This window comes from Haloferax sulfurifontis ATCC BAA-897 (assembly GCF_000337835.1).
GTDB lineage: Archaea > Halobacteriota > Halobacteria > Halobacteriales > Haloferacaceae > Haloferax > Haloferax denitrificans.
The window spans coordinates 230,687-287,535 of record NZ_AOLM01000008.1 but is presented as its reverse complement, the minus strand read 5'-3'; the positions used below and the strand labels follow the sequence as shown (position 1 = coordinate 287,535).

50 protein-coding genes (2 of these 50 running past the window's edge) are annotated in these 56,849 nt (G+C 65.9%); 18 read left to right on the top strand and 32 right to left on the bottom strand.

Going from position 1 to position 56,849, the window contains the following annotated elements:
• On the bottom strand, window positions 1-328 hold the start of the coding sequence (locus C441_RS05840; RefSeq protein ID WP_007274277.1) for a helix-turn-helix domain-containing protein. The gene continues 359 nt to the left of window position 1, outside the view; only the first 328 of its 687 coding nucleotides appear in the window; the start codon lies at window positions 326-328; its stop codon lies off the left edge, out of view.
• Between the two features lie 133 nt (window positions 329-461).
• Between C441_RS05840 and C441_RS05835 the strand changes: the two genes are divergently transcribed.
• The 4 genes from C441_RS05835 to C441_RS05820 all read left to right on the top strand — a co-directional run bounded on the left by C441_RS05835 (window position 462) and on the right by C441_RS05820 (window position 4,805).
• Window positions 462-1,280 (top strand): alpha/beta fold hydrolase, encoded by an 819-nt coding sequence (locus C441_RS05835; RefSeq protein WP_007274276.1) that lies wholly within the window; start codon window positions 462-464, stop codon window positions 1,278-1,280.
• A 154-nt stretch (window positions 1,281-1,434) separates the two neighbouring features.
• On the top strand, window positions 1,435-2,301 hold the full coding sequence (locus C441_RS05830) for a DUF7847 domain-containing protein (RefSeq protein ID WP_007274275.1): 867 nt from the start codon (window positions 1,435-1,437) through the stop codon (window positions 2,299-2,301).
• Between the two features lie 102 nt (window positions 2,302-2,403).
• Window positions 2,404-3,180 (top strand): ABC transporter ATP-binding protein, encoded by a 777-nt coding sequence (locus C441_RS05825; RefSeq protein WP_007274274.1) that lies wholly within the window; start codon window positions 2,404-2,406, stop codon window positions 3,178-3,180.
• Window positions 3,177-4,805 (top strand): hypothetical protein, encoded by a 1,629-nt coding sequence (locus C441_RS05820; RefSeq protein WP_007274273.1) that lies wholly within the window; start codon window positions 3,177-3,179, stop codon window positions 4,803-4,805. The genes C441_RS05825 and C441_RS05820 overlap by 4 nt, the downstream gene beginning before the upstream one ends.
• A 60-nt stretch (window positions 4,806-4,865) precedes the next feature.
• Here the strand turns inward: C441_RS05820 and C441_RS05815 are convergent, their stop codons facing one another.
• The 4 genes from C441_RS05815 to C441_RS05800 form a co-directional block, all read right to left on the bottom strand.
• Complete coding sequence (locus C441_RS05815) at window positions 4,866-6,095, bottom strand: PQQ-binding-like beta-propeller repeat protein (protein ID WP_007274272.1); 1,230 nt, start codon at window positions 6,093-6,095, stop codon at window positions 4,866-4,868.
• 160 nt (window positions 6,096-6,255) lie between these two features.
• Window positions 6,256-7,119 carry an HFX_2341 family transcriptional regulator domain-containing protein gene (locus C441_RS05810; RefSeq protein WP_007274271.1) on the bottom strand — a complete coding sequence of 288 codons (864 nt, stop codon included), beginning with the start codon at window positions 7,117-7,119 and terminating at the stop codon, window positions 6,256-6,258.
• A 582-nt stretch (window positions 7,120-7,701) separates the two neighbouring features.
• Complete coding sequence (locus tag C441_RS05805; RefSeq protein ID WP_007274270.1) at window positions 7,702-8,109, bottom strand: PPC domain-containing DNA-binding protein; 408 nt, start codon at window positions 8,107-8,109, stop codon at window positions 7,702-7,704.
• Between the two features lie 618 nt (window positions 8,110-8,727).
• The gene (locus tag C441_RS05800; protein WP_007274269.1) at window positions 8,728-9,453 is read right to left on the bottom strand and encodes an SDR family NAD(P)-dependent oxidoreductase; all 726 of its coding nucleotides are present in this window, start codon (window positions 9,451-9,453) and stop codon (window positions 8,728-8,730) included.
• A gap of 90 nt (window positions 9,454-9,543) precedes the next feature.
• On the opposite strand from C441_RS05800, the gene C441_RS05795 reads away from it, so the two are divergent.
• A complete protein-coding gene (locus tag C441_RS05795; protein ID WP_007274268.1) occupies window positions 9,544-10,497 on the top strand; it encodes a TIGR03560 family F420-dependent LLM class oxidoreductase in 954 nt (317 codons plus the stop codon).
• Window positions 10,498-10,594: 97 nt separating this feature from the next.
• Window positions 10,595-11,419 (top strand): polysaccharide deacetylase family protein, encoded by an 825-nt coding sequence (locus C441_RS05790; RefSeq protein WP_007274267.1) that lies wholly within the window; start codon window positions 10,595-10,597, stop codon window positions 11,417-11,419.
• A gap of 27 nt (window positions 11,420-11,446) precedes the next feature.
• Here the strand turns inward: C441_RS05790 and C441_RS05785 are convergent, their stop codons facing one another.
• The 4 genes from C441_RS05785 to C441_RS05770 all read right to left on the bottom strand — a co-directional run bounded on the left by C441_RS05785 (window position 11,447) and on the right by C441_RS05770 (window position 17,720).
• Entirely contained in the window at window positions 11,447-13,918 is a 2,472-nt protein-coding gene (locus tag C441_RS05785; protein WP_007274266.1) for a dipeptide ABC transporter ATP-binding protein, read from the bottom strand.
• A gap of 180 nt (window positions 13,919-14,098) precedes the next feature.
• The gene (locus C441_RS05780) at window positions 14,099-15,079 is read right to left on the bottom strand and encodes an ABC transporter permease (RefSeq protein WP_007274265.1); all 981 of its coding nucleotides are present in this window, start codon (window positions 15,077-15,079) and stop codon (window positions 14,099-14,101) included.
• Window positions 15,072-16,079, bottom strand: a complete 1,008-nt coding sequence (locus tag C441_RS05775) for an ABC transporter permease (protein WP_049904907.1) — start codon at window positions 16,077-16,079, stop codon at window positions 15,072-15,074. The genes C441_RS05780 and C441_RS05775 overlap by 8 nt, the downstream gene beginning before the upstream one ends.
• Before the next feature lie 60 nt (window positions 16,080-16,139).
• On the bottom strand, window positions 16,140-17,720 hold the full coding sequence (locus C441_RS05770; RefSeq protein WP_007274264.1) for an ABC transporter substrate-binding protein: 1,581 nt from the start codon (window positions 17,718-17,720) through the stop codon (window positions 16,140-16,142).
• Between the two features lie 221 nt (window positions 17,721-17,941).
• Here C441_RS05770 and C441_RS05765 point away from each other — a divergent pair, with 221 nt between their 5' ends.
• Entirely contained in the window at window positions 17,942-18,646 is a 705-nt protein-coding gene (locus tag C441_RS05765) for a creatininase family protein (RefSeq protein WP_007274263.1), read from the top strand.
• A gap of 78 nt (window positions 18,647-18,724) precedes the next feature.
• On the opposite strand, the gene C441_RS05760 is transcribed toward C441_RS05765, so the two are convergent.
• Window positions 18,725-20,137 (bottom strand): amidohydrolase, encoded by a 1,413-nt coding sequence (locus C441_RS05760; protein ID WP_007274262.1) that lies wholly within the window; start codon window positions 20,135-20,137, stop codon window positions 18,725-18,727.
• Window positions 20,138-20,500: 363 nt separating this feature from the next.
• On the opposite strand from C441_RS05760, the gene C441_RS05755 reads away from it, so the two are divergent.
• Window positions 20,501-21,265, top strand: coding sequence for an IclR family transcriptional regulator (locus tag C441_RS05755; protein ID WP_007274261.1), 765 nt, complete (start codon window positions 20,501-20,503; stop codon window positions 21,263-21,265).
• 131 nt (window positions 21,266-21,396) lie between these two features.
• Here the strand turns inward: C441_RS05755 and C441_RS05750 are convergent, their stop codons facing one another.
• From C441_RS05750 to rhcC, 13 genes are all read right to left on the bottom strand, one after another.
• The gene (locus tag C441_RS05750; RefSeq protein WP_007274260.1) at window positions 21,397-23,346 is read right to left on the bottom strand and encodes an archaea-specific SMC-related protein; all 1,950 of its coding nucleotides are present in this window, start codon (window positions 23,344-23,346) and stop codon (window positions 21,397-21,399) included.
• 79 nt (window positions 23,347-23,425) lie between these two features.
• A complete protein-coding gene (gene rdfA, locus C441_RS05745) occupies window positions 23,426-24,049 on the bottom strand; it encodes a rod-determining factor RdfA (protein WP_004968569.1) in 624 nt (207 codons plus the stop codon).
• A gap of 768 nt (window positions 24,050-24,817) precedes the next feature.
• Complete coding sequence (gene rhcB, locus C441_RS05740; protein ID WP_007274259.1) at window positions 24,818-25,615, bottom strand: L-rhamnose 1-dehydrogenase; 798 nt, start codon at window positions 25,613-25,615, stop codon at window positions 24,818-24,820.
• 51 nt (window positions 25,616-25,666) lie between these two features.
• Window positions 25,667-26,518 carry a 2,4-diketo-3-deoxy-L-rhamnonate hydrolase gene (gene rhcF, locus C441_RS05735; protein WP_007274258.1) on the bottom strand — a complete coding sequence of 284 codons (852 nt, stop codon included), beginning with the start codon at window positions 26,516-26,518 and terminating at the stop codon, window positions 25,667-25,669.
• 91 nt (window positions 26,519-26,609) lie between these two features.
• Window positions 26,610-27,368, bottom strand: a complete 759-nt coding sequence (locus C441_RS05730; protein WP_007274257.1) for an IclR family transcriptional regulator — start codon at window positions 27,366-27,368, stop codon at window positions 26,610-26,612.
• A 223-nt stretch (window positions 27,369-27,591) separates the two neighbouring features.
• The gene (locus tag C441_RS05725) at window positions 27,592-28,620 is read right to left on the bottom strand and encodes a TIGR03560 family F420-dependent LLM class oxidoreductase (RefSeq protein ID WP_007274256.1); all 1,029 of its coding nucleotides are present in this window, start codon (window positions 28,618-28,620) and stop codon (window positions 27,592-27,594) included.
• 2 nt (window positions 28,621-28,622) lie between these two features.
• Window positions 28,623-29,828, bottom strand: a complete 1,206-nt coding sequence (gene rhcD / locus C441_RS05720; RefSeq protein WP_007274255.1) for an L-rhamnonate dehydratase — start codon at window positions 29,826-29,828, stop codon at window positions 28,623-28,625.
• Window positions 29,829-29,915: 87 nt separating this feature from the next.
• On the bottom strand, window positions 29,916-30,950 hold the full coding sequence (gene rhcE / locus C441_RS05715) for a 2-keto-3-deoxy-L-rhamnonate dehydrogenase (RefSeq protein WP_007274254.1): 1,035 nt from the start codon (window positions 30,948-30,950) through the stop codon (window positions 29,916-29,918).
• Window positions 30,951-31,116: 166 nt separating this feature from the next.
• Window positions 31,117-32,298 carry an ABC transporter ATP-binding protein gene (locus C441_RS05710; RefSeq protein ID WP_007274253.1) on the bottom strand — a complete coding sequence of 394 codons (1,182 nt, stop codon included), beginning with the start codon at window positions 32,296-32,298 and terminating at the stop codon, window positions 31,117-31,119.
• A gap of 95 nt (window positions 32,299-32,393) precedes the next feature.
• Window positions 32,394-33,359 (bottom strand): carbohydrate ABC transporter permease, encoded by a 966-nt coding sequence (locus C441_RS05705; RefSeq protein WP_004041047.1) that lies wholly within the window; start codon window positions 33,357-33,359, stop codon window positions 32,394-32,396.
• Complete coding sequence (locus tag C441_RS05700) at window positions 33,359-34,285, bottom strand: carbohydrate ABC transporter permease (RefSeq protein ID WP_007274252.1); 927 nt, start codon at window positions 34,283-34,285, stop codon at window positions 33,359-33,361. The genes C441_RS05705 and C441_RS05700 overlap by 1 nt, the downstream gene beginning before the upstream one ends.
• Window positions 34,286-34,343: 58 nt before the next feature.
• Complete coding sequence (locus tag C441_RS05695; RefSeq protein WP_004041049.1) at window positions 34,344-35,720, bottom strand: ABC transporter substrate-binding protein; 1,377 nt, start codon at window positions 35,718-35,720, stop codon at window positions 34,344-34,346.
• Between the two features lie 214 nt (window positions 35,721-35,934).
• Window positions 35,935-36,804 (bottom strand): L-rhamnono-1,4-lactonase, encoded by an 870-nt coding sequence (rhcC, locus tag C441_RS05690; protein ID WP_007274251.1) that lies wholly within the window; start codon window positions 36,802-36,804, stop codon window positions 35,935-35,937.
• Between the two features lie 79 nt (window positions 36,805-36,883).
• Between rhcC and C441_RS05685 the strand changes: the two genes are divergently transcribed.
• Window positions 36,884-37,186: an L-rhamnose mutarotase gene (locus tag C441_RS05685; protein WP_007274250.1), complete on the top strand. Its 303-nt coding sequence runs from the start codon at window positions 36,884-36,886 to the stop codon at window positions 37,184-37,186.
• A 543-nt stretch (window positions 37,187-37,729) separates the two neighbouring features.
• Here C441_RS05685 and C441_RS05680 read toward each other — a convergent pair.
• On the bottom strand, window positions 37,730-38,827 hold the full coding sequence (locus tag C441_RS05680; RefSeq protein ID WP_007274249.1) for a Gfo/Idh/MocA family protein: 1,098 nt from the start codon (window positions 38,825-38,827) through the stop codon (window positions 37,730-37,732).
• A 98-nt stretch (window positions 38,828-38,925) separates the two neighbouring features.
• Window positions 38,926-39,993: a glycoside hydrolase family 88/105 protein gene (locus tag C441_RS05675; protein WP_007274248.1), complete on the bottom strand. Its 1,068-nt coding sequence runs from the start codon at window positions 39,991-39,993 to the stop codon at window positions 38,926-38,928.
• A gap of 188 nt (window positions 39,994-40,181) precedes the next feature.
• On the opposite strand from C441_RS05675, the gene C441_RS05670 reads away from it, so the two are divergent.
• Window positions 40,182-40,955, top strand: a complete 774-nt coding sequence (locus tag C441_RS05670) for an IclR family transcriptional regulator (protein WP_004968552.1) — start codon at window positions 40,182-40,184, stop codon at window positions 40,953-40,955.
• A gap of 19 nt (window positions 40,956-40,974) precedes the next feature.
• Here the strand turns inward: C441_RS05670 and xacF are convergent, their stop codons facing one another.
• From xacF to C441_RS05650, 4 genes are all read right to left on the bottom strand, one after another.
• The gene (xacF, locus tag C441_RS05665) at window positions 40,975-42,426 is read right to left on the bottom strand and encodes a 2,5-dioxovalerate dehydrogenase (protein WP_007274247.1); all 1,452 of its coding nucleotides are present in this window, start codon (window positions 42,424-42,426) and stop codon (window positions 40,975-40,977) included.
• 137 nt (window positions 42,427-42,563) lie between these two features.
• On the bottom strand, window positions 42,564-43,472 hold the full coding sequence (locus tag C441_RS05660) for an AEC family transporter (protein WP_007274246.1): 909 nt from the start codon (window positions 43,470-43,472) through the stop codon (window positions 42,564-42,566).
• Between the two features lie 97 nt (window positions 43,473-43,569).
• Window positions 43,570-44,604 carry an SGNH/GDSL hydrolase family protein gene (locus tag C441_RS05655; RefSeq protein WP_007274245.1) on the bottom strand — a complete coding sequence of 345 codons (1,035 nt, stop codon included), beginning with the start codon at window positions 44,602-44,604 and terminating at the stop codon, window positions 43,570-43,572.
• Window positions 44,605-45,240: 636 nt separating this feature from the next.
• Complete coding sequence (locus C441_RS05650) at window positions 45,241-46,179, bottom strand: dihydrodipicolinate synthase family protein (protein ID WP_083874901.1); 939 nt, start codon at window positions 46,177-46,179, stop codon at window positions 45,241-45,243.
• Window positions 46,180-46,405: 226 nt separating this feature from the next.
• On the opposite strand from C441_RS05650, the gene C441_RS05645 reads away from it, so the two are divergent.
• Entirely contained in the window at window positions 46,406-47,245 is an 840-nt protein-coding gene (locus C441_RS05645; protein ID WP_007274243.1) for an NAD-dependent epimerase/dehydratase family protein, read from the top strand.
• Between the two features lie 81 nt (window positions 47,246-47,326).
• Here the strand turns inward: C441_RS05645 and C441_RS05640 are convergent, their stop codons facing one another.
• Window positions 47,327-47,788, bottom strand: coding sequence for a universal stress protein (locus tag C441_RS05640; protein WP_007274242.1), 462 nt, complete (start codon window positions 47,786-47,788; stop codon window positions 47,327-47,329).
• A 107-nt stretch (window positions 47,789-47,895) separates the two neighbouring features.
• Here C441_RS05640 and C441_RS05635 point away from each other — a divergent pair, with 107 nt between their 5' ends.
• The 7 genes from C441_RS05635 to C441_RS05605 all read left to right on the top strand — a co-directional run bounded on the left by C441_RS05635 (window position 47,896) and on the right by C441_RS05605 (window position 54,737).
• Entirely contained in the window at window positions 47,896-48,117 is a 222-nt protein-coding gene (locus tag C441_RS05635; RefSeq protein WP_007274241.1) for a hypothetical protein, read from the top strand.
• Between the two features lie 173 nt (window positions 48,118-48,290).
• Window positions 48,291-50,090: an ABC transporter substrate-binding protein gene (locus tag C441_RS05630; RefSeq protein WP_007274240.1), complete on the top strand. Its 1,800-nt coding sequence runs from the start codon at window positions 48,291-48,293 to the stop codon at window positions 50,088-50,090.
• A 73-nt stretch (window positions 50,091-50,163) separates the two neighbouring features.
• Window positions 50,164-51,168 (top strand): ABC transporter permease, encoded by a 1,005-nt coding sequence (locus C441_RS05625; RefSeq protein ID WP_239640814.1) that lies wholly within the window; start codon window positions 50,164-50,166, stop codon window positions 51,166-51,168.
• A gap of 2 nt (window positions 51,169-51,170) precedes the next feature.
• Window positions 51,171-52,196 (top strand): ABC transporter permease, encoded by a 1,026-nt coding sequence (locus C441_RS05620; protein WP_007274238.1) that lies wholly within the window; start codon window positions 51,171-51,173, stop codon window positions 52,194-52,196.
• A gap of 45 nt (window positions 52,197-52,241) precedes the next feature.
• Entirely contained in the window at window positions 52,242-53,312 is a 1,071-nt protein-coding gene (locus C441_RS05615) for an ABC transporter ATP-binding protein (RefSeq protein ID WP_007274237.1), read from the top strand.
• Complete coding sequence (locus C441_RS05610) at window positions 53,309-54,370, top strand: ABC transporter ATP-binding protein (RefSeq protein WP_007274236.1); 1,062 nt, start codon at window positions 53,309-53,311, stop codon at window positions 54,368-54,370. The genes C441_RS05615 and C441_RS05610 overlap by 4 nt, the downstream gene beginning before the upstream one ends.
• A 148-nt stretch (window positions 54,371-54,518) precedes the next feature.
• Window positions 54,519-54,737, top strand: a complete 219-nt coding sequence (locus tag C441_RS05605) for a hypothetical protein (RefSeq protein WP_049920461.1) — start codon at window positions 54,519-54,521, stop codon at window positions 54,735-54,737.
• A 150-nt stretch (window positions 54,738-54,887) separates the two neighbouring features.
• Here the strand turns inward: C441_RS05605 and C441_RS05600 are convergent, their stop codons facing one another.
• Window positions 54,888-56,018 (bottom strand): enolase C-terminal domain-like protein, encoded by a 1,131-nt coding sequence (locus tag C441_RS05600; RefSeq protein ID WP_007274234.1) that lies wholly within the window; start codon window positions 56,016-56,018, stop codon window positions 54,888-54,890.
• 131 nt (window positions 56,019-56,149) lie between these two features.
• Window positions 56,150-56,849, bottom strand: partial view of a sulfatase family protein gene (locus tag C441_RS05595; protein WP_083874900.1) — the final stretch only. 728 nt of this gene lie beyond the right edge of the window; the window shows 700 of its 1,428 coding nt (coding positions 729-1,428); the start codon falls outside the window, past its right edge — the gene reads right to left on this strand; it ends in the stop codon at window positions 56,150-56,152.

Here is a 56,849-nt window from a genome sequence, read left to right as displayed (position 1 = left end):
TGGCGTCGGCGGTGGCGAGGGCCTCCAGCCCGGCGAGGTCGTCGAGGCTGTCACCGAGCTGTTCTTCGAAGCTCAGCGCCGGGACGGCCTGATACCGGCGCGTCTCGCCCGACTCGCCGATCCGGGTCCAGTCGGCCACGTCGAGGGAGTCGTCCATGGCGCTTTCGAGCGCCCGCGTCGAACCCCCCGTGACCGTGACGACGAACATCGGTCGCTCGCCGTGGTTGTACTGGAGTTCCAGCGCGAGCGTCGCCTCCGGGACCGCCGCCGCGACCCCGGTCAGCGGGAGCGCGTCGCAGTCGATGTCGAACTCGGCGATGAGCCCCATACGTCCGCTGTCTCGGCGGTCGGCCAAGGGCGTGTCGAAGCGGCCGAGTCGGGGCTCCCTCTTCGGCCCCCATGTAAACGGCCGCACGGCTGAGAGTGCGACTTAGCCGCCGCCGGCGACAAGCGAGGGTGCGATGCAACCGATTCGATTCGAACGCGGAACCGAACTGTCCGACGAGCGATTCGGGAGCGGCGCGCCGCTCCTGTGCTGTCACGGCGGGATGGCACCGCCGGCGTTCTGGGACCCGGTCGTCCCGCACCTCGACGGCTACGAGGTCGTCGTCCCGGAGCGACCCGGCTTCGGCACCTGTCTGGACGACGCCGAGACGACGCCCGCCGAGGCGGTGCTGGAGCGCGAGGCCGAGACCGTCCGGGAACTCGTCGACGAGATTCGCGCGGCGACCGGGCGCGACCCGGCGCTGTTCGGTCACTCCTTCGGCGCGCTCACGGCTCTCGAAGCGGCGACCGACGCGCGGGTGGCCGCCGTCGCCGCCTACGAGCCGGCGGTTCTCCCGGAAGCGTACCGGAGAGAGGCGGACCTCTCGGAGCGCATGGCCGCGCTCGTGGGGGCGGGAGAGCGGCGCGAGGCGGTCAAACGCTACGTCGAGCAGGTGCTCCACCCCGACGGCATCGACGACCTCGACGCGTGGCTCGACGAGTGGCCCGTCTGGCCCGACTGCGTCGCCCTCGCCGAGGAGGTCGTCCGGATGAACCGCGCCGTCGAGCAGTACCGGCTTCCGGCCCGCTTGGACGTGGACGCACCCGCCGTGGTCTTGGCCGGCACCGACGGCCCCGACTTCCTCCGCGAGAGCGCCCGAAACGTCCACGACGCCCTGCCGACCAGTCGGTTCGTCGAGTTCGACGCGCTCGGTCACGGCGGCCCCGGCGACGACCCCGAGCGGGTCGCGGCCGCGGTCGATTCGTTCCTCCGTGACCGGGTCGGTTACCCGTGAAAACGCCGACCACGCGGAGGGTCGTGTTAACGACAATTGCGGAAGTACGAGCCGTGTAGCAGTCGTCTCCGGCAGGCTCGCGGTTCGGTGCGTGGACGGCGTGCGACGACCTGTCAACCAAACATTCTTTGCTCGATGCGGAGACGTGGTCAGTATGACAGCCCTCCAATCCATCGGTACAGCCGCCGGGTCGCTCAGACGGAACCCGATACTGTTCGTCGTCGCCACGGCGTTCAGCCTGATTCAACTCCCCTCGATATTCGCGCAGGCGGTCAGCCCGCTCATCGGGAGCATCGTCTCGCTTGGGTTCAGCGGACTCACGATATTCATCGTCCCGTTCTTCCTCGGCGGCGTTCTCGGTATGGCCAACGAGGCCATCGACGGTCGCACCTCGCTCGGCACGTTCGTCAGCGAGGGGAAGACACACTACGTCTCACTGCTCGTGGTGTACTTCTCCCTGCTCGTCGTCAACTTCGTGTTGTCGTTCGTCGGCGTCTTCGCCTCGGTGTTCGTCGGCATCGCCGTCCTCGGGAGCAACGGCGAGATGAGTACCGTCGCGCTCGCGGTTCTGGGCGTCGTCGTCCTCGCCGTGGCTCTCACCTACCTCGCCGTGGTGTTCGTCGTGCAGTTCTTCGGCCACGCCATCGTCATCGACGACCTCGGCGCGGTCGACGGCATCAAGCGGAGCGTCTCCTGCGTTAGGAACAACATCGTGTCGGTCCTCGGCTACTCGGTCATCACCGGCCTCGGCGGCGTCCTCGCCGGCGCGTTCGCCGTCGTCATCTCGCTCCTTCTCACCCCGTCGCTCCGACATCAGGGGGCCGCGGTGGGCGGGGCGGGTTCCGGCGCTCCCGTCGCGTCGGCGTTTTCGAGTCTCCCGACGGTCGGCGTCGTCGGCATGGTCGCCATCGCGGTCGGACTCGTGCTCGTCAGCGGCCTCGTCGGCGGCTTCTTCGCCGCCTACTCGACGGCGTTCTACCGGTCGATTCGCCCGACGAATCCCGAGACGACGGCACCCTGAGGCCGCGACACCCTGAGGCGACGGCCGAGTCGCCGCAGATTCTGTCGCTCACGTGTCATTCGCAACCGTTAGGCGTCCGGGGGGTGAATCGGGGGTCGTCCCATGCCCTCCACGAACCCGGACGCCGCGATTAAAGCGGTCGACCTCAGGAAGTCCTACGGCTCCGAGGTCGCGCTCGACGGCGTCTCGCTGTCGATTCCGAGCGGAACGGTGTACGGCTTTCTCGGACCGAACGGCGCGGGGAAAACGACGACGATGCGCATCCTGACGGGGCTCTCACGGCCCACCTCGGGTTCGGTCCGAATCTGCGGGCTCGACGTGAGCGACCGCGGAAAGCTCGCGCCGCACGTCGGCTACCTCCCGGAGACGCCGCCGCTGTACGACGAGTTCAGCGCCCGCGAGCAACTCGACTACGTCGCCGACCTCCGGGACATCCCGGCGGAGACCGCCGAGGCGCGCATCGACGACCTGCTCGACCGGTTCGGCCTCGTCGGCGACGCGAACAAGCGCATCGGCACGTACTCGAAGGGAATGAAACAGAAGACCGCGTTCATCCAGAGCGTGCTCCACGAGCCGGACGTGCTGTTTCTCGACGAGCCGACCTCGGGGCTCGACCCCCGCGCGGCGAGACAGATTCGAACGTCCATCGGCGACGTGGCCGCCTCGGGGTCGACCGTCTTCCTCTCGACGCACATCCTCCCCGTGGTCGAGGCCGTCGCCGACGAGGTCGGCGTCCTGTTCGACGGCCGCGTCGTCGCCGAGGGGACGCCCGACGAGGTGAAATCGCGCGCCCAGACGGGCGGCGAGGGCTCGCTCGAAGACGCGTTCCTCGCGGTCACGAGCGACGAGTCGCATCTATCGGGTGTCGCCGACGAATGAATCTCCGACGAGACGTTCGCCACGGCCTGCGAATCGGGCGCGCCGAGTTCGTGCGGAGCGTCCGCGGGTACACCTCCGAGACGCGCCGAATCGTCGGCCTCCTGCTTCTCGCGTTGGTCTTCGGCGGCAACCTCCTGTTTTCGCTCCCGGTCGTCTACGTCGCCGGCCGGCGCGCGCAGTCCGTGACCGAGATTCCACTCTTCGGCCTCGTCGCCACCGCGGTCCCCGTGGTGCTGACCCTCCTCGCGACGTTCAGGACGCTCGAACGCATCGGCCGCGTCGAACACGAGTCGCTCGTGCTGACGACGGTCCACCCGCGGGCCGTCGTCGTCGGACTCATCGCGGCCGAAGTCGGTCGAATCGGCCTCTGGTTCGGACTCCCGTTCGCTGTCGTCGCCGCGACGTTCACGGCCGGGCTCGGCGCGCCGTCGCTGTTGGTGACGGCGGCCGCCGTCGTCGTCCCGCTCGCGTGCTGTACGACCGTCTGGGGCTACGCGGCCGGCGTCGCCGTGCTCCGCGGATTCGAGCGCCTGCCCGGCGTCCGGCGCACGCTCAAGGTCGTCGGCTTCGTCGCGATGGTTGGAGTCGTCCTCGTCTCGCAGTCGTTCGGCCGGTCGCTGGCCGACGGCTCGCTCCCGGTCGACACGCTGGCGGCGACGCTGACGTTCGACCCGCTCGCCGACTACCTCGCGCTCGCGTTCGTCGGAACGCCGCTGGCTCGACCGTTCTCGTCGGCCGCCGTCGTCACCTTCGCGGCCATCGTCGCGCTCACGCCCGTCGGCCTCGTCGTCGCCACCCGGCAGGCGAGCGCCCTCTGGTTCACCGACCGCGCGACGGGGGGCGACCGAGGCTCGTCGGCGGCAGGCGCGAAGGCGACGGACTCGTCCGGCGGCTTCTCGACGCCGAGGCCGCTGTCGGCGACGAAAGGGGGCCACGTCGCGTGGGGACTACTCGTCCGCGGCGTCCGCCACCCCCAGAAGTTCACGCACCTCGTCATGCTGGTGTTCTTCCTCGGCCCGCTCGGCACGACCATCGTCCAGTCCTCGGCCGACGGACTCGGCCCGATACTCGCCGCGAGCGGGGCCGGCCTCGGGACCTACCTCGCGGGCGCGACGTTCGGCCTCAACCCCATCGGCGACGACCGCCCGCAGTTCCCGATACTACTGTTGACCGCGACTGCGCCGCGGGCGCTGGTTCGGGGGCGCGTCCTCGCCGGCGTGATTCTCGGCGTCCCGGTCGCCGCGGCGCTCCCGCTGGCGACGGTCGCCCTCGGCACGTCGCCGCTGTCGGCGGTCACGTTCGCGCTCGTCGGCGTCCTCATGTGCCTCGCCGCGGCGGCCTTCGCGGTCGGCCTCGGCGCGGCCTACCCGATATACGAGGAACGCGAGTTCTGGGGTGCGAAAACGGTCGTTCCCTCGACGCTCGTGCTGATGGCGTTCATGTTCGTCGTCGGCCCCGGGACCGTCATCGGACTCGTCGCCACGTGGTTCGGCGTCACCGGACACCTCGCTCCGACGCCGCCTCTCGCCGCCGGACTCGGGCTGTACCTCCTCGTGACCGTCGGCGTCTCCTACGGTTCGTACCGGTACGCGGTTCGACGGTACCGGACGTACACGTTCGACTGACGGGGGCTGGCGTCGTCGGTCGGCGCGGAACGCAATCGCGACGGCGACGGCCCGCTGGCCTTAGTCCGCTACGCGGAACACGCCGGGGTTCCTGCCCGTCCCGGCGAAGTAGAGTTCCGACCCGCGGACCGACAGGCCGCCAGTAGGCCGCGCGTCGAGCGCCTTCGACCACAGTTCATCGCCGGACGCCGCCGAGACGGCGTAGAGTCGGTCGTCGCTCGCCACGAATCGGGTGTCCTCGGCGACGACCGGCGGCCGGGCGAACGTATCGGCATCGAGCGACAGCGTCCACTTCGTCGCGCCGTCGCCGGCGTCGAACGCGGCGAGGCTCCCCCGCGAGGACTGGACGTGAAGCGTGTCGTCCGCGACGGCGGTCTGCGGGCTTCCGTTCTCCGGGAGCGGGACCGACGCCCGCCACTGCGTCGACCCGTCTTCGAGGGCGAGGGCGAACACGTTCCCGCGGTGAGCGCTGTAGTAGAGATGGGCGTCGTCCACCGTGAGCGGGACGGCGCTCTGCGGGGGGTCCTCGCGTCGCCACCGCTCCTCGCCGGTCGCGGCGTCGAGCGCGGCGACGCCGGTCTGCTCGTGGTCGACGCCGATTGGCGTGTAGACGACGCCGTCGCGGGCGGCGAGACCGGGCGAGGCCCTGCCGGCGTCGTAGCTCCATCGCTCCTCTCCGGTCGCGGGGTCGCGCCCGAAGACGGTCGAACCGCCGCCGTCGACGAGCGTTTCCGCGGCGAGCACCGGCGCGTTCGCGGGGGTCCCGTACCCGCCCTCGCTCGTCCGCCAGCACCGCTCGCCGGTCCGGGCGTCGTAGGCCGCGACGAACTCCGCGGTCGAGACGAACATCGCGTCGCCGGCGAGCGTGGGCGTGGACTTCCCGTGGGCGTAGTCGACGGTCCACGCGCGGTCGGAGTCCGCGGGAGCGGTCTCGGCGTCGAGGTCGAGCGCGCGATACACGCCGTCCTCGCCGTCCCCGTCGCTGTAGCCGAGCACGCCGCGGGCGTCGGCGACCGCGACTGAGGTGGCGAGCGCCGCGTCGCCGGACGCGATTCGCTCGACGCCCGCGTCCGCCGAGGGGCCGGGGTCGGTCGTGTAACCGGTGTTGGCGAAGTCGCGCTGGTAGGTCGGCCACGCGCCCGTCACGTCGCCGACGGGCGCGTCCCGTCGGTAGTCGCGCTCGACGTCGAGAGTGCTGAACGCGCGGGCGACACAGCCTGAGAGCGACGCGAGGGCGGTCGCGCCGCCGGCCGCGAGGACGGCTCTGCGCGTGTGCATGTTGGAGGGCATACATGTCTGTGTCCCGTCGCTACCGTACTAACAGTGTGTGCATGTTGGAGGGCATACATGTCTGTGTCCCGTCGCTACCGTACTAACAGTTGTCCTCAGCGCGCGAGGGGACGGCGAGCGTCGCAGGGAGAACGGTGCGCGACGGGGGCGACGACTCGCCCTACCGGTGTTCCACGAGCGCGTCGACCGGGTTGTCGAGGGCGAAATCGACGTTGTCGGAGGGGTCGTCGGTCCGCGCTTCGAGGTCCGAGACGACCGACTCGGCGCGGTGGCGGAACGCGCGGAGCGTCTGTCTCCCCTCCTCCGTGAGTTCGAGGTAGCGGCGGGTTCCGCGCTGGGTGACCGCGACGTAGCCCTGATGTTCGAGCGTCGCGGTGACGCGGTTGTCGAGGACGTTGTAGTCCCCGGTGACGGGGTCGTAGTCCTCGACCTCGCCGTCGACGCGGCCGCGCATGAACTCGAGGCCGTAGCGGGCCGCCTCGGTGATGAGCGTCTTCTTCTTCGCGCGTTTGGCGTCGGTGTCGTGGGCCTCGATGAGGGCGAGCGCGGCGACCTGGTCGGGAGAGGGCGAGTCGATTTGGTAGGTCGTCAGGAGCGACGCCCGCTCGAAGCCCTCGGTGACCGGCGCGTCGAGGCCGTGCGGCCGGACCTCGGGGTCGACGACGTACGGTTCGGCGTCGGTGTGTTCGTCCATGCAGGCCATCGTCGCGCCGACGGCCGCGCGCTTGGTGCCGGCGGTGACGTTGACGCGGACGAAGTCGTCGGGGTGCCAGTCGGCGATGGTCGTAATCGCGCCCATCACCTCGTACATGTCGAAGAGGTCGAGGTACTCGACGTCAGGCGGGGTGCCGACCACGTCGGCGATGCGGTCGACGACCGCCTCGTGGTAGGTCGGGCGCTCGACCGCGGGGTCCTCGTGTTCGAGGAGGTAGACCTTGTCCGGCCGGTCGTCCTCGATGGGGCCGACGATGCGGTCGTGTTCGCGCCACAGGGGGACAATGTGAACGCGGAGATGTCGTTTCATCTGTCACTCTCGGCCACGACCCCCCGCGTCGAAAGTCATTCGATTGAGTGATTCACCCGTAGACGACCGATACTGCACCCGTACACCCGAGACTCCGGGAAACACACGCTATTCATGCTACTCACGTAACTAACGGTAGTAACCGAGGAACCGCCAATGTGGGTTACCGACTACGAATAGTTGCCGCCGGCCGCGCTCCAACGGACCGGCGGTTGCGACCCGCCGACGGCGGCGCGACCAGCGGTCCCCGGTCGCGTCCCCGCGGCGGAACCCGCGTCGGCGGACGACCCCCGGAACCTTCGCCCGGTGCGCTCGGGGCGTCGGCCAGTCCGCCGACACGCGCCCTCCAGCCCCCCTCGCTTCGGCCCTCCACCGCCGGCCGACGCCCCGACAGCACCGCCTTTTCTTGCTCCGAATCGCCTCACGTCGTCCGACGAGCGCGGCGCTCTCGACCCACAGCGGACGCACGAAAAAGCGAACGAGTGTCCGCACCGCGGCTCGCTCGATTCGGTTCAGTTCGGTTTAGTTCGGTCCGATTCGACTCGGCTCAGTGCGGCTCGGCCCGAGCTGGGCCGGGCCAGCTCAGATGTCGAACACGTCGAGGCCGGTCCGCTCGTCGAGGTGGTGGGTCAGCGGCGTCTCGCCGAGATGGATGACGACTTCGAACGTCCCGGAGACGCGCGCACCGGAACAGTGGCCGCCGAGCGTCTCGAACTCGCGCGTGCCGACCTGAATGTGCGTGTGAATCTTGTCGGGGCCGATGTTGCCGAGGAAGCTCGTCACCTCGAACTGGCCCGTGAACTCCTCTTCGAGGTACTCCTGGTCGCCCACGTCGTAGTGGCCGAGCGTGACGGAGTCGACCGCGCCGATACCCGTGAGAAAGCCGTGTTCGATGTCGAACTCGTCGCGCACCGTCGCGAGCGAGTCGAGGACCTGTTCGCCGGGGTCCAGCCTGACGACGACCGTGTCGTCTTCTTTGACGTAGTCCATGGTTGTGCCCGAGCGTCCGGTACAGCGGCGGCGGCGTAATATGTTTTGAAAGGCTCAACGTTGCGGGACGAGCGGAGAGAAATCTTGTTTCCCTGACTATTAAGTAGACAGTACTGTATTTTGAGTAATCACAACGGGTCATGTCTTTGAGAGCCAACTGACCACCACATCGGCGCGAAACCGTCGTCTCAGTCGCTTCGAACGCTCAGTTCGCCAGTTTCGGAGAATAACCCCAGTCACGACGAAATCCGTCTCGAATAAGACGACCACCAGTCATCAGGTTCGCCGCCAAAAACAGGAAAATCACGGGGCAAATGAACCATATCGCGCTCGCAGTCGGTCGTTACTCGAACACCCGCGGGAGGGGAGAGACTGGAGTCACCACGGAAACGTGAACGTCGAGTCGAGACCGGCGTCGACACTCGAAACGGGCGAATCGGTCGAAACAGAACCGAGGGCGGGACTCGAAGCGACCGCAGACGACGACGTGTCCGAAGTCGACCGCCCGTTCGACAAAAGTATAAGAAATAGATTATAGCTCGATATTTTATATGATTGAGATATTCACTCGGTCCGGGCGATGGGCCAGACCGACCGCGGCCGCAGTCACTCAACGCGTCACCGGAGCATCGACCCGCCGTCGACCGTCAGCACCGTGCCCGTCACGTAGCCCGCGCCGTCGCAGAGGAACGCGACCACGTCGGCGACCTCCTCGGGCGTCCCGATGCGTTCGAGCGGGAGGTCGGCGGCGTACTCGGCGAGCGCCTCCTCGGTCCAGAGGTTCGACTCGGTGAGAAGCGGCGTCTCGACGAGCCCCGGCGCGACGCAGTTGACGCGCACCTCGGGGCCGAGCTGTTTCGCCAGCCCCTTCGTGAGCCCGAAGACGCCCGCCTTCGACGAGGAGTAGTGGACGCCGCCGGTGGCGCTCCCGCGGAGGCCGGCGACGCTCGACACGTTGACGATGGCACCCTCGCCGCGCTCGACCATGGCCGGCGCGACGGCGCGGGCGACGACGTACTGCCCCTTGAGGTTCACGTCGAGGACGCGGTCCCACTCGTCCGGGTCGAGGTCCGCGAGAGAGACGGCCCGCGAGATGCCCGCGTTGTTCACGAGCGCCGCCACGTCGGCGACCGATTCGACCGCCGCCACCGCGTCCGCGACCGCGTCGGGGTCGCGAACGTCGACGGCGAACTCGTGGACGCGCTCGTCGTCCCAGTCGGTCTCGCCGGTCTCGATATCGAAGCAGGCGACGTAGTCGTAGTCCGCTCGGAGTCGCTCGACGACCGCCCGCCCGATACCGCTGGACGCGCCGGTCACGATTGCCGCGCGCAGATGGTCCGTCATGTCGTCGGCGACGGCGCGGACCGTAGTACGTGTTGGGGTGGCGGCGAGTGGAGTGGTAACTGTTTTCGTGGTCGCGCGTGAGCCGTTCGTATGCAGTTCGCAGTCAACGTTCCGACCAGCGCCGGCGACTCCGTTCACTCCCAGTTGGCGTTCTGCGACGAGATTTCGTGGGACGCGCAGGTCGAGTTCGCCGTGGCGGTGGAAGGTCTCGGCTTCGACGGCGTCGCCGTCCCCGACCACGTCATGACCGGTAGCGGCCCGACGACGGAGTGTTTCGTCACGCTGGCCGCCATCGCCCGCGAGACCGAGGACGTGTACCTCTACCCGAAGACGGTGAACAACCACTTCCGAAACCCCGCGCTCCTCGCCAAGCAGGCCGCCACGCTCGACGCCGTGAGCGACGGACGGCTGAAACTCGGCATGGGTGCCGGCTGGAAGGAGAGCGAGGCGCGGGCCTACGGCTACGACTGGCCGGACGCGCCGACCCGCCTTCGGATGCTGGAGGAGTCGATTCGGATACTCAAGCGCCTGTGGACCGAGGAGACGGTCAGCTTCGACGGCGACTACTACACCCTCGACGAGGCGATGTGTCAGCCGCATCCCGTCCGAGACCCGCATCCGCCCATCATGGTCGGCGGCGGCGGCGAGTCGTTCACGCTCCGAATCACCGCCCAGTACGCCGATTCGTGGAACTTCTGGGGGCCGCCGGAGGTGATGCAACACAAACTGGACGTGCTGGAACGCCACTGCGAGGGCTACGGCCGGTCGTTCGAGGAGATAGAGCGGTCGTGGTTCGCGCGGTGTCTGCTCCGCGAGGACGAGGCGGAACTCGACGCCCTGCTCGACGAGCACTTCCCGCGGTTCAAACCCGAGAACGTCGCCGACAGCGAGTACCCGCTCGTCGGCACGCCGGAGCAGGTCCGCGAGCGACTGGAGACGTTCGACGAGATGGGCTTCGGCGAGGTCGTCGTGGAGTTCGTGGACTTCCCCGAGACCACGAGCGCCGAGCTGTTCGCCGAGCGCGTCGCGCCGGCGTTTCGGTAACCTGCGGGTCGGGAGTCCGCGAATCGACCCGGCGTGGGCCGCGTCCCGCGAGTGCGGCATGGAAACAGCTATCACATCTATTTTCGTACGTCGAAGCGTGACTCACCACAGCGTCTGCCTCACCTTCGACTTCGACGGCGTCTCCTCGTGGATACACTCGTTCGAATCGCCGGACAGCCCGACGAAACTGTCGAGAGGACTCTTCGGCGTCGACGTGGGCGCGCCCCGCGTCCTCGACCTCTTGGACGAGTTCGGCGTCGAGACCACGTGGTTCACGCCGGGCCACACCATCGACAGCTTCCCCGAGGCCGCCGAGGAGGTGTGGAGCCGCGGCCACGACGTCCAGCACCACGGCTGGTCCCACACCCGCCCGCGACAGTACGAGTCGCGAGCGGCGGAGTACGACGACGTGAAACGCGGCGTCGAGAGCATCGTCGACCTCACGGGTCGGCGGCCGACCGGCTACCGTTCGCCCTCGTGGGACTTTTCGACCCACACGCTCGGCATCCTCGACGAACTCGGCTTCGAGTGGGACTCGAGCCAGATGGCGACCGACTTCGAGCCGTACCGCGTCCGCGAGGGGTGGGCCGCGCCCGCCGACGCGCCGTTCGAACGCGGCACCGAGACCGACATCGTCGAGGTGCCCGTCTCGTGGCAACGCGACGACTTCCCGGCGTTCGCCTTCAACCGAAAGCGGGGCTACGCGAACGAGAAAGCGGTGTTCCGCCAGTGGCGCGAGCAGTTCGACTGGATGGTGGACAACGTCGACGGTGGCGTGTTCGTCCTCACGATGCACCCGCAGGTCATCGGGCAGTCCCACCGGCTCGCCCGGCTCGAATCGTTCGTCGAACACGTCGCCGACGCGCCGGGCGTCGCCTTCGAAACCGTGGCCGAAGTCGCCGACCGGTTCGGGTCGGCGTGAGGGCGAGGTAAAGCCGGCGGCGCTTTTTCAGGAGTAGTGGTGACAGCTGACGACACGGTCGAGTCCGTCGGGCGACTCCAGCGTCGGCACCTCGGAGGTACAGACGCTCGGCTCGACGAACGTCTCCGTCAGGAGCGACGCGGCGTCGCGCCACGCGCCGTCGGCCGCGAGCGAGAGCGCGCGCTCCACGGTCGTGCCGGCGTCGCCGGCGGGGAGCCCGTCGGGGAAGTAGGTCGCGCGAGCGTCGTCGGCGACGATATCCGGGGATTCACGCTGGACGGCTCTGACGAACCGGCGCACGCGGTCCCACTCCTCGTCGCCGAGGTCGAGGTCCCCCGGGGCGACGAGGCTCGGACACCGGGTGTGGAACCGACAGCCGGTCGGCGGGTGAATAGGCGACGGAACGTCGCCGGACAGCGGGACAGTCTCGCGGGACACCCGCGGGTCGGGCACCGGAATCGACGAGAGGAGCGCCCGCGTGTAGGGGTGTTTCGGCGACTCGAACAGGTCGTCCTTGTCCGCGAGTTCGACCAGTTCCCCGAGGTACATCACGGCCACGCGGTCGCAGACGTGGCGGATGACGCTCAGGTCGTGGCTGATGAAGAGGTACGTCAGCCCGAACTCGTCTTGGAGCTCCTTCATCGTGTTGAGCACCTGCGCCTGCACCGACGCGTCGAGCGCCGAGGTCGGCTCGTCGCAGACGATGAAGTCGGGGTCGACCGAGAGCGCCCGCGCGAGGTTGACCCGCTGGCGCTGGCCGCCCGAGAACTGGTGGGGGTAGCGGTTGTAGTGGTCGGCGTCGAGGCCGACCGTCTCCAGCAGTTCGCGCGCCCGGGCCTCGCGTTCGCCCTCGTAGAGCCCGTGGGCCTGCATCGGCTCCTCGACGATTTCGCCGACGGTCATCCGCGGGTCGAGCGACGCCTGCGGGTCCTGAAAGACGAACTGCATTCGCTTGCGGCGCTTGCGAAGCTCCTCTTTCGACAGTTCGGCGAGGTTCTCCCCGTCGAAGACGATGTCGCCGGACGTCGGGTCGACCAACCGGAGGAGCGTCCGCGCGAGCGTGGACTTCCCGCACCCGGACTCGCCGACGAGGCCGAGCGTCTCGCCGGGCAGGATGTCGAACGAGACGCCGTCGACCGCGCGGACGTGCTCGCGGTCGACCGAGAAGGGAAGCAGTCCCGCGTCGCGGTCGAACCGGAGGCGGTCGAGGAAGCCGTCGCTCGCGTCGAAGTACTTCCGCAGGTCGCGGACGCTGAGGAGCGGGTCGGCGTCGGGGTCGAACGTTGAACCGGTCCCAGTCTCGGCGGCGTCACCGGTCTCGGCGGAATCCGACTCGGCGGCGGCCGACCCGGAGGCTGATTCGGCGTCGTCGAGCGGGGCGCTCTCCCAGTAGCCCGCCTCGGCGAACGAGTCGTTGCGCAGGCACGCCGCCCGGTGCGGCGCGGCGGCGACTTCGGTGACGGCGGTTCCGTCACCGGCCTGTATCGCCACGTCGCCGTCTCCCTCGCCGCCCTCGTCGACGAGTCGGGCGTCGGGGTGGACGTGCAGACACGCCTCTCGGGCGTGCGGGCACCGCGTGTGGAAGCGACAGCCGCTCGGCGGGTTGATGGCCTCCGGCATGATGCCCTCGATGGGCGACAGGCCGTCCACGTCGCGGTCGGGCCGCGGAATCGACCCGAGAAGCGCCTCGGTGTAGGGGTGTTTCGTGTCGTGAAAGAGGTCGTCGACGGTCGCCTGCTCGACGATTTCGCCGAGGTACATCACGGCGACGCGGTCGCATATCTCGGCGACGACGCCCATGTCGTGGGTGACCCAGACGAACGAGGTGTCGTAGCGGGCCGCGAGGTCCTTCACGAGGTCGAGAATCTGGGCCTCGACGGTCACGTCGAGCGCCGTCGTGGGTTCGTCGGCGATGACGAGGCTCGGTTCGCACGCGAACGCCATCGCGATGAGGACGCGCTGGCGCATCCCGCCGGAGAACTCGTGGGGGTAGTCGTCCATCCGGCGTTCGGCCTCGGGGATGCCGACCTCGCGGAGGCGCTCGACGGCGATGGCCTCGGCCTCGGCCGCCGACACGTCGCGGTTGAGCCCGATAATCTCGCTCAACTGCTCGCCGACGGTGAACACCGGGTTGAGGCTCTCCGTGGGGTCCTGAAATATCATCGCGATTTCGCGGCCCCGGACGCGCTCGCGAATCTCGCGGCTCGACAGCATCTCGGGGTCCTGACGCGGTTCGTCGTCGGGGTCGTCGCCGCGCTCGACGCCGACGAGGAGGTCGTCTTCGAAGCGGACCTCGCCGTTGACGATGACGCCCGGCGAGTCGATGAGGCGCATGATGCTCCGCGCCGCGACGCTCTTTCCCGCGCCGCTTTCGCCGACGATACCGAGCACTTCGCCGCGCTGTACCTCGAACGAGATACCGTCGACGGCCCGAACGGTCCCCGCGTCGGTTCGGAAGTGGGTGTGCAGGTCGCGGACGGTGAGTAGCGTATCAGACATTGGTCGTGGAGTGGTGGGGGGCGTCGGTGCGTGAGATGGGTGCCTCTGCAGAACCGCGAGAGCGAGTTCCGACGCCGTCCCGGGAAGGGAGCGATAGTTCGGCGGGCGAGCGAGCGGCGGAGACCGGGCTACTCCCGGCCCCGCGGCGGACGGTCGGTGAGACGTGTGGTCCGTTCATCGTCAGTCGTTCGACCGCGGGTCGATTGCGTCGCGCAGGCCGTCGCCCAGCAGGTTGAAGCCGATGACCGTCGCGAGAATCGCGAGGCCGGGCCAGATGCTGAACCACGGGTTGACGATCATGTACTGCCGCGAGTGGGCGAGCATCTGCCCCCACGACGGCGTCGGGGGTTGGACCCCGAACCCGAGGAACGACAGCGACGCGACGATGAGGATGTTCACGCCGACCTGCAGCGTCGACTGGACGAGCACCGGCGCGAAGCTGTTCGGGATGATGTGGCGGAAGATGATGTGGCGGTCGCGCACGCCGGCGGCCTTCGCGGCCTCGACGTACTCCATCTCCCGGACGCTCAGCACCTGTGAGCGAATCAGCCGCGTGAACACCGGAATCGTCGTGATGGAGACGCCGACGATGGCGATGCCGAGTTCGCGGCCGAACGCGGACATGATGGCGATGACGAGGATGAGGAACGGAATCGCGTACAGCGATTCGACGAACCGCTGGAGCACGTCGTCCACCCAGCCGCCGTAGTAGCCGGAGACCGCGCCGACGACCGTCCCGATGGTCATCCCGATGCCCGTCGCGATGAGACCCACCTGAACGGCGATGCGCGTTCCGTACACCAGTCTGACGAGCACGTCGCGGCCGCGGTGGTCCGTCCCGAGCGGATGCGCCCACGACCCCGTCCCGAAGCTGTTTTCGATGCCGACCGGCGGAAGCAGGATGGTGCTTCCCGCCGGGTCGTTCTCCGGGTGGTACCAGAACGTCGCCGCGAACTGGTAGTCGAACAGGTCGGCGTCGATAGTCGTCAACAGCGCGACGAGCGTCACGAGCCCGATGACGTAGAGGCCGACGCGCGACGCCGAGTTGCGCTTGAGCTGTCGGAGCACCTGCGAGGAGCGCGAGACGGCGGAGCGCTCGTCGGCGTCCGCGACGCCGCCCGCGCGGGTCGAGTCGCCGACGGCGGCCGTCGAATCACTCACCGGAACCACCCCCGTAGGAGATGCGCGGGTCGATGACCGCGTACAGCACGTCCACGACGAGCACGCCGAGGACGAACACGATGGCGAAGAATATCGTCGTGCCCATGATGAGCTGGTAGTCCTGCGCCCGGACCGCGGTGATGATGAGGTTCCCCATCCCGTTGATGTTGAAGACCGTCTCGGTCAGCACCGCGCCGCCGAGGGCGGTCGTCATCTGGATGCCGATGACGGTGAGCACCGGCAGTTGCGCGTTCTTGAACGCCTGCCGCCGGAGAATCGTCCGCTCTGAGACGCCGTAGGCGCGGGCGAGTTGGACGTAGTCCTTGTTGAGCACTTCGAGCATCGACGACCGCTCGATGCGCGTGATGGCCGCCATCTGGAGCGTCCCCAGCGTGATGGAGGGGAGTATCAGATGCGACGCCGCAGTCACGAGCACGTCCAGTCTCGACGTCGCCCCGTCGACCGACGCGGGGTCGGCCCACGGCATGATGAGCCCGCTCGGCGGCAGGAGGTCGCCGTAGTACGCGAACACGATGATGAGCAGGAGACCGACCCAGAAGCTCGGCGTGCTGACGCCGATGAGCGACGTGACGCGGGCGAGGTGGTCGTAGCCGTTGTTACGGTTCTTGGCGGCGAAGATGCCCAGCGGAATTGCGGTGCCGATTGCGAGGGTGAAACTCGACGCGAGGAGCAAGAGCGTCACCGGGAGCCGCTCGAAGATTTTCTCCGTCACCGCGACCCCACCGTAGTGGATGCTCGTCCCGAAGTCGCCCGTCGCGACCGCCGCGAGGTACCTGACGTACCGGACGTACAGCGGTTGGTCGAGGCCGTACTTCGCGCGGGCGGCCTCGATAGCCGCCGCGTCGGCGGCCGGCCCGACGAGGATTCGAACCGGGTCGCCGGGTATCGAGTTGATGAGGACGAACGTGACCGTAACGACGAACAGCATGACCGGAACGATTTGGAGTAATCGCCGTCCGATGTAACCGGTTGTCGTCATGGGTGGAGTGGATGGGGAGTGAGCATATAACGTTTGGTAACTGTCACCGACAAGGTAACGTCATCTGTCGACAGAGACGTTGTTGTAGCCGGTGAGGAGCCGCGGGTTCTGCGGCGAGACCGGGTGGACCTGGAAGTCGCTGACGGTGGACTTCACGCCGTAGGAGTTCTTGTAGTTGAACGCGGGGAGGTGGACTTTGTCCTCCAAGAGCGTCGAGATGGCGGACTGGTAGAGCTGTTGGCGCTCGTCGCGGTCGGTCGATTCGCGCGCGCCCTTAATCTGGTCCATGACCTCGTCGTTCTTGTAGTAGACGCCCTGGTTCACGCCCTCGGACTCCTCGTGGAACAGGTTGAACATGAAGTCGTCCGGGTCGGGGTAGCGGACCCACCCGAGGACGTAGATGTTGTAGTCCGAGGCGTTGCCGGTGTACGCGCGGCTGAGCATCGCGCCCCAGTCGAGCCGTTCGACGTGGGCCTCGTAGCCGGCCTCCTTGATGCCGTTGGCGATGGAGAGGCCGATGTTCTCGCGGTTGTCGTCCGGCGGGACGATAATCTTCGCGTCCCAGTCGGCGGGGACGCCCGCCTCCTCGAACAGCGCCGTCGCCTGCTCGACGTCCTTGTCGTTCGGAATCTCCATCCACTCTTCGAGCGGCATGTCCCACTCTTCGACCATCGGCCCCGGAAGCGGGCCGTACTGACGGAGGCCGGCCGGGTCGATGTAGCGGTCGACCGCGTCGTCCATCGAGAAGCTGTAGTCGATGGCCTCGCGGACGCGCTTGTCGGCGGTCGGGCCCTCGTTGCAGTTGAACGCGACGTAGAAGTACCCGACGCTCTCGATTTCGGAGATGCTCGTGTCTTCGGTGCTCTCGACGGTGTCCCAGAGCCGGGGCGGAATCGTCTCGATGACGTCCACGTCGCCCGTCCGGAGGTTGGTGACGCGCGTCGTCGACTCCGTGATGGGCGTGAACTCGACGCCCGCGACGTTGGGCAGTTCGTCGCCCCAGTAGTCGTCCCAGCGTTCGAGCGTGACGTAGTTGCTCTCTTCCCACTCGACGAACTTGAACGGCCCCGAACCGATGGGCCGTTGGGTGCTGAACGCCTCTTTGTCCTCCTCGCGGACGGCCTCCGGCACGACCTGGTGGGTGAGGACGTGCTGGAACATCGCGTAGGGGTTCGAGAGGTCGAACTGGACCGTCGTCTCGTCGATGGCCTCGACCGAATCGATGACGCTGAAGATGCCCAAGAGGGGCGTCTCCTCTTCTATCGGCGCGCGGAACGAGTAGGCCACGTCCTCGGCGGTGACCGGGTCGCCGTTGTGGAACATCGCGTTGTCGACGATTTCGACGATGTAGCGGGTGTTGTCCCGTTCGATGGTCGGCATGCTCGTCGCCAGGTTCGGGACCACGTCGGTCCCCTCCCCGTAGGTGTACAGCTGGCTGAACACCCGGTTGGCGACGAGCGCGTCGGGGTTCGAAAGCTGGGTTATCGGGTCGAATCGGACGGGGTTCAGCGACTGTCCGATGTTTATCGTCGCGTCGGAGCTACCGGCGGACGTCTCCGTTCCGCCGCTCGTGGTTGTGCCGCCGCCGTCACCCTCGGTCGTCGTTTCGGACCCGGAGTCGGACGTACAGCCGGCGAGCAAGACAGGTATCGACGCACCCGTCGTTTTCAGTATATCTCTACGTGAGACACTCTCTCTCATCATTGACGCCGAATCATTTCGGCATCACCAACATAAGCATTTGCATACTGTGTGTTCGTTTCCCCTTGTCCACTCATACTGCCGGATGGTAAATTATTATATACGACAACTGTGCGTATCTCCCTATGGACTCAACGGAGTCACAGTCACTCCTAGCGGAGATGACGTGGCAGGAAGCCGAAACCGCGTTCGACGAGGCGGACTTCGTCGTGCTCCCCTGCGGGGCAACCGAACAGCACTCGACGCACCTCCCGACCTCGGTCGACTCCATCCGGGCGGAGAACCTGACCGCGGAGCTCGCCGCGGCGGCCCCGGAACACGACCTGAACCTCCTCGTTCTCCCGGTCCTCCCGTACGGTTACTCGGAGCACCACATCAACTACGCGGGAACGATATCGCTCGGAGCCGACACGTACCAGGAGATAATCATCGACGTGGGGCGGTCGGTCCAGCGCCACGGCGGGACCCGGTTCCTCGTCGCCAACTTCCACGGGGGCAACATCGAGCCGCATAAACTCGCTCTCGACCGACTCCAGCGCGACCACGGACTCGACTCGTACTACGCCCACTGGACCGACTTCGCCCGCGACCAGTTAGAGGCGCGGTTCGGCACCGAGTGGGGCCACGCCGGCGAGTACGAGACGAGCGTCATCGAGCACTACCGGCCCGACCTCGTCCGCGGCGACCGCAAGACGCCGCAGACCAAGAAGAACCGCTACGAGGTCCGCCAGTACGCCCACTTCGACGACCTGACCGTCGAGGGCGGCCTCGGCGACCCGACGCAGTCCGACCCCGAGTTCCTCGAAGAGGTCATCGAGGCGACGACCGACCGCATCCTGACGCATCTCCGGTCGGAACTGGAGTAACGCGAGCCTCGGCGACCGAAAGACGAACTGTAGCGAGCGAAACCCCGAACGAAACGAGATTTTACCGACGTCCACCGCCTACAGCGTGAGGTGGAACGGCGGTTCCGTCCCCTCCGGCAGCGCCGACTCGTACTCGCCGGGCACCGACGCCTCGAACTCCTCGCGGGCCGCCGCCACCAGCGCCTCGTCCGAGAGGAGGTCGAGCGTCGTCGCCGCGAGGACCTTCGCGGCGTACACGGCCGCCTTCGACCCGAAGCTCCCGTTGGCGGCGACCGCCTGCCACGTGTGCGAGGGCGTCCCCACCGGCCACGACGCCGCCCAGAACTGCGCGGTCGGCGTAATCCAGCTCACGTCGCCGACGTCCGTGGAGCCGTTGAGCACTGTCCCCACGTCGTAGGAGGGTTGGGCGTCGGGATACAGCACCGACGAGCGCGCCGCCTCGCGTCGGTCCTCGGAGAGTTGCGCCGTCCGCGCCTCGATGGTCTCGGCCGAGAGCGTCTCCTGAAGCTCCGCGGCGAACTCGCGGTCCTCGTCGGTGTACGGGATGGGGCCGGCGAGTCGCATGTTCTCCAGCAGTTTGTCGGACAGCGCGTGGTTCGCCACGTAGTCGTAACAGCCGGTGTGGAACCGCCGCGACACCGTCGTCTGTGTCATGAGCGCCGCGCCCTCGGCCACGTCGTCGAGCCAGTCGGTGATGCGGTCGACCTCGTCGCGGGTCGGCGCGCGGACGTAGAACCACGCCGTCGCCTCCGCGGGGACGACGTTCGGCGCGCCGCCGCCGTCGGGGATGGTGTAGTGGATACGGGCGTCGTCGGAGACGTGCTCGCGCATGAACTCCGACCCGGTGTTCAGCAGTTCGACGGCGTCGAGCGCGCTCCGACCCGACTGCGGGCTGTCGGCGGCGTGGGCCGACTCGCCGTGAAACGTGTACTCGACGGAGTTCATCGCGAGCGTCTGCGCCATGAACGGCGCGCTGAGGTGGCTCGGGTGCCACGTGAGCGCGGCGTCGAGGTCGTCGAACGCCCCGTCGCGGGCCATGAACACCTTGCCGACGAGAATCTCCTCGGCGGGACAGCCGAAGAACGTGACCGTCCCCTCGGCCCGCCCGTCGTCGATGGCGCGCTTCGCGGCGAGCGCGGCCCCGACGCCGGCGACGCCGAACAGGTTGTGGCCACAGCCGTGGCCCGGCGCGCCAGTCTCGACGGGTTCCCTGTTCGACGACACCGTCTGCGACAGTCCGGGCAGGGCGTCGTACTCGCCGAGGATGCCGACGTGGGGCTCGCCCTCGCCGTAGGTCGCTTTGAACGCCGTCGGCATCCCGCCGATGTCCTCGGTGACGTCGAATCCGGCGTCGCGGAGGACCGACGAGAGCAACTCGGCGGACTCGGTCTCGTGAAGCCCGAGTTCGGGCGTCTCCCAGAGCGACTCGGTGAGTGAGACGAGTTCCGCCTCCAGCGACTCGACCGCCTCGAACATCTCGTTGTGGTTCATTGAGTCTCGTTCGATTGGACTGGAGAAACGATAATAACACTTCCGGAGCGGTGGACGTTCGGGCTCTAAATTCGGTATACGGATTGCGATTCACGAGGAACGAATGGAAGGGGCGGGAGATGCCGAAATCGAGAGCGCGACCTAATCCCGGCGATTCGGGGGTTCTCGAACCGCTTTCTGCCGATTTCGGTCGCCGATTTCGCCGTCTCTGGGGCGGGGATTCGAAAACCGATCCGGACGCAAAGCATGCGTATCGTTCACAAACGACTCGTTTCGGCGTCAGCGTGGCCCGCATTCGCTATCTAACAACTGGTATTCGGGAGAGGCGAAACGACTATGTGCGATGGTGACGACCCGCAGGTAATGACCGAAACCGCGAACGACCGCTCGCTCAAAACGACGGTCACGACCCTCAGAATCGTCGAATTACTCAGGGAACGCGACGGGGCGGGCGTGACCGAAATCGCCCGCGAACTCGACATCGCGCCGAGCACCGCACACACCCACGTGACGACCCTCGAAGCGCAGGAATACGTGGTTAAAGAGGGCGATACGTATCATCTCGGGCTTCGCTTCCTCGGTCTCGGAAACTTCGTCCGGACGCGGAAACGCAGATTCGGGAAGGCCGAACACTACACCAACGTTCTCTCCGAGGAGTCGGAACGGCGCTCGATTTTCACCGTCGAGGAGCACGGACGGGGCGTGTACGTCCACACCGCACCCGGAAAACACGGCGTCTGGACGCAGTCGACCGTGGGGAAGCGCGTCTACCTCCACTCGACGGCGAGCGGGAAGGCCATCCTCGCCCACATGCCGACAGCGCGGGTCCGCGAAATCATCGACCGGGTCGGCCTCCCCAAGGAGACGGAACAGACGATTCACGACGAGGAGGCGCTGTTCGACGAACTCGCCGAAATCAGAGAGCGCGGCTACGCGCTCAACGTCGAAGAGCAGATTAGCGGGGTCCGCGCGGTCGGAGCCCCCGTCATGGGACCGGACGGCGACGTGTTCGGCGCGCTGAGCGTCGCCGGCCCCTCCAACCGGATGAAAGGCGAGCAGTTCGACCGTCTCACCGAGGTCCTCCTCGGCATCGCCGAGGAACTCGAACTGAGCATCGCGCTCTCCTGAGCGCGCCGCCACGTCGCCGCCGGTCCCGCCTCGTGACACCGCTAATAGTGTAACTCGAAACGAGACGTCGCGTTCGCGACGCGACTCGTCGCGGGTGGGAAAAACGAAGAATGCAACCGGCGTCTGCGACGTTACGCCGGCGAGTAGCGCGGGTACGCGCTGTCGACGGCCTGCGCGTCCTCTTCGAGGAGGGCGACGACGAGGTAGTCGGCGTAGTCGGCGAAGTAGTCCACGAGCCGCGAGATGCGGTTCGAGTCGATGGCTTCGAGGGAGTCGAGGACCATGAACGGCACCGTCTCGTAGACGTCGTGGATGAGGTAGCCCGCGAGCGCGAACACGAGGCCGGTCACCTCGCGCTCGGACTCCGAGAGGTGGGCGACGGAGTCCTCGTAGCTCACGCCGTCTTCGTTGGTCCGGATGACGTGGAGGTCGAAGACGGACTTCGTGACCTTCCTTCGGCCCTCCCGAACCCGCTTTTCCGTGCGCTCGATCCAGATGCGGTCGAGGTTGTCGTATTCGAGCACGTCGAGCACGTCGTCCATGTGCGTGTTGAACTCCTCGACGGCCTCGGATTCGAGGCGCTTGATGCGCGTCCGAAGCTCTTCGAGTTCGTCTTCGATGTCCTCGCGGGCCGCTTCGAGTTCGTCGCGTTCGTCGAGTTTGCGCTCGATGTCGTCGATTTCGTCTTCGACGTCTTCGAGGTCACTGCGGAGGCGTCCGAGGTCGTATTCGAGCTGGTTCGCCTCGCGGTGGAGGTCGAGCAAGTCGCCGTGTTCCTCGCTTTCGAGTTCGTCGACGGTCTGTTCGAGCGAGTCGATTTCGGCTTCGAGGTCCGAGCGCTCGGATTTGAGCTCCTCGATGCGCTCTTGGCGGGTCTCGCGCTCGCTTTCGATTTCGGAGAGGCGGCGCTCGATGCGGTCGCGCTCGCGCTGGCGGCGCTCGTGGGTGGACTTCTCGTCTTCGAGTTCGGAGAGCTGTTCGCGGTGATTGCGATTAGCTTCGAGTTTCTCCTCGCGGAGCGTCCGGAGACGTTCGAGCGTCCCCTCGATTTCCGATTTGGCGACCTCGGAGCCGCACGTCCAGCAGACGACCTGGTCGTCGCCGAGGAGCTGGTCGGTGACGCTCCCGCCGGCGTCGTCGGCGTCGCGGAGCGCGTCCACGACGTCCGAGGAGGTTCCCGAGAGCATCTCCTCGTTGAACTGAATCACGGACTGAAGCTCGTTGACGGTCGACTGAATCTCCTGCCGGCGCGTCCGGAGCCGGCTGATTTCGGACTCGATTTCGTCGATTTTGCCGCCGGCGACCTCCGGGAGGTCCTCGGCGTCGTCCGCTAGTTCGTCTTCCTCGGATTCGAGCGCGTCGAGGCTCTGTTTCTCCGTCTCGATGCGGCGGTCGACGTCGTTGATGTCGCGGCGCTTGCTCCGGAGGTCGCCGAGCTTCGATTCGAGTTCGCTCTCGACTTCCTGACGCTCGCTGACGCTGGCGTCGTACTCCTCGACCTCCTGTTCTTTCTCGGCGAGTTCGTCTTCTTTCTCCTCGATTTGGCCTTCGAGCTTCGTCCGCCGGCGTTCGAGTTGCGGCAGGCGGTCGGAGAGGTTGCTGAGCGTCGAGAGCTCGTCGGCGATGTCGCGTTTCTCCTGCTGGAGCGACTCGATCTGCTCGTTGATGGACTCGACGTCGACCGGACGCATGATGAGGTCGCGGAGGTCGTCGCCGCGGGCGACCGCCTGTCGGGCGTCGTTCGTCTCGAGCAGGAACGAAAAGAGGTCCGCGAGGTCCGGGTCGTCGAGGACGGGCTCTCCGCCGGAGATGACGGCGTCACCCTGCCGCTCGAACGTCCGGGTGTACGTCTCGTCGCCGATGGTGAGTTCCACCGACCCCTCGTCGGCGTCGCCCTTGAGCGCGACGTCGTCGCTTCCGTGGGCGGCCATGATGGACCGCAAGAGCGACGTTCGGTTCGTGGCGTTCCGACCCGCCAACACCGTCACGCCCGGCTCGAACGACGTTGACAGGTTGTCGATGCCACCGATATTCTCGACCGAAAGGTGGACTTTCGATTTTGACACTTGTTCTGAGCTCATACCTTGACCCAACAGGTACACCAATATAAAATCACCCGTTGAATTAGAGAGAATGTGACAGAACTAAGTATGTAATCGTCTAGTTCGATGCGCTCTCGTCGCAGTCGCACCCGCCGCGCTGGAGCAGTTCGATGACCTCGTACTGCGTCCCGCAGTCGCGGCAGTACACCTGCGTGTCCACGAGGACGTCGAAGTCGCCGAGCCGGAGTTTGCTCGTGTTGCGGAGCGAGCTCAGGCTCTGTTCGATGACCGCGACCAGTCGGCCGCGGAGTCGCTGGATGGACTCGATGACGTTGTCGATTCTGTTTCCGGACGAGGAGTCCTTCGAGACGCCGCGAATCTCCGTCAGATAGGTGTAGACCGCCTGATGAGAGACGAAATCCGAGAGCAGTTGGTCGACGTCGACGCCGCGGGACTGGAGCGTGTTCTTCGCCTGCACGCGCATCCCCTCCGTGGTCTCGTCGCCGGTGAGAAGCGTGTACAGGTTCTCGACCTCGCCTTCGAGGACGTCTTCGCCCGCCTCCCGGAGCGCGGCGTCGAGCACCTTCTCGTTCATCAGGTCCGCGAGGTCCCGGAGGCTGTCGCTGTCCTCGGGAGCCGTCCACCGCTCGGCGAGTCGCTCGCCGAAGCCGTCTAAATCGTACGTTTCGATAACCCGTTCGACCTTGCTTAGGCGACGGTTCGTGCTTTGGTCGGTACCCATTACCCGCTTTTCACACGGTGGCGTGAAATATCTTCAGGTTCGGGGCCCGGGTCGACGGCCCGAGCGCCCGGGAGTCATCCGACGATGCCGGATGGTGAGGTGGACACGGAGAGGCCTCGAACGAGAACCGAGCGGGCGCTGACGGGCGACTCCGAAGCGAGCAGACAGTCACAACTCACCGCGAAGCAGTCGAAAAAATAGAGCATCAATGGGACGTTGTGCTCAATCGGTAGCGCGCCACGTGTTCATGAGTACTCGTTGGCAGGCGTACTCGTGGAGGCTACCGCGCGTACAGTTTGACTGACGTACTGATGGCTATCGTGCTGGTCGCACGGGATGCTGATTGCGCATGGGTCAGATTGCTCCGACCATGTGCTACTGTGCGGCACACCAATATCGATGTTTCGACTGTGACCATTATTGCCGAATAGGCGAGAGTTGGGGTTCAACGCCGCGAGCCCGCCACTGAGTCTCTGAAACGACTCGTGCGTGTCGCGGAGTCGACGACAGACCACCAAGTGCGCTGGTGCGAGGTGATGTAGGCGTCTCCGAGCCGCTCCGACATCGCATCACCGCGGCAGTCGCGCGCGCCGCGACGCTTACACGGCGCTTTCAGTCCGTCCGGCTACCGGAGTCCTACACAATCTATATCCGGCAATTCCGGACAGCGAGTGAGTGGCTGTGGCCGAGAGCGCGGTCCAGAGATGAGCGATTGAAAGCACCGGTTCGGGGCGCTTCGGACGGCTCTCGAAGCCGTCGCGGCGAACGCTAGTGTTTGAGGTAGCCGCCGTCGACGGCGATTGACTCGCCGGTTATCCAGTCGCCCTCCTCGGAGAGGAGCAGGACCGCGACGTGACCGACTTCCTCGGGTTGGCCGATTCGGTCGAGGATGTGCGCGTCGAGCGTCTCCGCGAGGATTTCGTCCGGGGACTTGCCGGACTGCTCGGCGTGTTCGTCGAGCCATTCCTCGACCATCGGCGTCTCGACGGTGCCCGGTTTGAGCGCGTTGACGGTGATGCCGTGGTCGCTCAGTTCCTTCGCCAGCACGGTCGTGAAGGCGAGGACGGCCGCCTTGGACGCGCCGTACGCGCCCTGTCCGGCGAACGGTCGCTCCGCGCCGACCGACGAGATGTTGACGATGCTCCCCTCGATTTCGCCGTCGACCATCCGGGCGGCGACGGCCTTGGAGACGAGGAACGTCCCCTTGACGTTCACCTCGAAGTGGAGGTCCCAGTCGTCTTCGGTCGTTTCGAGGAGCGGGATTGCCTGCTGGACGCCCGCGTTGTTCACGAGGCCGTGGATAGGTCCGAGCGCCTCGATTGCGGCGTCGACGGCGGTTTCAATGCCCGCGGCGTCGGTCACGTCGACCTCGTACACCTCGGCTTCGCCGCCCTCCTCGCGGACGAGTTCGGCCGTCTCGGCGGCCACTTCGGGTTTCGTGTCGAAAATCGATACGTCGGCACCGGCGCGGGCGCACCGGACCGCGATGCCGCGGCCGATGCCGCGCGCGCCGCCGGTGACGACGATATGCCTGTCTCTCAGTCGGGTATCTGTGTGCGTGCTCATAGTCGGTAGTACCGCGATATCCTATAAATAATTGCGTTGTACTGCGGCCGGTTACTCGTCGCGCTCGGCGACGACGGGGTTGGTGAGCGTGCCGATGCCCTCGATTTCCACGTCGACGCTGTCGCCCGGCGCGAGCAGTTCCGGCGGGTCGCGGAAGATGCCGACGCCGCCGGGCGTGCCGGTGGAGATGACGTCGCCCGGTCGGAGCGTCGTGATGCCGCTGATGTACTCGACGACCTCGTCGACGCCGAAGATGAACTCGGCGGTGTTGGACTCCTGTTTCGTCTCGCCGTTGACGCGGCAGGCGACGTCGAGGTCGTGCGGGTCGAGGTCGTCCTCGGGGACGAACGTCGGCCCCATCGGGGCGAACGTGTCGTAGCTCTTGCCGCGGAAGAACTGCCCGTCGTCGAACTGCGCGTCGCGGCCGCTCACGTCGTTGATGGCGGTGTAGCCCGCGACGTAGTCGAAGGCGTCCTCGGCGTCCACGTTCTTTGCCGTCTGCCCGATGACGACGCCGAGTTCGACCTCGTAGTCGACCTCGTCGATGGCCGCCGGGTGGACGATGGGGTCGCCGGGGTTCGTGACGGACGTGCCGGCCTTACCGAACAGGAGCGGACGCTCGGGCACCTCTTCGTCCTGTTCTTCGGCGTGGTCGTGATAGTTGAGCCCGACGCAGACGATTTTGCCGGGGCGCGGGACGGGCGCGAGGAGCTTCACGTCCTCGACGGGGACCGACTGGTCCTCGGCGGCGTCCGCGGCGTCCTCGACGACGGTGAGGAAGCCGGGGCTGTTGAGGTTCTGGACGGTGACGTCCTCGCGGAGGCCGGAAAGCGGGACGACGTCGTCGTCGCGGCGTACGCCCCACTCGGGGGCACCGCCCGCGGTGTATCGAACGAGTTGCATCGTTACACTCTGCCACAGCGTGATACCTAACTGTTGCGCTCTATGCAGGATTGCGACGACGGGAGCGAGACGGGGGATGGGGGGTGGCCAACTACGAGTACGTCAGGTTCACCTCGATGACGTTCGCGCTCTTGAGAATCTGGTTCGGCAGTTCCTCGGTGAAGCGCTCCTCGCGCATCCGGCTTTTCGGCCCCGAGACGCTGACGGCGGCGATGGCGTAGTCGTCCTCGTTGAGTATCGGCGCGGCCACACAGCGCATGCCCTTGACGCGCTCTTCGTCGTCGTACGAGTAGCCGCGCTCGCGGACCTGCTCCAACACGTCGAACAGCTCCTCGCGGTCCGTGATAGAGCGGTCGGTTACCGACTCCAAACCGTGGCGGTCGAGGATTCGCTCGACTTCCTCCCGCGGCCGGTTCGCCATGATGGACTTCCCGAGCGCCGTCGTCTGCAACGGGACGCGCATCCCGGCGTGGGTGTCCAGGCGGACGGCGTCGGGGCCCCGCGAACGGTACAGAAAGACGCCGACGCCGTGTTCCTCTATCATCAGGTTCGCGTGCTCCCCGGTCACCTGCGCGAGCTCGTTTATCTCGGGACGGGCGATTTTGAACACCTTCTGGCGGGACCGCGCGTGAGCGCCCAACTGGAGGAACCGCGTGCTGACGTAGTACGTGTCGCCCTCCTTGACGAGGTACTCCTGTTGCTCCAGCGTCCGCAGGTGGTCGTGAATCGTGCTGGTCGGCTTGTCCAGCCGCTTGGCTACCTCCGAGACGCCCGCCCCGTCGAGTTCCCGCAGGAGGTCGACGAGTTCGAGCGAGATTTTGACCGCGTTGACCGGAACGTCCTTCGCCATAGTTGGTTATGAATCCTCATCCCTCAAATGTCTTTCCGCTATCGCCGGAAATGTTCCGTGGGTCGTGCGTCGAGTCGGAACCCACCACGTGTGGGAGAATCTGGACGGTTCGGTCACACGAGGGCTCGAATAGACGAATAACAAAAACGGCGAAACCAAAACGGAAACGAAAACGAGAGCGAGAGCGCGAACCGAGCGCGGCGCGCTCGACTCGCGGGACGCCTCAGTTGAACTGCGGGATGACTTCGTCCGCGAACAGTTCCATCCCGTCGGTGTCGGGGAAGTCGATGAACCAGCCTTGGAACTTCGTCACGCCCGCGTCGATTCGGCGCTCGATGGCCTCCGCGCACTCCTCGGGCGTCCCCATGATGAAGTACTCCCGGGCGTCTTCCTCGGTCACGATGGGCGCTTGGTCCTGATACTCCTCTTCGAACTGGATGGGCGTCATCAGGTCGAGCAGGCGGTCGAACTTCTCCTCGTCGCGCGTGCAGATGACGTGGCCGTCCCACGAGTACTCGATTTCGTCGGGGTCGCGGCCGACGGTCTCGCAGTGGTCTTCGATGACGCCGATTTTGTGTTCGAGCGTCTCCACGTCGCCGTTGAACACGTCGGTGTTCCACACGTCGGCGTGCTTGGCGACGAGTTTGAGCGTGACCTCCTCGCCCTGCCCGCCGACGAGGATGGGCGGGTGGGGGTCCTGTACGGGCCCGGGGACGCAGTAAGCGTCCTCTATCTGGTAGTGCTTCCCGTCGAAGCTCGCGCCGTCGGTCCCGGCGGCCCACATGCGCTTCATGAGGCGGATGGATTCGTCGAGCCGCATCAGGCGCTCGAAGCCGTCGCGGTACTCCCAGCCGTAGGCGTCGTACTCCGGTTCGTGCCAGCCCGCGCCGAGGCCGAGTTCGAGTCGGCCGTCGGAGATCACGTCGAGCGTGGCCGCCATCTTGGCGACGAGCGCCGGGTTGCGGTAGTCGTTACAGAGGACGAGCGAGCCGAGGTTGATGTCCTCGGTGAAGCCGGCGATGGCCGACAGCAGCGTCCAGCACTCGTACTCGGCGTGGTCGCGACCCAACAGCAGGTGGTCGGGTGCCCACACCGCGTCGAAGCCGAGTTCTTCCGCCTTCTGGACGCCCATCTTGGTCGCCTCCCAGTCGAGCGACTCGTACGCCGGGGTGTCGCGGTGCGTCGGCTCGGTCCCCTCGTCGGGCGCGCCGGCGAAGACGGGGACGTTGTACTCGAAGCTGATGTCAGACATCGTTACTCGATGGCGAAGTGTTCGAGCGCCTCGCGGTTCAGTTGAGTGCTGACGCCGGGCTCGTCGGGGAGCGGAATCGACCCGTTTTCGGGCGACGGCGGGTTCTGGAAGATGGCGTCGGCGTAGGTCGACTCGCGTTTCTCCTGGCGCTCCTCGAACCACTCTGGGGTCGGGAAGTACTCCGCCATCGGCATGTTCGTGTGCCCGGCGATGGCGTGGAGCGTCGGGTTCGTGCCGGCGTGCGGGATGACGGGCACGTCGTGGACCTCGGCCATGTCGGCGACCTTCTGGAGCTCCGTGATGCCGCCGACGCGACCCACGTCGGGCTGGAGGATGTCGACCGCGCCCTCCTCGAGGAGGTCCTCGTGGCCCCAGCGGGTGAACTCGTGTTCGCCGCCCGAGATCGGCATCGGCGCGGCCTCGCGGACCTCGGCGTAGCCGGAGATATCGTCGGCGATGACCGGCTCCTCGACCCACGCCATGTCGTACTTGCCGAGGCGCTGGGTCATCTCCTTTGCGTACTTGACCGACCAGCCCATGTAGGCGTCGCCCGCGATTTCGATGTCGTCGCCGACGGCGTCGCGGACGGTCGCGACGATTTCCTCGTTCTTCTTCATGCCCGCGCGGCCGTCCTCGGGGCCGTGGAGGAAGCGGAGCTTCATCGCGTCGAAGCCCTCCTCGACGTACTGGATGGCCTCGCGTTCGAGTTTCTCCATGTCGACGGGGTGGAGGTTCGACGCGTAGGCGGGAATCTCGTCTTTGGTGGGGCCGCCGAGCAGTTCGTACACCGGCTTGTCGGCTTCCTTCCCCGCGATGTCCCACAGCGCCTGGTCGACCGCGCTGATGGCCATGATGGCGACGCCCTTCCGGCCGAACGGGAGCGTCGCGCGGTACATCTGTTCCCAGAGAAGCTCGCGCTGTACCGGGTCTTCGCCGACGACGATTTTCGAGAGCGTCTCCTCGACGACGGTCGCGATGGCCCCGGAACCCCAGTTGCCGACGCCGACGCCGGTGATGCCCGCGTCCGTCTCGACTTCGACCACCACGTCACCCACGGGACCCATCCACTTGCGGCGGGCCTGCGGGTTCTCACCGTCGACGTTGCGGTACTCGTCGTACTTCGACATGATGGTGACGAGCGGGAACTCGATGAACTCGCCCCACGATTCGTTGCTGATTTTCGTCGCTGAGATGTCTGTAATCTCCATGATTTGTTTGGTACGATCTCACATCCAATCGGCACGGGTAAAATAGTTTCTGTCGTCGAGCGGTTCGCGGCCGGATAGCGGGGTCGTTCAGTCGTCGAACTGGAAGACTGGCTTGCAGGTCTCGGAGTTGAGGAACGCCTCGAACGCCTCGGCCGGTTCGTCGACGCTGTAGGAGGTGTCGAGAATCTTGTCGACCGCGATTTCGCCGCGCTCCATGAGTCGAAGCGCCTGCTCGAAGTTGGTCCACGTCGAGCCGTAGGAGGTGTTGATGTCGATTTCACCGCGAACGGTCGAGGTGAGGCTGAGCTCGCTCGGCGAGTTCGGGATGCCGACGACGACGATTTGGCCGCCCTTGCGGACCACGTCGTTCCCGGAGACGACGCCGCTTCGGTGGCCCGTCGCGTCGAAGACCACGTCGAAGCCGATGCCGTCGGTCTGCGACTCCACCCGCTCGTCGAGACCGCCTTCTTCTTCGAGGTTCACCGTGTCGATGCCGAGGTCTTCGAGCAGTGGGAGGCGATACGACGCGTCCTGCCCGAGCCCGGAGACGACGACGTTCGCGCCGAGCGAGTCGGCGACGGCGGCGACGAGGACGCCGATTGGGCCCGGCCCCTCGACGAGGACGTTGTCGCCCGGCGTCGTCACCGACTGGTCGAGGACCGCTCGCGTGGCGATGCTCGTCGGTTCGGTGATGGCGGCGTGCCGGAGCGGCACGTCCTCGGGAACCGCGTGGACGTGTTCGGGAGCGACGGTGACGTACTCGGTGTATGCGCCGTCGCGGTGCATGCCAGTGATGGAGAAGTTCTGGCAGACGTTCGGCTGGCCGTTCTTGCACTGGAAACAGTGACCGCAGTCGTGAATCGGTTCCTCGATGACCTTGTCGCCGACGTCGAACGTCTCGACGTTCTCGCCGACCTCCGCGACCGTCCCCGAGTACTCGTGGCCCATGACGCGCGGGATGGGAATCCACTCGTAGCCGCCGTCGTATTTATAGGCGTGAGCGTCACTGCCGCAGAGTCCCGCGGAGTGGACCTTGATGAGCAGTTCGTCTGCGTCGGGAGTGGGAACCTCCCGCTCCTGTGTCTCTACCGAGCGCGGCCCGGTCTGAATGATGGCTTTCATAGTTGCGAATAACCGTGTGAGTTCGTCTCGGTTACACCATGTGAACACACCGATTAATATGTTTGGGTGCGGGCGGAGAATTTCGGCGGTAGCGCGGCTGAAGCCGCGGCTCTGGGTGCCGCGAGACACCACGCCCGCTGACGTTCGATGGGGCAGTCGCGCCGAGTTATATTTCGACGCCGTCCGACTCCGACGACTGGGACTGCGATTGGACGGACGCCCGGTTCTCGATACGCCGGCCCTTGCGCAGTGCCTCCGTCTCGGCGTCGAACAGGTAGACGTGTTCGGGCGCGATAGAAAGCGACAGCGTGTCGCCGGCCGATAGCCCGTGGAACTCGCCGATTTCGGCGGTGACGTCGCCCATGGGGCCGTCGCCGTGGACGATGGCTTTCGTTCCGACCGGCTCGATGACGCGGATATCGACGTCGAAGGTCAGTCCGTCGGCGCGCCGCTTGCCCGTCTGGTAGAAGTCCTGCGGCCGGAAGCCGACGTTGACGCCGCCGGGCGGGACCTCCGCGTCGAGGGCGTCGCTCGGCAGTTCGAAGCTCACGCCGTCGAGTTCGACGCGAACGCCGTCGGCGGCCTCCTCGACGACGCCGTCGTAGATGTTCATGTCCGGACTGCCGACGAACTGCGCGACGAAGAGGTTCGCCGGTTCGTTGAACACCTCCTCCGGGCGACCCAACTGCTGGAGCGCGCCGTCGTTGAGGACGGCGATTTTGTCGGCGATTGTCATCGCCTCCTCCTGGTTGTGGGTGACGTACGCGGAGGTGATGCCGACCTCGGACTGCAGTTCGTCGATTTCGGTCCGCATCGTCTTGCGGAGCTTCGCGTCGAGGTTCGCAAGCGGCTCGTCGAAGAGGAACAGCCGCGGCTCGCGGATGATAGCCCGGCCGAGCGCGACGCGCTGTTTCTGTCCGCCCGAGAGCTGTGCGGGCTTGTTGTTCAGGAGCTGTTCGATTTCGAGCATCGTCGCCACCTCCTCGACCCGCTCGTTGACGTCCGCCGTCGACATGCCGTTGTCCTCCCGCTTGAGGCCGAACCCGAGGTTCTCCCGGACGGTCATATGCGGGTAGAGCGCGAAGTCCTGGAACACCATCGCCACGTCGCGGTTTCGGGCTTTGATGTCGTTGACGACGACGTCGTCGAAGCGAATTTCACCGGAGGTCGGCGTCTCCAGTCCGCCGATCATCCGGAGCGTCGTCGTCTTCCCGCACCCGCTCGGGCCGAGCAAAACGAGAAACTCCCCGTCTTCGACGTCGATGTCGAGGTCGTCGACTGCGACGACACCGTCCTTGTCGGGGTCGCCGAAAATCTTCGTGACACCGTCTACTGTTAGGTGTGTCATTGTAAAACATTACCGTAGAACGCCCCTTAAACCTAGCGACTGACGACGAAAATTGACCGCGACGTGCGGCACCGAGAGACGGCGGGCGAAGGGTGTTATCCCTTAATCGCGCCGCCGGTGAGCCCCTGCACGAAGTAGCGCTGGATGTAGGCCAGTCCGAGCAGGACGGGAAGCGAGATGATAATCGAGGCCGCGGCGACGACGTTCCACTGGGTGTTGAACCCCTGTACGAACGTCAGGAGTCCCGGCGGAACCGTGTACCGCGAGTTGTCGAGGAGCGTCAGCGCGAACACCAACTCGTTCCACGCGAGGAGGAACGCGAAGATGAACGACGCGATGAGCGAGTTCCGCGCCATCGGGACGATGACGTACCAGAACGTCTCTATCGAGCTACACTGGTCGATGCGGGAGGCCTCGATAATCGAGTCCGGGAAGTCGTCGAAGAAGCCCTTCATCAGCCAGACGACGAACGGCGCGGTCATCGCGCCGTAGATGAAGATCAACACGAGGTGCGTGTTGAACAGGCCGAGCGCCGAGACGAGTTCCCACTCGGGGACCATGATGGCGGTCCCGGGGAACATCAGCGACGCGAGGAAGATGCTCATGAGCGCGTTCTTCCCGGCGAAGTCGCGGCGCGAGAGCACGTACGACGCGGCCGTCCCGAAGACGAGCGCGATTGCGCCCGCGCCGATCGCGACTTTCAGGCTGTTCAGCACGAGCGACAGGATGTCGATGTCGATGGCCGACGACGCCTGCCAGCCGAACAGGTTAGCGAAAAGCGAGGTGTAGCCGCCCGCCTGAATCGACGACTCGACGACGAGCCGGAAGCCCTCCAACGAGAAATCGTTCGGGAACACCGTCGGCGGAATCTGCTGAATCTCCGCGGTGGTCTTGAACGCCGTCACGACCATCCAGTACAGCGGGAAGAGGACGAACGCGAAGACGACGAGCGTCAGGAGCGAAACCGCCGTCTTGCGGACGTACGCGCCCGCCGTGGTGTCGAACAGCCACGACTCGTTCCGCCGGAACTCGGCGGCCGTGTCGGGGTCTTTCGCCGCCATCAGACGTCACCCCGCACTTGGTCGTACACCTGAATGTAGTAGTACGAGAACACGAGCAGGACGACGAACAGGATGAGCGACAGCGCCGACGCCAGCCCCACGTCGAAGTCGACGAACGCCGTCCGGTAGATCATGACCGGGAGCGTGCTACTGGAGACGCCGGGGCCGCCCTTCGTCATCACCCAAATCATCGAGAAGTTCCTGATGTTGTAGATGAGCATCAGGAGGAACCCGATGGCGAGGTTGTACCGCATCATCGGGATGGTGATGAACCGGAACTGCTCCCACGGCGTCGCGCCGTCCATGCGCGCGGCCTCGTAGAGATGCTCGTCGATGCCCTGCAGGGACGTGAGCGTCAACAGCGCGAAAAGCGGTGCGAGCCGCCAAATCATCCCGATGATGGGCGGCCACAGCGAGAGCTCCGTCGAGCCGAGCATGACGATGTACTCGTCGATGACGCCGAGCTGGACGAGCAGTTCGTTGATGATGCCCTGCGACCCGCCGAACATGAACTGCCAGATGGACGCGCCGACGACCCGCGGGAGGACCCACGGGATGAGCACGATTGCGCTCGCGACGCTCGTGTACGGCAGTTTCTCGTGGAGGAGCCAACCCATCAGGAAGCCGAGGACGATAGCGGCGGAACTGCCGACGACGACCCAGATGAGCGTGTTCCACAGCACCTGATGGATAGTCGGATTCGACCAGATTTCGGCGTAGTTCGCCAGTCCGATAAACTCGGCCTCGCTGGGCGCGAGCAGGTCCTTGTTGAAGAAGCTCGAATAGATCGCCTGTGCGATGGGGTAGAGGATGAACAGCCCGACGAGCGCCGTCACCGGCAGGACCGGGAGGTACACCTTGACGCCCTCCGGAATCCGCTCGGAGACGCTCTCGAACGAGCCCCTCGCCTGCTTCGAGTAACTCATGGTCGTAACTCACCGCCGTTGGGCCGCCGTCGTTCGAGCGACGGTTCGAGTCGCATCGTCAGGCCAGCTCCTCGTCGATGACTTCCTGAACCGATTCGTTGGCGGCGCTACAGGCCTCCTCTGCCGTCGCGTTGCCGAGGACGACCGGCTGGATGACCTCGGTGTTGATGATGCTCTGGACCGACGCGATGCCCGAGAACGACGGGAACCGCGAGGTGCGCGTGAACAGGTCGTCGTTCTCGTACAGCGTCACGAGGTCGCCGAACTGGCTCCGGAAGAGGTCGCTCGGGTCCTCGAAGGCGCTTTCGAGCGTCGGGACGCGCCCGCGGATGCCCACGTCGTTCTCGGCGTCGTAGGTCCACGGCGCGAGCTGTTCTTCGGAGTTCCACCACTCGGTGAAGTCGAAGGCGGCCTGCAGTTCGGCCTCCGAGTCGGTGCCGTTGCCGAGCATGAAGCCCTGCGCGTTCTGCAGGAGCAGGTCGCGGGGTTCGAAGCTCCCCGACGGGCTGTCCGGAAGCGGCGCGCGGGTGACGGTGTGGCCCTCGCCGTCGAGCCACGCCTGCGGCGCGCCGGTCGTCTGGTAGACCGCGTTCGCGTGGGAGTACGTGATGAAGATGCCGGACTCGCCCTCGCGGAGGAGCCGTCCCGCACCGATGTGGTCGTTCTCGGCCATCGAGTCGGGGAACAGACCGGCCTCGGCGATGTCCTGATAGAGCCTGACGGCGTCGACGAAGCCGGGTTGGTCGACCGTCGCCTCCAGCGTCTCGGGGTCGAAGTACCGACCGCCGTTGGCGTAGACGAAGCCGATGAAGTAGCCGGTCGTCAGGCCGAAGTCGGTCCCCGGCGCGGTAATCGCCGCCGACACCTCGTCGAGCTCCTGCATCTCCTCGCCGAGTTGGATGAGCTCCTCCCAGTTGCGCGGCGGGCTGTCGAAACTCGTCTGTTCGAGGTAGTCGGTTCGGATGTCCACGAACGGACCGAGGTCGGCGTAGCCGCCGGGAAGCCCCCACTGCCGCTCTCCTTCGGTGTCGCCGAGGCTGTCGTAAATCTGCGTGTCGACGTTCGCCTGGATGAACCGGCTGTTTATCTCCTCCAACTGGTCGGCGAACTGCTCTTGGTCGAGCGGTTGGATGGCGCTCGCGCCGACGTAATCCGGAATCTGCTGAGTCTGGCCGGCCATCACGTCCGGGAGGTTGTTGTTCGCCGCCGCGGACGCGATAATCTGGTACTTCTGCCCCCACTCTTGGTGCTGGTAGGTGACGTCGTGGTCGCTGTAACTGCTGTAGTGGTTACTTATGTACTCTCGTTCGGCGGGGATGCCGCCGAACAGCCAGAAGTCGAGTGACTGCGACCCGGAGTCGCCGCCACCGCCGCCGGAGCCTCCCCCGTCGGAACCGCCGTCGGAACCACTGCCACCGCCGTTCCCGCCACCCATACAACCCGCTAGTGCCGCTGTGAGACCTGCTCCGAGTCCGGTCACGTACCGCCGCCTACTGAGCCGGTTCTGTGAACCACTATCAGTCATGATGTGCTATTACAAACCACTATAGTTCATTATAATAAATATACCGGTGTCATTCGGAGATGGAGAGTTCAGCCACCGGATCGACGACAGTGCGAGCGAGGCACGCGGTGACGACCGGTTACGCTCACCCGAGGTCGACGTGCCGACGGAACGATTTCCCGGTCAGCCACGACCGGTCGGCCGCCGACAGCGAGTCGACCTGCTTGAGCCAGTTGCACGCCTCCGCGTAGCTGGCCACGTCGCTGACGTTCGGATAGTCGGAACCCCAGACGACCCGCTCGCGCCCGAAGGTGTCGAGGAACCACCGGACGTGGTCGTGCATGTCGGCATAGGGGAACGCCGAGTCGGACATGTGGACGATCTCCGAGACCTTCACCGCGACCGAGTCGTGTTCCGCGAGGTCGGCGAACCGGCCGAACGTCCCCTCGTCGGTGGGCGTGTCCGGGCCCGCGTGGGCGAAGTGGTCGAACAGGTAGGTGAGGTCGGGGTACGTCTCGACGAGTTCGAGCGCCTGGTCGAGTTGCCCGTGGTCGCAGAGAATCTGGACCGTGGCGTCGTGTTCGACCGCGGCCTCCCAGAAGGCGGTCTCCTCGACGCTCTCTCTGAGCCACGTCACGCTCGGGTCGAACGTCTCCCACATCCGGTCGTACGGGCAGGCCGCGCCGAGGCGGAAGCCGAGGACGCCGTCGGTCTCCATACAGCGGTCGAGACGCTCGACCGCGTCGTCGGCGAAGGGGTCGAGCATCACGATGCCGTGGAGTCGGTCGTACTCGGCGGCGACCCGTCGGGTGTACCAGTTGTCCGTCCAGTCGCAGATAGGGTAGCCCACGACGACCGCCTCGTCCACGCCGTTTCGGTCCATGTCGGCGAGCAGGCGCTCGGCGGTGTAGACGGTGTGTACGTCGAAGCTGTCCACGAGGTCCAAGATGGGGCCGTTGGTCCACGGGTGTTCCGGGCTCGCGGCACCCCACGCGTGGGTGTGGGAATCTATCATTACAGTCGACGACGGCCGACCCCGTACTAAATCTTACCCGCCGAAAAGCTAAGACGGGTGCCGCCGAATCGGAGGCCGCATGGCGCGAATCGCGTTCCACTTGGAGATAGAAGACGGCAAGCGAGAGGAGTACCGAACGAAACACGAGAACGTCCCCGAGGCGCTCGAATCGGCCTACTTGGACTCCGACGCCGGCCTGCAGACCTACAGCGTCTTCGAGAAAGACGGCCACGTCTTCGGCTTCATGGAAGTCGACGACCCCGAGGCCATCCAAGACGTGATGGACAACAGCGAGGCGCAGGCCGACTGGGCCGAGGAGATGAGCGGCATCACCGTCGAAACCGACGACAGTTGGATGGAGGAAGTCTACCGGATGGTCTGACGGTCGAAACCCCGAGAAACGTCCGGGCATGGCGGACGAAACGTCGTGCCGACCGAATTTATCAACACCATCACCATCGAATGAATCCCCATAGACTCTCGTTTTCGACCGCATCAGCCCGTATATCGGGACGATTCTCGGAGTTCTCTGCGAATCCGGTCCTGCCGGATACTTGTCCGGTGGTGTCGGAAATTCATTCGGGACTGAATCGACCAGCGGTGGTCGTCCGTCGCGGTGAGGTCGACGATGATAATTGCACGTTCCCGTCCTCGAGGCGGGCCATACGCCCGAAAGATTACGCTCATAGAACTGTAATTCAGAGCTAACTCCGGTCAGTCGACTTCTGAGAGACAGTTCGCGGTCAGTCTCGAATCGATGGCGACACCGACCACCGTGGTCGCGTGTCACGAAACGGCGCGTTTCTGTACTGACGCCGCATCTATCGCGGATATTCGCGGTATCTCCGAAGAGTTCCGACCGCGGATTCGCGTCCGGTGATGCCGGACACCGTTCCGGCGTGAGCGACTAATCACCCGACCGCACTCACCACGACGTGATGGGCACCTCGCGGAGCGGCCCCGGAAGCGGAACGTCGACCGTCGAGTCGGTGTAGTGCGAAAGGTAGAACCCGACGATGATTTCGAGCGAGCGAGTCGCCGCGACGCCGGGCGAGTAGTTTTCGGCGTCGCCGTCGAGGAGGTCCTGCACGTGGGCCGCCGCGTTGGCGAACGACCCCTTGTAGTCCGATTCCCACGTCCACGCGCCCTCGATGCCGGGGAGCGGTCGCTCGACGTGTTCGCCGTCTTCGAGCGACCAGTAGCGCCACTCACCGTCGTCGTTGTTCATGTAGAGCTTGCCCTCGGTGCCGATGAAGCTCAGCGTCATCGACGAGATATCGCGCGGAATCGTGCAGTCTACCGTGACGAACGTGCCGTCGTCCATGACGACGTGTCCGCCGCCGCCGGCGTCGACGACCGACTCCGTGGCGTCCAACGCGTCGAGCGCCTCGTTCTCGCCGGTGATGTGGCCGCTCACCCGCGAGGCCCGCGCGTCGAGGAGGTAGACGAGCGTGTCGAGGACGTGCGTGGAGTTCCGCATGAGCTCCATGCGGTACTGCGCGCTCACGGACTTCACGTCGCCGAGGATGCCCTCCTCGCGGACGAGGTCGCGGAGTCGGCGAAGCTTGTCCGTGAACCGAAAGGAGTGGTTGACGACGAGTTCCGTGTCGGTCTCGTCGCAGACGGCGACCATCTCCTCGGCGTCGCTGACGGACGACGCGATGGGTTTCTCGCACCAGACGACTGAGGGGTCGGCCGCGGAGCGCGCGGCGTCGACGACGTGATCGCGGTGGAGGAACGACGGCGTGCAGACCGACACCGCGTCGAGGTCCTCGGCGTCGAGCATCGCCTCGTGGCCGACGTACCGGCGGTCGGCGGGGATGTCCCACGCCTCGCCGAAGGTGTCCAGTTTCGACTCGTCCACGTCGGCGACGGCGACGAGTTCGATGTCGTCGGTCGCGGCGTAGCCGCCCGCGTGGCTCGCGTCGATTTTCTCTCTGCCGATGGCCTCCTCGTCGTGCATGCCGAGGATGCCCATCCCTGCGATTCCGCCCGTGCCGATGATGCCTGCGTGGTAGGTCATAGTGTTTGTGTCGCTCGCGTTCGTCTGTCAATGTATGCCGGGGCGTATAACTGTGGTGCCGGCCCCGATCGGGCCGAAACGAAAGACGGGTCGGACCCTCAGTCGAGCGCGGCCGCGGCCATCAGGAACCAGCCCTGCCCGTAGGGCGTGTCCGTCAGGGGAGCCTCGGGCCCGCCCGGCGGGCCGGCGACGCGGTTGACCGCGCCCTCCTCGCCGACGACGCGGGAGACGGCCGCGAGCCCGTCTTCGGCGGGTCGGCGGTAGGTCTCCTCGTCGAGGAGACCGAGGTCGATACCGCGGGCGAACGCGTAGGCGAACATGAGCGTCCCCGACGACTCAAGCGGCGTGTGCGGGTCGTCGACGAGGTTGTGCCAGAAGCCACTGCCGTCCTGAAGCGGGAGGAGCGCCTCGCAGTGCGACCGGAACAGGTCGAGGAGGTCGTCGCGCTTCGGGTGGTCCTCGGGGAGCCGTTCGAGCACGTCGGCCGACGCGGCGGCGGCCCAGCCGTTGCCGCGCGCCCAGAACGCGCCCTGCGGGTAGTGGTTCGGCTGTTCGACCCAGATGTGTCGGAACAGCCCCGTGTGGCCGTCGCGGAGGTGCGCGGCGTGAATCAGAATCTGGTCGACCGCCTCGTCGAAGGCGTCGGCGTCGCCCGCGGCCGCGCCGTAGCGCGCGAGGAACGGGCACATCATGTAGACGGAGTCTATCCACAGCGACTTGATGCCCGCGAGGTCGGGGTCGTGGTGAGGGATGCCGCCGTCTTCGGTCCGGTCGAAGGACAGAAGCGACTCGTAGGCGCGTTCGGCCGCGTCGAGGTAGCGGTCCTCGCCCGTGCGGTCGTAGAAGTCGAGGACGCCGTGACCGATGGCGGTGCTGTTGTTCGTGTTCATGCACTTCTTGACGGTCAGCTCCCAGCTCGCCTCGTACTCGCGGCCGTGGCTGAAGACCTCTATCGGGTAGCTCGGGCCGTAGCTCAACTGCCCGGCGTCGTTCTGGGTCGCCACCGCGGTGTCGACGAGGTGCTTCGCGCGCTCGACCGACTCGTCTCCCCCCTCGGCGAGCAGGCCGTTGATAGCGACGCCGGTAATCCACGACTGACCGTCGATGTCCAGCGACCGGAGATACGACGCGGCGCGCTGGACTGGTGTAAGCTCGTCTGCTGGCATGGGTACAGTACCCACACGAAGACGTGCGGGGATGAAAAATGTATCCCATACCCCGCGTGCCACCGCGGTTCGCCCGGCGCGTGCGTCAACCAGCCGGCCGGGACGCGCTTCGGGACTCCCGGTCGCCCGAGTCAGCACGTTCCCCAGGCGGGAACAAATATATACGGCTCTGGTTCGACTGTCACACCATGAGCCCCCAACCGAACAAACGCCCCGGCCGGACCATCCGCTCGGTCCAGATAGCGTTCAACATCATCGACCTCCTGCAGGAGGAAGCGGGCATCGGGGTGACGCGAATCGCCGACGAACTCGGCCACTCGAAGAGCACGGTCCACAGCCACCTCCGAACGCTCGAAGAGCGGCGCGTCATCGTGCGCGAGGGCGACGGCTACCGGCTCGGCCTGCGCTTTCTCGACGTCGCCTCGCACGTCCGCGACCAGATAGGCAACTTCGACATCGTCCAGAAGGAGGTCGACTCGCTGGCCGAGGAGACGGGGGAAATCGTCCAGTTCGGCGTCGAGGAGTACGGCAAGGTGTCGTATCTCCACAAGGCGCAGGGGGAACACGCCGTCGAGACGCTGTCGCGGGTGGGGACCCAACAGCCGATGTACTCCACGTCGCTCGGCAAGACGATTCTCGCGTACCTGCCCCCCGAGCGCATCGAGGAAATCGCGGCGGCGATGGAGTACGAACCCAAGACGGCAAACACCATCACCGGGCCCGAAGAGCTGTTCGCGGAGCTCGAAACGATTCGCGAGCAGGGGTACGGCATCGACGACGAGGAGAACATCGACGGCCTGCGGTGCGTCTCCGCGCCCGTCAAGAACGACGAGACGATTCTCGGCGCGATAAGCATCACCGGTCCGTCGAGTCGGTTCACCGAAGACCGCCTGCACGGCGAACTCGCGGACTACGTCCGGAGCGCCGCGAACGTCATCGAACTGAACACGAAGTTCTCCTGAGCGCGCGGGGGCCCGCGGCTCAGTAGTTCTCGTAGATGGTCTTCACCGACGAGAAGAAGTCGAGTCCGGCGTCGCCCTGCTCGCGGTACGTGTTGGTCGACGAGTCCTTGTAGCCGCCGAAGGGGACGTGGAGTTCGAGGCCGGTCGTCTTCTCGTTGATTTTCGCGACGCCCGCTTCGACCTCGTTGACGAAGCGCTTGCCCTCGCTGAGGTCCTGCGTGACGATGCTGGCCGACAGGCCGTAGTCGACGTCGTTGGCGAGGTCGAGCGCGTCCTCGAACGACTCGGCCTCGACGACCGCGAGCACCGGCCCGAAAATCTCCTCTTGGGCGATGCGAGCGTCGTTTTCGACGCCGGAGAACACCGTCGGCTCGACGAAGTAGCCGTCGTCGTAGTCGTCGCCGGAGAGCCTGCCCCCGCCGGCTTCGAGCGTCGCGCCCTCGGCGGAGCCGATGTCGATGTATTCGAGCGTGGAAGACAGTTCGTTCTCGGAGACGTGCGGGCCCACGTCGGGGTCGTCCAGTCCGTCGCCGACGACGAGCGACTCGGCGTAGTCCGAGACGGCCGCGACGAACTCGTCGTAGACGTCCTCGTGGACGATGGCGCGCGAGGTGGCCGTACACGACTGGCCGGTCGTGCCGAACGCGCCGACGCCGACGGTCTCGGCGGCGTCTTCGATGTCCGCGCTGGGCATCACGACGGTCGGGTTCTTACCGCCCATCTCGCACTGGACGCGCGTGAGGTCGACGGCGGCCGTCTCGGCGACCATCGTCCCCACGGCGGTGCTCCCGGTGAAGGAGACGCCGTCGACGTGCTCGCTCTCGATGAGCGGACCGCCGACCTCGCTCCCGGACCCGGTGACGACGTTCGCCACGCCGGCCGGGAGTCCGGCGTGGTCGAGGCATTCGAGGACGATAGAGACGACACCCGGGGCCTCGGACGCCGGCTTGAGGACCGCGGTGTTGCCGGCGGCGAGCGCCGGGGCGAGCTTCCAGACCGGGATGGCGATGGGGTAGTTCCACGGCGTGATGAGCGCGACCGTCCCGAGGGGTTCGTGCTTCGTGTAGAGGTCCTTCCCGGGGGCGCTCGCGGACTTGACGGTGCCGCCGACGTCCCGCGCCTTCGCGCCGTAGTAGTGGAAGATATCGATGGCGCGCTGTACCTCGCCGCCCGCCTCGGAGCGCGTCTTGCCCTCCTCGCGGACGAGCACCTCGGTCGCCTCTTCCTTGCGCGCTTCGAGGTTGTTGCCGGCCTCGCGGAGCACCGCGCCGCGGGACGGGCCGGGCGTCGACGCCCACTCGTCCTGTGCGGCGACGGCCGCGTCGAGCGCCGCCTCGACGTCCGCTTCGGAGGACGCCGGGTGGACGCTGACGACTTCGCCGGCCGCCGCGGGGTTCGTGACTTCGAACGTCTCTCCCGACTGGGAGTCTGTCCATTCGCCGTCGATGAAGTTACCGTAGGTTCTCGACATTCGACCTAGCCATGCACACCCATCACTAAGTAAGCTTCTCATGCCGAACGTGGATGCTCGCTGTGCGCTCGTGGGCAACTCAGGGCGTGAGCAACGCGAATTCGGACCGTTCAAAGAAAGAGCGACGAGCCGCCGCCTCAGAGAAGGAACTGGAGGACGACGAAGAGCGTCGCGACCGAGACGGCGGTGGTGGCGAACACGTTCATCGACGCGAGGTCGGCGTCGCCGCCGAGTTCGTTCGCGTAGACGAACGACGAGACGGCGGTCGGCGTCGCGAGCATCGTCACGCCGGCTTGGACCGTCGACCAACTCGACGCGAACGTCGAGAACACCGCGAAGGCGAGAAGCGGCATCAGAACGACCTTGCTCCCGACGACGGCGCCGACGGTGCGGAAGTCGAACGACTCGGTGGAAATCGTGAGCGACGCCCCGATGGAGAGCAGTGCCACGGGGAGCGCGAGCGAGGCGAGCGCGTCGAGGCCCGTCAGGAGGACGCCGGGGACGCCGAGGCCGAGCCCGGAGAAAACGAGGCCCAACACGAGCGCCGGGATGACCGGCGTCTTGAGCACGCCGACGAACTCCTCTCTGAACGACACGTCAGCGCCGTTGACGAGCACGAGGACGCTGATAGTCAGCGGGACGTGGGTGAGCGCGCCGACGCCGAGGATGACGGCCGCCTTCGCCGACGCCAGCGAGCCGAACGTCGAACTGACGAGCGGGAGACCGAGGAAGCCGAGGTTCGAGTAGTACGACTGGACGATGGCGACGCTCCGAACCGAGTCCGGCGACACCCGGCGGTGGACGACCCAGCCGACGGCGAGCATGGTGAAGAGGACGAGCCAGAAGCCCAGCAGGAGCGTCGGCTCGATGACCTCGCGAATCGGCTGGTCGTACGTCGAGGTGAACACGAGCGCGGGGAGCGCGAAGGCGAACGCGAAGAACGTGAGTTTGTCGCGACGGCCGCTGTCGAGGAGGCCGAGACGCTTCGCTAGCGCCCCGAGGCAGAGCACCCCGAGCATGTAGCCCAGATTTGCGGCGACGGTCATACCCTCCCATCGAACAGGGGGTCCTTCCGTGTTACGCTCGCGGAGATTTCGTTCGGATAATTCGAGCACGAGAGCGCCTGAATCGCACGGATTCTAGTTAATCGTCCATGAGGGATTCGAGCTCGCGCGCGAGGCGCTCGCCGATGCGAATCATCGCGTCGTCGCCGGGGTGGACGAGGTCGGTCGTCATCCCGCTGGCGGTCGGCAGGAGGTCCGGTCCCTCCACGAGGTGGACGTTGTCGTAGCCGCAGTCGACGACCACGTCGCGGAGGTGGTCGCGGAACGTCTCGGACAGCGTCGCCTCCTCGTGGTCCCGTTGATACTCGCGCACGTGCGGGAACAGCGTGATGCAGGCGACGGGTTTGGTCGGGTTCGCCGCGGCGACGGTCTCGACCATGTCAGCGGCCCGCTCGCGGAACTCGTCGGGCGAGAATCGACCGACCATGTTCACCGAAAGCGAGAGCGTCGCCACGTCCCAGTCGTCGCGGGCGGCGATGTGGTCGGCCATCGCGGGGTCGCAGTAGGCGGTCCCGCAGGAGCCGAGGTTTATCGGGTCCGCGCCCAGTCGGCGAGCCGTCTGGTTGACGTACGTGAGCATCTCCGCCGACGGGGCCTCGCCCTCGGTAATCGACGTTCCGTACGCGAGGTATCGGAGGCTCGGCACCTCGTCGGCGGTCGGCGGCCGGCACGCGCCCTCGACGTCGTGATAGTAGATGTGGCCGCCGCGGTGGTCGCCGGGGAAGACGAGTCGACACACCTCGGGCGCGTAGCGCATCTCGCCGGTCGCCACCGGGTCGAGGTCGGAAAGCGACTCCGGGAGAGACAGTTCCACCGTCTTCGGTTCCGGCCCGAGCGTGAACTCCTCGCCGCTGGCCTGAAAGTCCCCCCAGAACGGGCGAACGAGGCTGTTTCGCTCCTCGGAGGAGAGCGTGATTCGAACCGTCTCCTCGGGGACGAACCGAATCTCGGTCCCAGCCGGGTGGGACATCCGCGTCTGCGCGCCGGTGTTCAGGCCGCTCCTGACGGCCTCCGGGACGCGGAGCAGTCGAAGTCCCTCGTGCGGCCTGACCCGCTGGAGCGCCCTGACGTTGTGGAACTGAACGTCGTCGTGCTGGATATCGTCGTGCTGCATGCCGTGTGAGTCACGCACACGCCGCACCTACTTATCCCTACCTCCGACCGCCGACACGCGGCGACGAGCGCCGCGGGACTCGGGGCGAAAGAAGCCCGATTCGGCAGTCGGGTTCCCGAGGCGGGAAAATTACAGACTTACGATTGTAATAGTCTGGCGACTGTGGCTCCGAATTCGCGCGTTGGGCGTCGACGCCGGACGACTGTCCGGAAGCGATAAATCACCGATTCACTCGTATTCCGGAGTTACAGACCTCGAACAAGCACGTTCGCAAGGTGGGAACAGGGAAACCATTGCAGATGAATAATCGGGCATAATTCGCCGGGAGTCCGTTCCCCACCCGCGAACGCCGCGCGAGAATACGACGACGCCGTGACGGTCGGTTCGGCCGGTTCACCCGCTCCGCCGTCGGACGCAAGCGAGCGTGGCTGACCGTCGCGGCCGGGAGGACGGCACGGTGTCGAAGAAGAACAGAGATGCGGAGGACAGCGGCGCGGAAGCGACTCGGCGGTGAGACGGCAGAAGGCGGTTGGGGGTGCCCCGACGGGCGCAGTCGGGAGGCGTCAGGCAGTGTGGGTGGTGCAGTCGGTTTCGGTGCGGTCCGGATCGTCGGGCGCGCTCGGGTCGGGCCGTCGGTCAGTCGATGACGCGGGCGATACCGTCGTCGAGTTCCTCGTACAGTTCCTCGGCGCGGCGCTCGTCTTCGGCCGACAGCGACCGAATCGGCTCGCGGACCGACCCGCCGTGCAGGCCGGCCAGTTCGAGCCCCTTCTTCACCACCGGGACGCTTATCGCGCCGGGGAGGTCGTTGTCCTGGCCCGTCTCGCCGCGGAGGGCTTGGAACGGAAGCGTCAGGTCGCGAATCTCGCGGGCGTGCTCCCAGTTCTCCTCGGTGAGCGCCTCGAACAGCGCGAGGCCGATTTCCGGGCGGAAGTTACTGACGCCCGCGGAGAATCCCTCGATACCCTCGTTCCAGAACGAGACGGCGAACGGTTCCGCGAGGCCGTCCACCCAGACCACGTCGTCGTCCGCGGCGGCGACGGCGGAGCCGAGTTTGACCGGGTCCTCGATGGCGTACTTGACGCCGGCGACGCCCTCGATGCGCGAGAGGTCGCGGAGGAAAGAGACCGAGGGGTCGAAGCCGCGGACGTAGGGAACGAGCGGCGTGTCGGTCGCGGCGTCGAGCTTCTCGTAGTAGCGGAGCAGTCCGCGCTCGTGGACGTAAGTGTGGTCCGGCGGCATGACCATCATCGCGTCCACGCCGATGCGGTCGTAGGCTTCCATCAGGTCGGTCGCGGCCCTCGTCGACCCGCCGACGCCGGCGAGGACGCAGGCGCTGTCGGGGAGCGCTTCGACGCTCGTCTCCGTCACGTCGACGCGCTCCTGTTGGGTCAGCGAGTGATATTCGCTGATGTTCGCGGCCGCGAGGAACGACGAGATACCGTCGCCGGAAAGCGACTTCGCGTTAGCTTCGAGTTTGTCGTGTTCGATCTCCAGGTCGTCGTCGAACGGCGTGAGCAAGCCGACGGCGACGCCACGGAGACGACTACGTACACGGTCGTCTGCGAGTGGCATGGTACAGTCAATCTGAGTCAACCGTCATAAAGGCATCGTCAACCCCTGAATCCGGTGTTCGCGCGCGAGAGCGCCCGCGAGTGGCCCATCCGCGAATCAACAGTCAGGCTTTGTGAACTATCGAAACGGTCGGGGGGTCGATTCCCGGCCGACGAGCGACGCCGGTGCGAAGTCGGATTTCGCGGTCACCCATCAATTTATTACGATTTGGTCAGAGTGGATTCGTATGGACGTCTTGATGACCGGCGTCTATGGCCGGTGCGGCACCGCAGTCATAGACCACCTGCACGACGACGACGCCTACGACTTCACGTACTTCAACCGCTCCGACCGACCCGACGACCACCCCTACGGCGGCTACGACACCGTCGTCGGCGACGTGTCCGACTACGACACCCTCAACGACGCCGCGGCGGGACAGGACGCCATGATCCACATGGCGGCGTACCCCTACACCGACGGCACGTGGGAGGACGTCTTCGAGCCCAACATCATCGGGATGTACAACGCGCTCGAAGTCGCCCGCGAGAACGAAATCGAGTCGTTCGTCTTCCTCTCGACCAACCACGTCATGGGCGGCTACGAGGACGAGTTCTCCCCCGAGATTTACGAGCCGGGTCACGGCCTCGTCATCGGCCACGAAGACCCCGTCCGCCCCGACTCGTTCTACGGCGCGTCGAAGGCCTACGGCGAGGACATGGGCCGGTACTACGTCGAGAACTACGAATACCCCAAGCAGTTCTACGCCCTCCGGGTGTGCAGTGTCCGGATGCCCGAGTACGACCACCCCTACGGCGACGCCGAGGCCGCCGTCGAGAACGGCGAGTTCGAGCGCGGGAGCGCCGAGTACGAGGAGACCGTCGGTCGCATGAAGGCGATGTGGCAGTCCCGCCGCGACTTCGCCCACGAAATCGACTGCTGTCTGCAGGACGACACCGTCGAGTTCGGTATCTTCAGCGGCGTGAGCGACAACCAGCGCCGATGGTACGACCTCGAACACGCCCGCTCGCAAATCGGCTACCACCCGCAGGACGACGGCGAGGAGTGGGACAGCCCGCCGGAGTAGTCTCGAACGTCCGAGTACAGGCGACTACGCGGTCGCGGGGTCAGAAAAAACGAGAGTCGGGTCAGTCCGCCGCGGCGGCGCTCACTCGGTGTGAAGCGTCACGTAGCCGTCGAAGTTGAGAATCACGAACTGCGCGAGGTCGCCGAACAGCGCCTTCCCGGTCGGCGACCGGTTCCGACCGAGGATGAACACGTGGTCTGCGCCCTCCGCTTCTGCGACTTCGATGACCGTCTCGGCGCGCTCTTTCTCACTGGCGATTCGCGGGACGATTTCGTAGGACACCTCGTCGTCGGTCCCGAAGACCTCTCGGGCGACCTCCTCGGCGTCGTTCACCGCGCCCCGGAAGGCGTCCTGTTCCGTGTACGACGTGTGTTCGACGTCGCCGATGGTGTCGAGGACCTCCTGGGTCTCCTCGAACTCGTCTTCGGTGAGCGTGACGAGGAGGACGAGGTCGGCGTCCGCGCCCAGCGCGTGTTCTCTGGCCTCCCGCAGGAGGTCGGCGTGCGAGTCGGTGTTCTCGATGAGTACTAAGCCTCTGTCCATGCACCTCCATTCCGCCCCGTCTTATCTAAGTCTACCGCAGGAACGGACGGCGCGAGAGCGACGGGCGGGGCAGTATACTGAAATACACCGCGGTACTCTACGCAGACATGCCCGAAACGAGTCTCGCCGACGTGCTCCGCGATTACGAGACCCGAATGAAGTTCGTCCTCGTCATCTCGCTCGCCTCCATCGCCCTGCTTCTCGTCTCGCTTCCGTCTATCGAGCCGGGGACGACGACTCACGCGCTCGTCTATCTCCAGCTGACGACGTTCTGCGGGTTAGCGGTCCTGATGCTCGGACTGTTGCTGTGGACGGCGAGGAGCGCGTGACGGGGACGCCGACGCGACCGTCGTGACCGAGCAGAACAGGTATTTTCTCTATCATGGTCAGTATGGGTAAATCCAGTATCTATATTAACCGGGAGTATCATGATAGATGATACCGCATGGCTGGAAAGCGTTCAACCAACTGGAGTAGACGAGACCTTATCAAGTACGGGGCGGTGGCCGGGACGGCTGGACTGGCCGGCTGTTTCGATAGTTCGGGGCAGACGACCGAAGACGGAGGCGGCGAAGACGGCACGGACGGAGGCACGAACACCGAATCCGGGGCGAGCCTCGCCGACGACACCCTCGATTACCCCGCGGGCCGACCCGCGACCGACGTGCAGTTCAACCGTTACAGCCTCGGCAACTACGCGCACACCCTGAAGGACCAACTGTTCGAGGAAGTCGCGCGCGGCTACGCCGACGGGACGGTCCGACCCGACCTGCTCGAAGACATGACCGTCGACGGGCGGACCCTCACGCTGACGTTCCCCGAGGGGTTCAAGTGGTGGAACGGCGACGACCTGACGGCCGAAGACTACTACATCGGCCTCGAAATCGACCGCCTGCAGTCGCCCGAGCAGTCGCCCATCGAGAGCAACACGCTGGTCGACGACTACACCATCGAGCGGACGTTCAAGACGGCCGTCTCGCCCAACCTGATGAAGGCGAACGTCGCCGAGACGTTCGTCAACACCCCGCGGTCGATTTACCGCGAGTACCTCACCCGCTACGAGGAAGCGTCGAGCGAGAGCGAGCGCGAGAGCGTGACGAGCGACCTCCTCGACATGAGCATCACGACCCAACAGCTCATCGACGAGGGGCTCGGCAACGCGCTGTACCGCGTCACCGGCTTCAACTCCTCGGAGACCGTCCTCGAGAAGTTCGAAGACCATCCGTACGCGAGTCGCACGGACATCCCGAAGGTGCGCATCATCCCCGAGACGACCGCCGACGTGGAGTCGCTGTCGGTGAACGACCAGCTCGACATGAACCCCGACGTGCTCATGTCGGAGTCCCAGCAGTCACGGTACCCGGACAACATCGAGAACGTCTACCGGCTCAACTGGTTCCGCACGCAGAAGTTCACGTTCAACTTCAAAAACGAGCACATCGCGCGGCTTCCCGTCCGACGCGCCATCGTCAACGCGGTCGACTTCGAGTCGATGGTCGCCGCGATGCGACAGGCCGGAACCGTCGGCGCGCCCGCCGAGAACCAGACGGCACTGCGCTCGACGATTCACGAGGAGTACCTCGGCGAGGAGTTCGTCGACCAGCTCATCGACTACCCGGTGGGCAAGGACCTCGACGCCGCGACGCAACTGCTCGAAGACGCCGGCTACACCAAGGAAAACGGCACGTGGGTCGACCCGAACGGCGAGTCGTTCACCTTCACCGTGCTCACGCAGAACAACAACACCCAGGTGCAGGCGACGAAGGTCTTCAACGACCAGCTCAACGCGTTCGGCCTCCAGACCGAGATTAGCACGGTCAGCTCGACCGACTACTACCAGCGCCTCCAAACGTACGAGGCGGACATCTTCTGGATATGGCACGTCGCGAAGGCGCTTTGGCACCCGACGGCGTACTTCTCGAACAACTTCTACGGCATCGAGGTCGGCGACCCCTCCAGCGGGAACGAGACCGGTCCGACGGGCAAGCCCTTCACGACGACCATCCCGAGCGAGGTCGGCGCGACCGAAATCTCGGGGAGCGGCAAGGAGATTCAGCCCGCACAGCTGATGAACGACCTGCCGAACTCCGAGTCGGCAGAACAGGTCAAAGAGCGGACCCGCGACCTCGTCCAGTGGTTCAACTACGCGCTTCCCGACTTCGTCTTCGTCGAGGAGGACTCCGGCTACTGGGGCGACACGCGGGACTTCTCCATGCCGACGGGCGACGACTACGAACTCAACACGAACCGGCCGGGCGAGTTCTCGTTCAAGAACGGATGGATTAGCTCCAACTCGCAGTGAGGTGAGACGGCACCCCCCACGGGCTTAACCACCACAATTAAGCTCTCTCACGCTAGAAGCCAAACTATTAATAATGACACCAAAGTATTTGTTGAAGCGTCTCGGGCAAGCGATACTGACGTTTTTCGTCACGATGACGGTCTCGTTTCTGCTGTATCAGGCCATGCCCGGTGGCCCGACGGAAGCGATGCGGAGCGTTATCCTCTCGCAGAGCGGCGGGAGCGTCGACATCGACCGATTGAACAGGATGATACAGCTCTACACGAACGTGAATCCGGACCAGCCGATGCACGTACAGTACTTCAACTACGCGTCTGACGTGATTCTCCGGCAGGACCTCGGCACCTCGTTCTTCAAAAACGAGGAGGTCACGACGCTCATCATGCAGCGCATCCCGTGGTCGATGTTCATCAGCGTCTACGCGCTCGCTCTGGGCTACTCGCTGAGCATCTTCCTCGGCGTGATGACGGCCTACCGCGAGAAGTCGCGGTTCGACTCCACGGTGTCATCGCTCATCATCGGGCTCAACTCGATTCCGTACTACATCGTCGGCGTCGTGCTCATCTACTTCCTCGCCATCCAGAACAACTACTTCCCGACGGGCGGCCGCATCGGCTCGGGCATCGCGGCGGGGTACAACCCCGAGTTCATGCTCAGTCTCGTGCAACACGCGGCGCTCCCGGCGATTTCGATGGGCGCGCTCGCGACCTCCGGCGCGCTCGCCATGCGCGGCAACGCGATTCGCGTCCTCGGCGAGGACTACATCCGCGTGGCGCAACTGCGGGGCCTCCGCGAGACCCGCATCGCCACGCAGTACCTCGGGCACAACTCCATCCTCCCGATGTACACGCAGTTCATGATCGGCATCGCCGGCGTCTTCAGTAGCGCCGTCATCGTCGAGGAGGTGTTCGCGTACCCGGGCATGGGCCTCCTGATGTTCGAGGCGGTCAAGACGCAGGACTACCCGCTTTTGATGGGCACGCTCCTCGTGTTCACGGCGATTTCGCTGACCGCCATCTTCATCGCCGACCTCACGTACACGCTCATCGACCCGCGCATCTCGGTGGGTGAGGAGTAACTATGAGCGAAGCACATTCCGACTCGTTCGACCTGAAGGACCTCTACGACGAAGACATCGACCCGGACCCCGAATCGCGGGCCGACCGCACGAAGCGATTCCTCGAAATGAATATCGTCGCCCCCGCGCGCATCGCGGTCGACGACTGGCGCGCGCTCGTCGGCGGCGCGATTCTCGCCTTTTTCCTCCTCATGGGAACCGTCGGCGTCTGGCTCGTCGAGCGGCCGACGAGCGGTGACGCCCCCGTCCTCGCCGCGCCGTTCGAATCGCTCGCGTACCCGCTCGGCACCGACGTGTTCGGCCAGCCGATTCACGCCCAACTCATCCACGCGACGCCGGGCATGTTCAAGATGATCTTCGCGGGCGCGGTCGTGAGCGTCGGCTTCGCCGCCCTCGTGGGCGTCGTCGCCGGCTTCGAACACGGCACGCGTATCGACTCGTTCCTGATGACCGTCACCGACGTCGTCATCACGATTCCGGGCCTGCCGCTCATCATCGTCATCACGGCCATCTTCCAGCCCGAGAACCCCTACATCGTCGGGGTGTTCCTCGGCATCGACAACTGGCCGGGACTGGCGCGGACCGTCCGCTCGCAGGTGCTGAGCATCCGCGAGGAGTCCTACGTCGAGGCGTCCGAAATCATGGGCATCCCGCTGTCGTCGATTCTCCGGCGGGACATCCTCTCGCAGCTCATGCCGTACGTGATGATAAACGGGGCGCTCACCTCTCGACGCATCATCTTCGAGTCCGTGGGTCTGTACTTCCTCGGCATCCTGCCCTTCACCACGTTCAACTGGGGCGTGATGATGAACCTCGCGTACGAGGGCAACGCGCTCACCCGACCGGACATGCTCCCGTGGATGGTCGCGCCCATGGTCTGTATCTTCCTGCTGTCGTTCGGACTCGTCCTGCTATCGCAGGGGCTCGACAGCCTGTTCAACGTCCGTCTCCGGGCACGCCACGCGAAAACCTCGAAGAAGAAAGGCACCTCGAAGAACAACCAATCGCAGGCGACCGGCGGGGACTGACCCCGTGCCAACACCTATTACCAGACGATGACTACCAACCAAACAATGCGAACGTCGAATCAGAACGACTCGAACCCGGACCAAGACGTCGTGTTCGAAGTCCGCGACCTGGAGGTCACCTTCGGGACGAACCGAGGCGAATCGAGAGTCGTCCGCAACGTCGATTTCGACATCTACCGCAACGAGACGCTCGGCATGGTCGGCGAAAGCGGGAGCGGCAAGTCCATGACCTCGTCCGCGTTGATGAACGCGGTCGTCAGCCCGGGGGAGACCTCCGGCGAAGTCACCTACTACCCGCCCGACGGCGGCGAGCCGATTTCCGTGCTCGACCTCGACGAAGAGGAGCTTCGGAAGTTCCGCTGGGGCGAAGTCGCCATGGTGTTCCAGGGCGCGATGAGTTCGTTCAACCCCGTCAAGAAGGTCCGCGGCCACTTCAGGGAGACCCTCGAAGACCACAACCGCGACGTCGAGGCGGGGCTCGAACGAGCCCACCAGATTCTGGGCGACCTCTACTTAGACCCCGACCGCGTCCTCGACTCGTACCCCTACGAGCTCTCGGGCGGGATGAAACAGCGCGCGCTCGTCGCGCTCGCGCTCATCCTCGAACCGGAGGTGCTCGTGATGGACGAGCCGACCGCCGCGCTCGACCTCCTGATGCAACGCTCTATCGTCTCGCTTCTCAAGGAGCTCAAAGAGGAGTACGAGCTGACGATTATCTTCATCACGCACGACCTGCCGCTTCTCACCAAGCTCGCGGACCGGCTCGTCGTGATGTACGCGTTCGACATCGTCGAGGTCGGCTCGACCGAAGAGATTCTCTACGACGCGGCGCACCCCTACACCCGGTCGCTCCTCAACGCGACGCCGGACCTGAACGCGCCCATCGAGGAGATGCAGTCGATTTCGGGCTCGAAGCCCGACCCGGTGACCAACATCCCCGGCTGTTCGTACCGGCCGCGGTGCCCGATGGCCGACGAGTCCTGCGCGGAGGCGGAACCGCCGATGGCGGACCGCGGCAACGGCCACCGAACCGCGTGTTTCTACCACGACGACGTGTCCGACGAAATCCCGATTCCCGCGATGGAAGCGGCCGAAGAGGGCGGTGAGGGCGAATGAGCGTCGACGACTCCATCCTCTCGGTGGACGACGTGTCGGTCCACTTCACGGACAGTAGCGGCTTCCTCGGCCTGTTCGGCGAGCGGCAGACGGTCCGCGCCGTCGACGGCATCTCGCTCGACATCGGCGAGAACGACGTGGTCACGCTCATCGGCGAGTCCGGCTGCGGCAAGTCGACGCTCGGAAAGACCATCATCGGCGCACAGGAGCCGACTCACGGGTCGATTACCTTCCGAGGACAGGACATCTGGGAGGCGAAAAACGACCGCGACCCGGACATCCCGTTCTCGGAGATTCGGCGGTCCCTCCAGATAATCCACCAGGACCCCGGGAGCGCGCTGAACCCGAACCAGCGCATCCTCACCTCGCTGATGCTCCCGCTGAAGAAGTGGAACCCGAACCTCGGGGAAGAAGAGCGCCGAAAGCGCGTCTACGCGCTCCTCGAACGCGTCGGGCTCACGCCCGCCGAGGACTTCGTCGAGCGGTTCCCCCACCAGCTCTCGGGCGGCGAGAAACAGCGCGTCGTGCTGGTCCGGTCGCTGTTGTTGAACCCGGACGTCATCCTCGCCGACGAGGCCATCAGCGCCCTCGACGTGAGCCTCCGGGTGGAGATGATGGACCTGATGCTCGAACTGCAGGACCTGTTCGACACCTCCTACGTCTTCATCAGCCACGACCTCTCGAACGCCCGGTACATCGCCGAGAAGTCCGGCGGCCGCATCGCCGTCATGTACCTCGGCCGCATCGTCGAAGTCGGGCCGATAGAGCAGGTCATCGGCAACCCCCAGCACCCCTACACGCAGGCGCTGAAGTGGGCGACGCCGAACCTCTACGAGGGCGACGAGGACGACGACCTCCCGATTCGGAAAATCGACATCCCCGACCCGACGAACCGCCCCAGCGGCTGTCACTTCCACCCGCGGTGTCCGAAGGCGCGGGAGGTCTGTCAGACGAACGACCCGGGCGCGTTCGAAGACGAGACCGGCCACGCCGCGCGGTGCTTCCGCGCCGACGACACCCACGAGTACTGGGACAGTCCGAGCATCGTCGACGACTGAGCCACCCGGCCCCGTTCGCGGACGCCGCGACCCCGCAACCCTCGTTCCAACCGTCCCGTTTTCGCCGCGTAGAGCCGTCTGAGCCGGTCGAACGACGCCCGAACGAACAGTATCTATTTGTGTGCGGAGAGCCACCGTGTGGGTACGTATGTCAGTCAACGCATCGCGCGTGCCTTCGCTCCGGAAGGCCGCGTCGTCGAACCGGAACTTCATCATGACCGTGCTCGCCGGCGTCTTCATGATTGTCCTCGCGCGCTTCGTCCTCGACGGGACGATCGCGGGGATGTTCGGCGTCTGGGGCATCTCGCTCGTCGGCGTCGGCGTCGGCGGTTACCTGTTGCTCCGACTCTGGGGCGCGTACAATTGACCGCGAGAACCGGACAGCACCGAGCGTCGAACTAACACACCGAACCGAAAAACAGCGCGCAACGCCGCGTCAGCGACCGCCGTCGATGCTGTTTCGTAGCGGCCCTCGTCAGTTGTTCCGTACGCCGTCTCGCCGCGCGCTCTCGCGCGGTTACTCGACGCGGTTGGCGTCGATGTAGTCCCAGTCGAACGCGTAGCCGAGGCCGGGCGTCTGCGGCAGTTCGACCACGCCGTTGTCGTCGATTTCGTCCGGCGGGTGTTCGAGACCGGGGAAGTACGTCTCGTAGTCGTGTTTCGGGTGCAGGAGGCCGCGCTCGTAGTACCGGCCGGGGAACGCCATCGTCCCGAGCAGTTGGAGGTTGGGCGCGTCGCGGCCGTGAATCTCGCACTCGATGTTGAACGACTCGCAGAGGCCGACCGCCTTCAGCGCGGGCGTGATACCGCCCACGTCGTAGACGCCGACGCGGATGATGTCGGCGATGTCCCGCTTTATCCACTCGGCGCGGGTGTGCATCCGGCCCTCGGCGGTCTCGGGGCCGACGACGGCGATGTCGAGTTCGTTCGAGAGCCACTCGTAGGATGACATCGAGTGTTCGTCCATCGGCTCCTCGATCCAGCGGAAGTCGAGGTCTTCGAGCGCCTTCCCGATTTTCTTGGCCTCGCTCCGGCTGTAGAAGTGGTGGGCGTCGAGCATGAGGTCGATGTCGTCGCCGACGCGCTCGCGGACCGCCCGGCAGGCGGCGATGTCCCGTTCTGGGTCGTCGCCGAACGGCGGCATCCACGTGTGGAGCTTGACGGCCTGATAGCCCTCCGCGACGAGTTCCTCGGCGAAGTCTGCGTACGCCTCGGGCGAGCCGAGTCCGTCGGGGTCGTCGTCGCCGACCATCGTACTGCCGTAGGCCGGGAGCGAATCGCGCGCCGCGCCGATGAGTTGGTAGACCGGGAGGCCGGCGTCCTTGCCGGCGACGTCCCAGAGCGCGCAGTCGATGGGGGCGACGCGCTTGTCGGTGAGCGTCCCCTTGTTCAGTCGCTCGGCCCGACAGAGCAGTTGCCAGAGCTTCTCGCGGTACAGCGGGTTCTCGCCGACGAGGTGCTTTTTCGCGAACTCGTTGGCCGCCTCGTGACCGCCGCGGCAGTAGCCGTCGGGGCCGCCGTCGACGACGACGTGCGTGATGGTCCGCGTCGACTCCCTCGGCTCGCCGGGGTGGCCGTGGCCCTTCTCGTCGGGGTCGATGTGGGACTCACAGCTGAACCGGATGGTACGGATGTCGCTGATCTCCATTCGTGGTAGTCGGTTACGCGGAACGCTCATAAAAGTACGGCGGGACCGGCGATTTCGGGGACCGGACGGCGAGGAGTGCGGGGGAGAGAACCCGGGGAGAGCGGGGGAAAGAACCCGGTGACGCCGGTCGGTCAGTCCAGCACGTCGGCCGGCTCCTCGGGGTACGGCTCGCGGACGAGCCGACCCATGTCGATTTCCTGGTACGGCGCGCGCCGGAGCGTCCCGTTCTCGACGAACTCGTCCGCTCCCGCGTCGGTCAGCTTCTCCGCCAGCGCGTCGCGGAGTTCGGCGACGACCTCGGGGTTGTCGGCGGCGCACTCGTCGAGTTCGTTCGGGTCGGCCGCGAGGTCGAACAGCTGTTCGCGGCCGCCGTTGCGCATGAACACGTACTTCCAGCGGCCCTCGCGGACCATCCCGGTGAAGTTCGGCGGGAGCCGCGGCGTCCGGTGGTAGCCGAACAGCCGCTCGCGGGGCTCCGCGTCGCCCCGAATCGTCCCGAGCACGTCGACGCCGTCGCGGAGCTCCTGGTCGCCCGCGGCGGTCGTCGCGATGCCGAACAGGTCGGTCAGCGCCACGAGGTCGTCGCGGCGGTCGCCCTCCGGAAGCTCCGCGGGCCAGCTCACGAGGAACGGGACGCGACACGACGGCTCGAAGAACGACGACTTCTCCCAGCCGCGGTGGTCGCCGAGGAGTTCGCCGTGGTCCGAAAAGAAACAGATGAGGGTGTTGTCGGCGTCGTCGCGGGCCTCGACCGCGTCGAGCAGGCGACCGATGCGCCGGTCGACCTCCGAAATCATCCCGTAGTAGTACGCCTTGATGACCCGGACGGTG

What these genes read in the sequence shown, in the direction of transcription:
- C441_RS05810 (WP_007274271.1), bottom strand. Translation starts at nt 7,119, where the DNA reads ATGAAACGACATCTCCGCGTTCACATTGTCCCCCTGTGGCGCGAACAC.
- C441_RS05700 (WP_007274252.1), bottom strand. Translation starts at nt 34,285, where the DNA reads ATGAGTTACTCGAAGCAGGCGAGGGGCTCGTTCGAGAGCGTCTCCGAG.
- C441_RS05670 (WP_004968552.1), top strand. Translation starts at nt 40,182, where the DNA reads ATGAGCCCCCAACCGAACAAACGCCCCGGCCGGACCATCCGCTCGGTC.
- rhcD (WP_007274255.1), bottom strand. Translation starts at nt 29,828, where the DNA reads ATGGAGATTACAGACATCTCAGCGACGAAAATCAGCAACGAATCGTGG.
- C441_RS05800 (WP_007274269.1), bottom strand. Translation starts at nt 9,453, where the DNA reads ATGACGGACCATCTGCGCGCGGCAATCGTGACCGGCGCGTCCAGCGGT.
- C441_RS05830 (WP_007274275.1), top strand. Translation starts at nt 1,435, where the DNA reads ATGACAGCCCTCCAATCCATCGGTACAGCCGCCGGGTCGCTCAGACGG.
- C441_RS05655 (WP_007274245.1), bottom strand. Translation starts at nt 44,604, where the DNA reads ATGCAGCACGACGATATCCAGCACGACGACGTTCAGTTCCACAACGTC.
- C441_RS05760 (WP_007274262.1), bottom strand. Translation starts at nt 20,137, where the DNA reads ATGAACCACAACGAGATGTTCGAGGCGGTCGAGTCGCTGGAGGCGGAA.
- C441_RS05730 (WP_007274257.1), bottom strand. Translation starts at nt 27,368, where the DNA reads ATGGCGAAGGACGTTCCGGTCAACGCGGTCAAAATCTCGCTCGAACTC.
- C441_RS05805 (WP_007274270.1), bottom strand. Translation starts at nt 8,109, where the DNA reads ATGGACTACGTCAAAGAAGACGACACGGTCGTCGTCAGGCTGGACCCC.
- C441_RS05610 (WP_007274236.1), top strand. Translation starts at nt 53,309, where the DNA reads ATGAGCGTCGACGACTCCATCCTCTCGGTGGACGACGTGTCGGTCCAC.
- C441_RS05835 (WP_007274276.1), top strand. Translation starts at nt 462, where the DNA reads ATGCAACCGATTCGATTCGAACGCGGAACCGAACTGTCCGACGAGCGA.
- C441_RS05640 (WP_007274242.1), bottom strand. Translation starts at nt 47,788, where the DNA reads ATGGACAGAGGCTTAGTACTCATCGAGAACACCGACTCGCACGCCGAC.
- C441_RS05685 (WP_007274250.1), top strand. Translation starts at nt 36,884, where the DNA reads ATGGCGCGAATCGCGTTCCACTTGGAGATAGAAGACGGCAAGCGAGAG.
- rhcB (WP_007274259.1), bottom strand. Translation starts at nt 25,615, where the DNA reads ATGAGCACGCACACAGATACCCGACTGAGAGACAGGCATATCGTCGTC.
- C441_RS05680 (WP_007274249.1), bottom strand. Translation starts at nt 38,827, where the DNA reads ATGACCTACCACGCAGGCATCATCGGCACGGGCGGAATCGCAGGGATG.
- C441_RS05605 (WP_049920461.1), top strand. Translation starts at nt 54,519, where the DNA reads ATGTCAGTCAACGCATCGCGCGTGCCTTCGCTCCGGAAGGCCGCGTCG.
- C441_RS05775 (WP_049904907.1), bottom strand. Translation starts at nt 16,079, where the DNA reads ATGACGACAACCGGTTACATCGGACGGCGATTACTCCAAATCGTTCCG.
- C441_RS05825 (WP_007274274.1), top strand. Translation starts at nt 2,404, where the DNA reads ATGCCCTCCACGAACCCGGACGCCGCGATTAAAGCGGTCGACCTCAGG.
- C441_RS05755 (WP_007274261.1), top strand. Translation starts at nt 20,501, where the DNA reads ATGACCGAAACCGCGAACGACCGCTCGCTCAAAACGACGGTCACGACC.
- C441_RS05765 (WP_007274263.1), top strand. Translation starts at nt 17,942, where the DNA reads ATGACGTGGCAGGAAGCCGAAACCGCGTTCGACGAGGCGGACTTCGTC.
- C441_RS05600 (WP_007274234.1), bottom strand. Translation starts at nt 56,018, where the DNA reads ATGGAGATCAGCGACATCCGTACCATCCGGTTCAGCTGTGAGTCCCAC.
- C441_RS05710 (WP_007274253.1), bottom strand. Translation starts at nt 32,298, where the DNA reads ATGACACACCTAACAGTAGACGGTGTCACGAAGATTTTCGGCGACCCC.
- C441_RS05705 (WP_004041047.1), bottom strand. Translation starts at nt 33,359, where the DNA reads ATGGCGGCGAAAGACCCCGACACGGCCGCCGAGTTCCGGCGGAACGAG.
- rdfA (WP_004968569.1), bottom strand. Translation starts at nt 24,049, where the DNA reads ATGGGTACCGACCAAAGCACGAACCGTCGCCTAAGCAAGGTCGAACGG.
- C441_RS05615 (WP_007274237.1), top strand. Translation starts at nt 52,242, where the DNA reads ATGCGAACGTCGAATCAGAACGACTCGAACCCGGACCAAGACGTCGTG.
- rhcE (WP_007274254.1), bottom strand. Translation starts at nt 30,950, where the DNA reads ATGAAAGCCATCATTCAGACCGGGCCGCGCTCGGTAGAGACACAGGAG.
- rhcC (WP_007274251.1), bottom strand. Translation starts at nt 36,804, where the DNA reads ATGATAGATTCCCACACCCACGCGTGGGGTGCCGCGAGCCCGGAACAC.
- C441_RS05650 (WP_083874901.1), bottom strand. Translation starts at nt 46,179, where the DNA reads ATGCCACTCGCAGACGACCGTGTACGTAGTCGTCTCCGTGGCGTCGCC.
- C441_RS05620 (WP_007274238.1), top strand. Translation starts at nt 51,171, where the DNA reads ATGAGCGAAGCACATTCCGACTCGTTCGACCTGAAGGACCTCTACGAC.
- C441_RS05795 (WP_007274268.1), top strand. Translation starts at nt 9,544, where the DNA reads ATGCAGTTCGCAGTCAACGTTCCGACCAGCGCCGGCGACTCCGTTCAC.
- xacF (WP_007274247.1), bottom strand. Translation starts at nt 42,426, where the DNA reads ATGTCGAGAACCTACGGTAACTTCATCGACGGCGAATGGACAGACTCC.
- C441_RS05675 (WP_007274248.1), bottom strand. Translation starts at nt 39,993, where the DNA reads ATGCCAGCAGACGAGCTTACACCAGTCCAGCGCGCCGCGTCGTATCTC.
- rhcF (WP_007274258.1), bottom strand. Translation starts at nt 26,518, where the DNA reads ATGCAACTCGTTCGATACACCGCGGGCGGTGCCCCCGAGTGGGGCGTA.
- C441_RS05820 (WP_007274273.1), top strand. Translation starts at nt 3,177, where the DNA reads ATGAATCTCCGACGAGACGTTCGCCACGGCCTGCGAATCGGGCGCGCC.
- C441_RS05785 (WP_007274266.1), bottom strand. Translation starts at nt 13,918, where the DNA reads ATGTCTGATACGCTACTCACCGTCCGCGACCTGCACACCCACTTCCGA.
- C441_RS05635 (WP_007274241.1), top strand. Translation starts at nt 47,896, where the DNA reads ATGCCCGAAACGAGTCTCGCCGACGTGCTCCGCGATTACGAGACCCGA.
- C441_RS05645 (WP_007274243.1), top strand. Translation starts at nt 46,406, where the DNA reads ATGGACGTCTTGATGACCGGCGTCTATGGCCGGTGCGGCACCGCAGTC.
- C441_RS05725 (WP_007274256.1), bottom strand. Translation starts at nt 28,620, where the DNA reads ATGTCTGACATCAGCTTCGAGTACAACGTCCCCGTCTTCGCCGGCGCG.
- C441_RS05695 (WP_004041049.1), bottom strand. Translation starts at nt 35,720, where the DNA reads ATGGGTGGCGGGAACGGCGGTGGCAGTGGTTCCGACGGCGGTTCCGAC.
- C441_RS05815 (WP_007274272.1), bottom strand. Translation starts at nt 6,095, where the DNA reads ATGCCCTCCAACATGCACACGCGCAGAGCCGTCCTCGCGGCCGGCGGC.
- C441_RS05660 (WP_007274246.1), bottom strand. Translation starts at nt 43,472, where the DNA reads ATGACCGTCGCCGCAAATCTGGGCTACATGCTCGGGGTGCTCTGCCTC.
- C441_RS05625 (WP_239640814.1), top strand. Translation starts at nt 50,164, where the DNA reads ATGACACCAAAGTATTTGTTGAAGCGTCTCGGGCAAGCGATACTGACG.
- C441_RS05750 (WP_007274260.1), bottom strand. Translation starts at nt 23,346, where the DNA reads ATGAGCTCAGAACAAGTGTCAAAATCGAAAGTCCACCTTTCGGTCGAG.